Origin of the sequence: Streptomyces sp. NPDC057445, from assembly GCF_042802855.1 — a bacterium.
GTDB lineage: Bacteria > Actinomycetota > Actinomycetes > Streptomycetales > Streptomycetaceae > Streptomyces.
Genome location: NZ_JBHVDH010000003.1, coordinates 35,686 through 91,208, shown reverse-complemented (window position 1 = coordinate 91,208; position 55,523 = coordinate 35,686). Strand labels below are relative to the sequence as shown.

The window sequence follows — 55,523 nt, the reverse complement described above, 5'->3', positions numbered from 1 at the left end:
ACGCGGGCCGGATCGTCGAGACCGCACCGGTCCACGAGCTGTACAAGCGCCCGGCCCACCCGTACACCCGGGGTCTGCTCGACTCGATCCCGCGCCTGGACCAGAAGGGCCAGGAGCTGTACGCGATCAAGGGTCTGCCGCCCAACCTGACCCGTATCCCGACCGGTTGTGCGTTCAACCCGCGCTGCCCGAAGGCTGACGACATCTGCCGTTCGGACATCCCGGCCCTGCACCCGGTGACCGAGCAGGACGGCACCGAGCTGCCCGGCCGCGGAAGCGCGTGCCACTTCTGGAAGGAGACGATCCATGGCTGAGCTGGACAAGAAGGACGACGCCGTGGACGCGACCCCGAACGTCACCGAGGTCGAGACTGTCGACGCCGCCAGCGAGGCGGAGGCCGTCGCAGCGATCGAAGCCCCGGTCGACCGCGGTGAGCCGATCCTCCAGGTGCGCAATCTGGTCAAGCACTTCCCGCTGACCCAGGGCATCCTCTTCAAGAAGCAGGTCGGCGCGGTCAAGGCCGTGGACGGGATCTCCTTCGACCTCTACCAGGGCGAGACGCTCGGCATCGTGGGCGAGTCCGGCTGTGGCAAGTCCACGGTCGCCAAGCTCCTGATGTCGCTGGAGACGGCGACGGCCGGCGAGGTCTTCTACAAGGGCCAGGACATCACCAGGCTGTCCGGGCGTGCGCTGAAGGCGGTCCGCCGGAACATCCAGATGGTGTTCCAGGACCCGTACACCTCGCTGAACCCGCGTATGACGGTCGGCGACATCATCGGCGAGCCCTTCGACATCCACCCGGAGGTGGCCCCGAAGGGTGACCGGCGCCGCAAGGTGCAGGAGCTGCTGGACGTCGTCGGTCTGAACCCGGAGTACATCAACCGGTACCCGCACCAGTTCTCCGGCGGTCAGCGCCAGCGCATCGGCATCGCCCGCGGTCTCGCCCTCAACCCGGAGATCATCATCTGCGACGAGCCGGTCTCGGCGCTCGACGTCTCCGTGCAGGCGCAGGTCATCAACCTGATGGAGAAGCTGCAGGACGAGTTCAACCTCTCCTACATCTTCATCGCCCATGACCTGTCGATCGTCCGTCACATCTCCGACCGTGTCGGCGTGATGTACCTCGGCAAGATGGCCGAGATCGGTACGGACATCCAGATCTACGACCACCCGACGCACCCCTACACCCAGGCGTTGCTGTCGGCGGTCCCGGTCCCCGACCCGGAGGCCCGTGAGGGCCGCGAGCGGATCATCCTCACCGGTGACGTCCCGTCCCCGGCGAACCCGCCGTCCGGCTGCCGGTTCCGCACCCGCTGCTGGAAGGCGGAGGACAAGTGCGCGACCGAGGTCCCGCTGCTCGCGGTCCCGGAGCGGTTCGCCGGGCAGGACACCCCGGCGGCGCACGAGTCGGCGTGCCACTTCGCCGAGGAGAAGGACGTCGTCCACGCGGTGTAGCCCGCGCGGTGCGGCATTCGGCCCGTACACCGTGAGGCGCCCGGAACCCCTGAGGTTCCGGGCGCCTCGCGTTTTCACCGACTCCGGGGCAGGCGGCGCCTCGCCGATAAGGCGTTGCCGCACGCCCGTCCCTCACGCCAAGGTGCCCTCATGGACGCCACCGACACCGCCATGCGGCCCGCCGCTCCCGCCGACGCCCCGGCCGTGCACCGGCTGCTCAACGCCATCGACACGATCGAGATCGGACATCCGGAGACCGACCTCCACACCGTCGAGGCCGATCTCGCCCGTACGGATGTCTGGCTGGTCGAGGAGGAGGACGGGCCCGTCGCCCTCGGCATGGTCTGGCGTGACTCCGGCGAGCCCGTGGACGCCGTGGCCCACGGGACGGAACGGATCGACGCGGATCTGTACGCGTTGCCGGGGCGGAGCGCCGCGACGGCCGCGCTCCTCACCACGATGGAGGGCAGGGCCGCCGAGCTCGCCGCGGCCACCGGGGCGTCCCGCGCCGTGGTCCATCTGGGCCTGTCCTCGGCCACCAGCGTGGACACCGGCCTGGTGCGCTCCCGCGGCTGGCGGCCCGTACGGCGGTACAACGTCCTGACGCGCGAGGTCGACGCGACGCTCACCGCGCCCGGGCTTCCCGACGGTGTGACCTTCCGTGCCTGCCGTACGGAGGACGAGCGCCGCCTCGTCCACGCGCTCATGGAGGAGGCCTTCGCCGACCACTACGACCACCGGGCGCGGTCGTACGAGGAATGGCGGGGACGGCTGGAGGAGAGCACCCCCATCGACTGGTCCCTCGTCTGGATCGCCCATGTCGACGGCCTCGGGGACGCGGCGGCGATCCTGGCCCGCGACGACCGGGCGAACATGGGCTGGGTGCGCGCCCTCGGCGTACGGCGCGCCGCCCGCGGACGGGGCCTGGGCGGGCTGCTGCTGCGGCAGGCCTTCGCCGAGTTCGCCCGCCGGGGCCGCACCACGGTGGGACTCGCGGTCGACACCGGAAACACCACGGGGGCTCTGCGGCTGTACGAGCGGAGCGGGATGTCGGTCTACTTCGCCGCCGACACATGGGAGCTGACGGTGCCTCTGGTCCCCCGCGCTCGCTGAGCCCGCTTGCGGATGCCCTGCTCGCCGACACCTTCGGTACACGGCTCCCGGAGCATCACTGCCGCGCGTTATGTCAGGTTTTGCGGTGATATTGAGGTCTACTTGTATCCCCACGGATCCGAGGAGGCACTCCATGCGCGGAGCCACCCACGCCAAGTGGGCCGTCGCCGCGGCCGCCGTCGCGTTCGCGGCGACGGCCTGCGGCGGCGGGAGCGACAGCGGCGGCAGCGGGGCCGACGGCATCGTGAGCTCCTCCTGGGGGGACCCGCAGAACCCCCTCGAGCCGGCGAACACCAACGAGGTCCAGGGCGGCAAGGTCCTCGACATGGTGTTCCGAGGTCTCAAGCGCTACGACCCCAAGACCGGCGAGGCGCAGGACATGCTCGCCGAGAAGATCGACACCAGCGACTCCACCAACTTCACCATCACCGTCAAGGACGGCTGGACCTTCTCCAACGGCGAGCCCGTCACCGCACAGTCCTTCGTCGACGCCTGGAACTACGGCGCCCACCTCGGGAACAACCAGCGGAACGCCTATTTCTTCGGCTACATCGAGGGATACGACCAGGTCCACCCCGAGTCGGGCCGGCCCACCGCTCCGACCATGTCGGGCCTCAAGATCACGGGCCCCAGGACCTTCACGGTCAAGCTCACCCAGAAGTTCTCCACCTGGCCGGAGACCCTGGGCTACGCCGCGTTCGCCCCGCTGCCCAAGGCCTTCTTCACCGACCACGACGCCTGGCTGGCCACCCCCGTCGGCAACGGCCCGTACAAGGTCGACTCCTATGTGAGGGGCTCCCAGATGTCCCTGCGCCGCTGGGACCAGTACCCCGGCGACGACAAGGCACAGAACGGCGGCATCGATCTCAAGGTCTACACGGACAACAACACCGCCTACACGGATCTGACGGCGGGAAACCTCGACCTCGTGGACGACGTCCCGGCGGCCCAGCTCAAGAACGTGAAGGCCGACCTCGGCGACCGGTACATCAACACCCCCGCCGGCATCATCCAGACGATCGCCTTCCCCTACTACGACCCGGCCTGGAACAGACCGGGCCTGGAGAAGGTCAGGCAGGGGCTGTCCATGGCGATCAACCGCCCGCAGATCACCGAAACGATCTTCCGGAACACCCGCACGCCCGCGAAGGACTGGACCTCGCCGGTCCTCGGCCCCGACGGCGGATACGACGACTCGCTCTGCGGTGACGCCTGCGCCTACAACCCCGCGGAGGCGAGGAAGCTGATCAAAGAGGGCGGTGGCATCCCCCGCGGCGGGCTGAAGATCACGTACAACGCGGATACCGGCTCCCACAAGGAGTGGATCGACGCCGTCTGCAACTCCATCAACAACGCGCTCGGCAACAACCACGCCTGCGTCGGCAGCCCGGTCGGCACCTTCGCCGACTTCCGCAACCAGATCACCCAGCGCAAGATCACCGGCCCCTTCCGGGCCGGCTGGCAGATGGACTACCCGCTCATCCAGAACTTCCTCCAGCCGCTCTACTACACCAACGCCTCCTCGAACGACGGCAAATGGAGCAACGAGGAGTTCGACCGGCTCGTCGACGAGGCCAATGCCGAGACCGATCCGGCGAAGGCGGTCGACACGTTCAAGCAGGCCGAGGGAGTCGTACGGGACCAGATGGCCGCGATCCCGCTCTGGTACCAGAACGGCAGCGCCGGCTACTCGGACCGGATCAGCGATGTCTCGCTGAACCAGTTCAGCGTCCCCGTCTACAACGAGATCAAGGTCGGCTGACGGCTGTCCGCCAGCCCTGTTCGTCCGATCCGCACCCTCAGGAGCCCGTCATGGGACGCTATGTGATCCGGCGTCTGCTGCAGATGATCCCCGTCTTCATCGGCGCCACGCTGCTGATCTTCCTGATGGTGAACGTGATGGGCGACCCCATCGCGGGCCTCTGCGGCGAGCGCGAATGCGATCCCGCGACCGCCGCCCAGCTGCGCAAGGAGTTCGGCCTCGACAAGCCGGTCTGGCAGCAATACCTGACGTACATGGGCAACGTGTTCACCGGGGATTTCGGTACGGCGTTCAACGGACAGCCCGTCACCGAGCTGATGGCCACGGCCTTCCCGGTCACCATCCGGCTCACGCTCGTCGCGATCTTCTTCGAGATCGTCATCGGCATCACCCTGGGAGTCGTCACCGGACTGCGCCGCGGCCGGCCCGTCGACACCGGTGTGCTGCTCCTCACGCTGGTGGTCATCTCCGTCCCCACGTTCGTCACCGGTCTGCTGCTCCAGCTGCTGCTCGGCGTCGAAATGGGCTGGATCAGGCCCTCCGTCTCGTCAGAGGCCCCGCTCGGCGAACTGATCGTCCCGGGCCTGGTCCTCGCCTCCGTCTCCCTCGCCTATGTCACCCGGCTCACCAGGACCTCCATCGCAGAGAACAAACGCGCCGACTACGTCCGTACGGCGATCGCCAAGGGTCTGCCGCGCCGCCGGGTGATCGGCCGCCATCTGCTGCGCAACTCGCTGATCCCGGTGGTGACCTTCATCGGGGCGGACATCGGAGCCCTGATGGGCGGCGCCATCGTCACCGAGCGGATCTTCAACATCCACGGCGTCGGCTACCAGCTGTACCAGGGCATCCTCCGCCAGAACACCCAGACCGTCGTCGGCTTCGTGACCGTCCTGGTGCTGGTGTTCCTGGTGGTGAACCTGCTCGTCGACCTTCTGTACGGCGTACTCGACCCGAGGATCCGCTATGCCTGAGCCGCAGTACGACGACGGGGGAGCGATCGCCTCGACGGGCGCGGGCGGTGGGATGGACCTTGCGGCGAGCGAGGGTGCGGCTCTGGAGAGGGCGCCCGGTGGCCCGCCAGGAACCGGCCCCTCCGGCAGACCCCGCAGCCTCTGGTCCGACGCCTGGCGAGATCTGCGCCGCAACCCCGTCTTCATCGTCTCCGCCCTGGTCATCCTCTTCCTGGTGATCATCTCGATCTGGCCCTCGCTGATCGCCTCCGGCAATCCGCTCGACTGCGATCTCGCCAAGGCCCAGCAGGGATCCCAGCCGGGGTATCCCTTCGGCTTCGACGGCCAGGGCTGCGACGTCTACACCAGGGTCGTCCACGGGGCCCGCACCTCGGTGACCGTCGGTGTCTGCGCGACGGTCGGGGTCGCGCTCCTCGGGGCCGTCCTCGGCGGTGTCGCCGGCTACTTCGGCGGAGCCCCCGACTCGCTGCTTTCCCGGCTCACGGACATCTTCTTCGCCATCCCGGTCGTCCTCGGCGGTCTGGTGCTGCTGTCCGTCGTCACGAGCGACACCGTCTGGCCGGTGGTCGGATTCATGGTGCTGCTCGGCTGGCCGCAGATCTCCCGCATCGCCCGCGGCTCGGTGATCACCGCCAAACAGAACGACTATGTGCAGGCCGCGCGAGCCCTCGGCGCTTCGCACGCACGGCTGCTGCTGCGGCACATCGCGCCCAACGCGGTCGCCCCGGTCATCGTCGTGGCGACCATCGCGCTCGGTACGTACGTCGCGCTCGAGGCGACCCTCTCGTACCTCGGCGTCGGGCTTCGGCCGCCCGCCATCTCCTGGGGCATCGAGATCTCCGCCGCGTCCCCGTACATCCGCAACGCCCCGCACATGATGCTCTGGCCGGCCGGAGCACTCGCCGTCACCGTGCTCGCGTTCATCATGCTCGGCGACGCGGTGCGCGACGCCCTCGACCCCAAACTGCGCTGAGGAGGCGGTGGACGCGATGCTGCTCGAAGTGCGCGACCTGCAGGTGGAGTTCCGGACCAGGGACGGTGTGGCCAAGGCCGTCAACGGCGTCACGTACTCGGTGGACGCGGGCGAGACGCTCGCCGTGCTCGGTGAGTCCGGTTCGGGGAAGTCGGTCACCGCGCAGGCCGTCATGGGCATCCTCGACATCCCGCCGGGCCGGATCACCGGCGGCGAGATCCTTTTCCAGGGCAGGGACCTGCTGAAACTGAAGGAGGAAGAGCGGCGGAGGATCCGGGGCAACGGAATGGCGATGATCTTCCAGGACGCGCTCTCCTCGCTCAACCCGGTCCTGACCGTCGGCGACCAGCTCGGTGAGATGTTCACCGTGCACCGCGGCATGTCGAGGAAGGACGCACGGACCCGGGCGGTCGAGCTCATGGACCGGGTACGGATTCCCGCCGCCAAGGAGCGCGTCGGGCAGTACCCGCACCAGTTCAGCGGCGGTATGCGTCAGCGCATCATGATCGCCATGGCGCTGGCACTCGAGCCGGACCTGATCATCGCCGACGAGCCGACGACCGCCCTCGACGTCACCGTGCAGGCCCAGGTCATGGATCTGCTCGCCGAGCTACGGCGGGAGCTCGGCATGGGGCTCGTCCTGATCACCCATGACCTCGGCGTCGTCGCCGACGTCGCCGACCGGATCGCGGTGATGTACGCGGGACGGATCGTGGAGTCCGCGCCCGTCCACGACATCTACAAGGCGCCGGCCCATCCGTACACCCGGGGTCTGCTCGACTCGATCCCCCGCCTGGACCAGAAGGGCCAGGAGCTGTACGCGATCAAGGGCCTGCCGCCGAACCTGATGGACATCCCGCCCGGCTGCGCCTTCCACCCGCGTTGCCCGATGGCCAGGGACGTGTGCAGGACCGATGAACCCGAGCTGTTCGACGTGAGCCGGGACCGCGGAAGCGCCTGCTTCTTCTGGAGGGAGTGCCTCCGTGGCTGAGCCGACCGGGCGGGTCCGGCCGAGCGCGCCGGGCGAGCCGATCATCGAGGTGCGCGGGCTGCACAAGCACTATCCGCTCACCCGGGGCGTTCTCTTCAAGAAGCAGGTGGGGGCGGTCAGGGCGGTCGACGGAGTCGACCTCGACCTCTTCCGGGGCGAGACCCTGGGCATCGTCGGTGAGTCCGGCTGCGGCAAGTCCACGCTCGCGAGGATGCTGGTCAATCTGGAGCGGCCGACGGCCGGACGGATCCGCTACCGGGGCGAGGACATCACGAAGCTCTCCGGACGCGCGCTCAGGGCGGTGCGGCGCAACATCCAGATGGTGTTCCAGGACCCGTACACCTCGCTGAACCCGCGTATGACGGTCGGTGACATCGTCGGAGAACCGTACGAGATCCATCCCGAGGTGGCCCCGAAGGGCGACCGGCGCCGCAGGGTGCAGGAGCTGCTCGACGTCGTCGGGCTCAACCCCGAGTACATCAACCGCTATCCGCACCAGTTCTCCGGCGGCCAGCGTCAGCGCATCGGCATCGCCCGCGGGCTCGCGCTGCGGCCGGAGATCATCGTGGCGGACGAGCCCGTGTCGGCACTCGACGTCTCCGTACAGGCGCAGGTCATCAATCTGATGGAGAGGCTCCAGGACGAGTTCCGCCTCAGTTATGTGTTCATCGCCCATGACCTGTCGATCGTCCGTCATATCGCGGACCGGGTGGGCGTGATGTATCTGGGCCGGATCGTGGAGATCGGCAAGGACGCGGAGATCTACGAGCATCCGACCCACCCGTACACCCAGGCGCTGCTGTCGGCGGTCCCGGTGCCGGACCCCGAGGCCCGTGAGCACCGGGAGAGGATCATCCTCTCCGGGGACGTGCCGTCACCCACGGACATCCCCTCCGGATGCCGCTTCCGTACGCGCTGCTGGAAGGCGCAGGAGCGGTGTGCGCTCGAGGTTCCGGAGCTGGCGGTCCCGGCGGTCTTCCGGCTGACCGAAGGGCCCGCGAAGCACGACTCGGCCTGTCACTTCGCCGAGGAGAAGCATGTAGTGCCCAGGGAGGGGGAGCTCGGCGGGCACGCAAGTCCCGCCGAGCCCTCCGCCCAGGGTCTTTCGTTCGGTTCTGGCCGGATCGGTGAGCGGCGCCAGGGCCCGCGAGCCCGGCAGGATCCGAACGAGAGGCCCTAGGCCAGAGCTGCGGCCTTGTCGCGGTGGAGGATGACCAGCCGAGCCTTCTTCTCCGGGAGGAACACCTCGGGGAGATCGATCTCGGGCAGGACGATCTCGGGGCCGAGCTCGAAGCCCGTGCGGGCCAGGCGGTCGACCGCCTTCTCGTTGCGGATGTCCGGCTCGGCGACGATCCTGCGCACGTTCGGGTCCGAGAGCACGAAACCGACGAGGACGGACAGCATGGCCGCGGTGAAACCCGGCCGCGGCGCGCCGTGGGCGGGCCCGACCATGAGGTGGATCCCCAGGTCGCCGGGCTCGACGTCGTAGCACTCGCTGATGCGGTCGGCCTCGGGCTCGTATGTCTGGAAGAGCATGACGGGCCGGTCGCCGGCGTGGATCATGAAGCCGTGGTGCGTGGTCAGCGAGTCGAGGTGCTCGTAGATCTCCCGCACCTCGTCGCGCGTGGTCTCGCGCATGCCCCAGAAGCGGGCGCGCTCGTCGGTGACCCAGGAGTGGATGACATCGGCGTCGCGCGCGGGGTCGAGGGAGGTGACCCGTACCGTCCCGATGCCGTCAAGGGTCTGCTCGTACAGAGCCGGGCGGCCGGCGGGGCGGTCAGTGGTCATGTCTCTCCTTGGTGCGGTGCTCGGGGGTGAGCCGGTCGAAGTCGGTGATGACGGGTACGAGTTCGCCGCGCAGCCACAACGGAAGCTGGTCGCGGTGGTGGGCGTCGCCCGGGATGCCGCGGGCGCCCAGCGGGACGACCCAGAGGCTGTCCTCGCGCCGGGCGAGATCCCAGACGTAGCGGGCGGCGGGCCCGCGTGCGCCGTGATCGGTGAGGCCGGGAACGCTGGACGTGGCCAGGACGCAGTCGTGGTCGCCGGCCATGCCGGGCCACTCCTCGTCGGTGAGGGGCAGCGCCTGCCAGGGCGCGAGCCGGTGCCGCTCGCCCCACGTGATCCGCGTCGGATTCCCGGCGTACTCCGCGGCGACGTCCTCGAGGGCATCGCGGACCACGTCGGCCCGGTCGATGCCCGGCAGCAGCGTGGTCGCGAGCAGCCCCTCCAGCGCGTAGCCGACCTTCACGACGAGGGTGAGCCACGGCTGGAAGACCGCGGGGTACGGCAGCGGCCCGGCGAGGCAGGCCAGTTCGGGGTGGGCGGCGAGCCGCCGGACCACCGCGTGCCGTACCCCGGCGTACTCTGCGGCGACCGTGCTGTCGGCGTCCATCCGCCGGTTCCAGCCCAGCAGCCGCTCCCGCAGCCCGGCGGCGTCCGGGGTGAGCCCGTCAAGACCGGCGATCAGCTCCAGGAGCGGGCCGGCGGACGCCAGACGGGTGTCCATGTGTACGGCAGCCATGTCGGGGGCGGTCCAGCCCTTCGACTCCCGCAGCAACTCCGCGATGCGGTCCGCACGGTGCGGGGGCGCGAACTCCACGCCGAGGGGCCCGGCGAGCACGCGCTCGTTCGCCATGACCGCGAAGTCGTCGACGTCGGCGCGCGGCATCGGCTCGTGCAGGCCCTGCCACTCGTGCCCGCGCTCCCAAGCGGGAACGACCCGCAGCCGGTTGTCGCGGTGCCGCAACGGCACCTGCCCGGCGGTCCGGTGCAGCAGTCCGCCGGCGGTGTCGGCGGCCTGTACGACATTCACGGGCTCGACCCAGCGCCCGAACGCCCGGTCCACGTCCGCGACGCTCCGCGCCCTGAGCAGCTCGGCGATCGCCGCGAATCCCAGGTCGGCGGTGACGCGAGGAAGACAGCGCAGGCTGATGGCCTCGACGGTGTCCTCGCCGTCCGGGGCGTCGCCGATGACGACCGGGCCCCGCTCGGTCTCTGTCACCTCGACGGTGACCGGTGCGCCGCCCGCCACCTCGACGGTCTCGGTGTGGTGCGCGGCCGGGTGCCATCCGTCGGGCCCGAGGGCCTCGATGCCGGCGTCCGTGCGTCGCAGCCGCTCCCGGTAGAGGTCCTGGTAGTCGGCCATGGCGTTGGTGATCGCCCAGGCGACGGTGCCGGTGTGGGCGAAGTGGGCGACACCGGGGACTCCGGGGAAGGCGAGTCCGACGACGTCGTACTCGGGACAGACCAGATGGACCTGCTGATAGACCCCGGGGTCCTCGATGAAGCGGTGCGGGTCGCCCGCGATGATCGGGGCGCCGGTGCGGGTGCGCTCGGGCGAGACGAGCCAGCCGTTGGAGCCCGCGGTGCCGGGGCCGTCCATGGCGAAGAGCCCGATCGCCTCATCGCCGAGCCGTCGCGCGACCTCCTCGCGCCACAGCTTGGCGGGGAAACCGGCGAAGAGGATGTGCGTGGAGAGCCAGATCGCGAGCGGGGTCCAGGGATTCCATGACCCCGGAGTCAGCCCGGCCTCGGTGAACTCGGGGGCCGCAGAGGCGCCTTCCGCCAGGCCTGCGCGGACCCCGTCGACGTACGCGTCGACCCAGTCGCGCGTCCCGGGGTCGAGGGCTTCGTAGCAGCGCCGTGCGGTGTCGTCGAGCCTCGCCTGCCGGGCGAACGTGTCCCAGGCGACGGCCTCCGCGCCGAGGAACGCGGCCGTGGTGCCCTGAGCCCGGTGCCGCTCGACCTCCAGCTGCCAGGCGCGGTCCACGGCCGCGTTGTGTCCCTGGGCGTAGGCGAGTTCGTTCGCGCTGCCCGCTCGCAGATGTGGGATGCCCCACGCGTCCCGGAAGACCTCGGTCCTCACACCACCCCTCCTTTAGGTTAGGCTGCCCTAACTCTAGCTGGACCGACGGGGGGAGAACACGGTGGGGCACGGCTGGGAGGGCGTCGTCCTCAAACTCATGCGGGGCAAGGACTTCGCATGCACGGTGACCGGAGCGGAGCAGGTCACCGATCGGTACCGGCGGGTGCATCTCACCGACGGCGGCATGCTCCGGGCGACCGGAGTTCATCCGACGATGTGGGTGCGGCTCTGGTTCGAGAACGCGGGCAAGCCGCACCAGCGCGCCTACACCCTGGTGGACCCCGATCCGGTGGCCGGCACCTTCAGCCTGGAGTTCGCCCTGCACGAGGGGTGCGCGAGCGACTGGGCGCGGAGGGCCCGGCCCGGCGACACCATCGAGGCGACCGTGCAGGGCACCGGCTTCACCGTGCCCGATCCGCTGCCCTCGCGGCTGTTCGTGATCGGTGACCCGGCCTCGCTGCCCGCCGTCAACTCGCTCCTCGACGCCATGCCCGGCACTCCGGCCACCATCTGGTTCGAGACCCCTCACGAGTCCGACGCCGGGCTCCCGGTCCGGGCCCGGGCGGACCACCACGAGCTGCGCCGGGTCCCCCGCCGTGACGCCGGGGCACATCTGGCCGAGGAGGTACGGGCCGCGCTGCCGGGCCTGCTCGGCGACGACCCGGCGAAGGCGTTCTTCTGGATCGCCTGCGATGCCGCGACCACCCGCACGCTCACGTCCCGCATACGCAAGGAACTCGCCGTCCCCAAGGAGCGGGTGAACGCCCTCGGCTACTGGCGCACGGTGTGATCCGTGTGCGTGACCGCGTGCGAATGACGGCAAATGCCCGTCAATCTCGTTAACGCCCAGGCAACTTCATCGACGCGGCACCGATATACGAACGCGTCACGCTGAACTTCGTACGGCCGTGCGGGTGCCGTAGACCGGTCGGGACGACGCACCATGTCGCCCCGGCCGGTCGCCTTCGAGGTCACGGCTCACGGCACACCGGTGCGACCGGTCAGCCCTGTCCGCCGTGTCCGCCACGGTCGACGGCATCCGGGCTCAGTCCCAAGGAACGCTTGAGGAACTCCACCTGAAGCAGCAACAGGTTCTCGGCGACCTGCTCCTGTGGCGTCATATGGGTGACTCCACTGAGCGGCAGCACCTCGTGAGAGCGGCCCGCGGCCAGCAGCGCCGACGACAGCCGAAGGCTGTGTGCCACCACCACATTGTCGTCCGAGAGGCCATGGATGATCATCAACGGCCGCGCCTGCTCCGCCGGCTCGCTGAGCCCGTCGTCCGTGACGAGGGAGTTCGTGGCGTACACCCCGGGACGCTCCTGCGGCCTGCCCAGATAGCGCTCCGTGTAGTGCGTGTCGTACAGCCGCCAGTCACCGACCGGTGCGCCCGCCACCGCCGCGTGGAACACATCGGGCCGGCGCAGCACCGCCAGCGCGGCCAGGTACCCGCCGAACGACCAGCCGCGGATCGCCACCCGGCCGAGATCCAGCGGGTAGCGACCCGCGAGCGCCTGCAGCGCCTCGACCTGGTCGTCCAGCGCGAGCGCCAGATCCTCCTTGACGGCCTTCTCCCATGCGGGGGAGCGGCCCGGGGTGCCGCGGCCGTCCGCGACGACCACCGCGAAGCCCTGGTCGGCGAACCACTGTGAGGTGAGATGCGAGTTGTGTGCGGCGACCACACGCTGGCCGTGCGGCCCGCCGTACGGATCCAGCAGCACCGGAAGGGGACGGTCCGACTCCCGGTGGCCGGAGGGAAGCAGCACGGCGCATGGAATCCGTCGTGCGCCCCCTTCGGTGAGGTGCACGCGGGGAGACAGGACCGGCTGCTCCGCATGCGAGGCGATCACGGCGAGCGGCTTCCCTTCCCGTAGCACCCGCACCTGTGAACCGCTCACTTCCGGCCGAGCAGAGGCGAGCACCGCCACCGCACCGGAACGCACCGCCGAGTGGACCCCTACGCCTTCCGAGACCCGCTGCACCCCCAGCTCGTCGACCCGGTACACATGGATCTCACCGGTCTCCGGCTCCGCCGCCTCCTCACCTGCCGACGCCGAGACCAGGACGTCCGATTCACCGACGTCCAGCACCGCCCGCACGTGCAACCGCGCCCCGGTCAGCGGCCGGCCGCCCACCGTCAGCACCCGCGCCCCTCCCTCGTCGGCGATGTTCACCAGCCGCCCGTCCGGGGTCCAGGCGGGCGCCCCGGCCGGCAGCTCGACCCAGGCGGGGTCCTCTTCCACGTGCACGGTGCGCGTCGCACCCGTGCCGGTGTCCACCGCGAGATGAAGTGCGGCGCGCTGGTCCCGCTCCTGCACGAGCAACAGCGGGTCCCCCGACGGCGACCAGTGCACGCGGGCGAGATACGGACAGCGCTCCCGGTCCCAGACGACCTCGGTCCGCGCCCCGTCCAGCCCGACCAGATACAGCCGCACGTCCGCGTTGGCCGACCCGGCCGCCGGATAGGCGACCTGAGCCGGCTCCCGGTCCGGATGCGCCGGGTCCGCGATCCACCAGCGCCGCACGGGGGACTCGTCGACGCGCGCCACCAGCAGCCGGTCGCTGTCCGGCCCCCACCAGAACCCGCGCGTGCGCCCCATCTCCTCGGCCGCCAGGAACTCCGCGACGCCGTACGCAGTCCACGCGTCCTCCGGCTCGGCCAGCGCGCGGTCCCCGTCCCCCTCCGCGCCGATCACCCGCAGGGCACCCTGCGCCGCGTAGGCCACGAACCGCCCGTCAGGGGAGGGCCGGGGATCGAGCACCGGACCCGCAGCGGGCAGTTCACGCGCCGTCCCCGCCCGCAGCTCGGCGGTGAACAGGCGTCCCGACAGGGTGAACGCCGCCAACTCCGCCTCCTCGTCCACGGCGTAGCCGACGATGCCGCCGGAGCCCTCGCGGCTGCGCTCGCGCCGGGCCCTTTCCTCGGCAGGCAACTCCTCGGCCTCTCCGCCCAGCAGCGCTTCCGGATCCGCGACGACGCGCTCACGTACGTCCCCCTCGAGGTCCAGCACCCAGAGCCCGTGGGCGCGTTCCGTCCCGGAGGGGGAGCGGAGGAACACCACCCGGGAGCCGTCCGGCGAGACCGTGAACGCGCGCGGTGCGCCAAGGCTGAAGCGCTGCGTCCTGGCGTACTGGCGAGGGAACGAGAGCGGGATGGATTGCTGCTGCCTCGAGGTCATATGGCCGAATCTAGTGCCGTGCGCCCCCGCGTGCTGCCGTGCACCGATCGATGCATGGGTGCGGATAGTTATGATCCCTAGCGCCAGGTGGGTATGACTCCTCCGGCACATGCGTGCTGCCTGTTACCGACCGAATATCTATGGAGGTGAACCGCCGTGGCACTCTCGATTTCGGCGGTGGTGCTGCTGGCGATCATCGTCTTTCTGCTGGTCAAGAAATCAGGTCTGAAGGCCGGGCACGCGGCTGTCTGCATGCTGCTCGGGTTCTACCTGGCCAGTTCCTCGGTCGCCCCCACGATCAGCGAGCTGACCACGAATGTGGCGGGCATGATCGGCGGGCTCAAGTTCTAGACCGGCCGGCCCGGCGCCAGGACGTTCCGGGCCTCGGCATCCCGAGCCCGGTGGCGTGAGCCGCGGATCGGCGGGCGTGGGTTCAGGCGTCGCCCGGCAGAACCGGCCGGGCTCGCTTCCCCCGGCCGGGGGCCTCGTAGGCTGTGGGCATGACGGACCTCGCAGCCCGTCGTCTGCTTCTGGTGCACGCGCACCCCGACGACGAGTCGATCAACAATGGCGCCACCATGGCGCGGTACGCCGCCGAGGGTGCCCACGTCACGCTGGTGACGTGCACCCTGGGTGAGGAGGGCGAGGTCATCCCGCCCGGACTGGGGCATCTGACCGCCGACAAGAAGGACAGCCTCGGCCCGTACCGGATCGGCGAACTGGCCACCGCCATGGCCGAGCTGGGCGTCGGCGACCACCGCTTCCTCGGCGGTCCCGGCCGCTTCCGCGATTCCGGGATGATGGGCCTGCCCCAGAACCGCCGCCCCGGTGCCTTCTGGAACACCGAGGTCGACGAGGCGGCGCCCTTCCTCGTCGAGGTGATCCGTTCCGTACGGCCACAGGTCCTCGTCACCTACGACCCCGACGGCGGCTACGGCCACCCCGACCACATCCAGGCGCACCGCGTCGCCATGAGGGCCGCCGAACTCGCCGCGGATCCGGCCTTCCGGCACGACCTCGGCAGCCCGCACTCGATCGCCAAGATCTACTGGAACCGGGTGCCGCGGTCGGTCGCAGAAGAAGGCTTCGCCCGGCTGCGCGCCGACGCCGGGTCCCGGGCATTCCCCGGGATCGCGGACATCGGTGACATTCCCGGTGTCGTGGACGATTCCGAGATCACCGCCGAGGTCGACGGCCGCGCGTACGCGGCCCGGAAGGCGGCCGCGATGAGCGCCCACGCCACCCAGATCGTGGTGGACGGGCCTTTCTTCGCACTCTCCAACGATCTCGGCCAGCCGGTGTTCACCACGGAGTACTACCAGTTGGCGCGTGGCGAATCCGGCGCACCTGCCGGTGAGCGCGAACGCGACCTGTTCGAGGGAGTGGCCCGATGACCGAGACCGGAGCCTGGGCGACCCGGCGCCCGAAACCCGGACGGATCGCCGGATATCTCGGCCTTCTCGTCGTCGGCTTCGTGGTGGGGACCGCGGGTTCGCTGGTCCAAGCCGCGTGGTTCCCGGCCGGGTTGGTACTGGCGCTGCTCGGGTCCGCGGGGCTGTTCTACGGCGGCACGCGTGCCACCGGTACCCAGCTGGGCGTGCTCGCCCCGGCCGCCGGCTGGATCGTGGCGGTGCTGCTGCTCAGTGCCGGACGGCCGGAGGGCGACGGCCTCTTCGCAGGCGGAGTCGGTGAGATCGTCTTCCTGCTGGGCGGCATGGCGGTGGCTGTGATGTGCGCCACTATGCCGCGATCGCCGCAACCAGGCGGATGAACAGGCCGATTCGGCACGTGACGTGTCCCGTCTCAGGCCGAAATGACCAGGCGCCGGGGGGCGGATGCGGAACGCCGCTTCCCGCAGTCGCCGCGTGCGATTGGGCGGCGGCCAGTATGGTGGTGCGCGCCGCCGAGCCGCCCGAAGCAGTGGTACCAGTAAGAACGGGCGGCGGAGCCAACCGGGAGAACCTGCTTTGAGTCGTGAAACTGACAGTTCGTCGTCCGGCCCCCAGGGGCATGGCGGAGCCGCGTACCCGTCGGGGACACCGCCGTACGGATCCCGCCAGTATCCGTCGCTGCACCCGACGCAGGACGCTCCGGACGAGAGAGCCGAGCCCGCGTCCCCCGCGCAGCCGGACGAGCCCAGGACCGAGACGACGCTGACCACCCGCATCCGGATCAACATCCCCGGTTCGCGGCCGATCCCTCCTGTCGTCATGCGTACGCCCATGAGCGACGTGGACGCGCGGAAGGTGAGCGGCGCCGCCGGCGCGAAGGGCGAGGGCAAGGCCGAGCGGGCCGGTGAGCGTACGGGCAGTACGCCGCGCCCCCAGGCGGCCGCGCAGGCCCCGGAAGCCCCGGTGCGTCCGAGCGAGGACGCCTCGACCGCGGTGGACAGGGCTGCGGAGAAGCCGGCCGAGGAGAAGACGAGCGACTGGTTCGCGCCACGCAAGGCCCCGGTCCCGCCCCAGGCCGCCGCTCCGGCTGCTCCGGAGGTTCCGGCCGGGCCGAACGGGCCCGGTGCCGCCCAGCGTCCCGGAGGCTCGCTGAGCGACCTCGCGGCCGATGCGGACAATCCGGCGGCCGGTCCGTCCACGCCTGTGCCCGGGCTGCGGCCGCAGGGTGCGCCCGGCCCCGTGGCCCCGTCGGGCCCCACGACGGGTCCGGTCACCGGCACGTCCCCGTTCGCGCCGGGGGGCGGGGGTGCCGGGGCGCCCAGGATGAGCGACGACACGGCCGTACTGACTCCGCAGAGCCCCGCATCCGGGCCGGAACCGACCGTGCCCGGATCCTCCGCGCAGGGGCCCTACGTCCCGGGGCAGTCCGTACCTGGTCGGTCCGCGCCGAGCCCCTCCGTGCCCGGCGCCAATGTCTCGGGCGACACGCTGACCAGCGGCATCCCGGTCGTCCCGCCGCAGCACCGCTCGCCGTTCGCGCCCTCGGGCCCGTCGGGCCCCGCGGCGGGCCCGAACGAGAGCCCCTGGCCGCCCACCGGCCCCGGCACGGACTTCTCCTCGCCGGACTTCCCGGGACCGGCCGCCCCGGCCCACACCGCGCCCGGCCCGACGCCGCCTCCGGCCGCGCAGTCGTCGTCCCGGCCGGCCAAGAAGGGCCGGTCCAAGCTGGTTCTCGCCGGTGCGGGCGCCTTCGGCCTGCTCGTCGTCGCGTACGGCGCCGGGCTGCTGATGAACCACTCCGAAGTCCCCAAGGGCACCACGGTCCTGGGCGTCGACATCGGCGGCGGCACCAAGGAGGACGCGGTCGCCAAGCTCGACGCGGCGCTGGGCAAGCGCGCTGCCGCCCCCCTCCAGCTCTCGGTGGGCAGCAAGAAGGAGCAGCTCACCCCGGAGAAGGCGGGCCTCACCCTGGACAGCCAGGCGACCGTCCGCGCCGCCGCGGGCAGCGACTACAACCCGGTCTCCGTGATCGGCTCCCTCTTCGGCGGCGAGCGGGTCGCCCAGCCGGTCATCCCGGTCGACGAGGAGAAGCTCCAGGTGGCGCTCACCGACCTGGCCGGCTCCTCCGGTTCCGCCGCCGAGGGCACGATCAGGTTCGAGCCGGGCAAGGTGGTCGCGGTGCCCGGCAAGGCGGGCATGTCGCTCGATGTCCAGAAGTCGATGATCTCGGTGAGGGACGCCTACCGCGCCATGGTCGAGACGGGCCGGGCCAACCTGGTCGAGCTGCCCGTCGGAACCCGCGAGCCCACCATCACCCAGGCCGAACTGAACCGGGCGATGAAGGAGTTCGCAGAGCCCGCGATGTCCGGCCTGGTCACCATCAAGGCGGGCGACAAGCAGATCCAGTTCGGCCCCGCGCGCTCCCTGCCGAAGATCCTCTCGATGCGGGCCGTCGACGGCCGCCTCGTCGAGGTCTACAACAGGCCGGCGATCGAGGAGCTCCTGGACGGCGTGTTCGACGGCCTCACGATCACCAAGGGCGACGGCAAGCAGCACCCGCTCTCTGCCGCCGACGTCGCCCAGGCCATGGGCCCGGCGCTCCGCGGCAAGACGCCCGCGGAGCGCACGGCGGAGATCCAGCTCGACCCTCAGGGCTGAGACGGCTCCTCCAAGGGCGCCGGGTCTTCACCCCTGGCCCCGGGGCAGCCCTGGCCGTGGTCTCAGGACCCCTGGAGCTCGTGTCCAGGGGTCCTTGGAGAACCGCCCGACAGCCTCGCCTCTGAATCCGGTCCGTGCAGCGATTCGCAGCACGCGTATGCGAACGGACCGTCATGGGAAAGCCATACCGATCAAGGTGCCTTTCCCCCGCGCTCAGTTCAGCATCGACCTCGCCGCATGCGCCCGCCTTCTGATCGACGCCGCCGTCGCGGGCTCGACCGCCGAGACGATGTCCGCGTACGCGTCCATCTCCGCCGCGCCCGCGAGGAAGTCGCCACGCTGGACGAGGAGCTGGGCGCGCTCGAAGCGGAGGCGGGCCGGGTGGGCGGGGAGGAGGAGGGAAAGTTCGACGGCCCAGAGGGCGACATCCGTGCGTTCGGGGCGGGCCGCGGACCAGGCGCGGACGTTGTTGAGGATGCGCAGGACGATCTCCAGGGGGCCGGCCGGGACCAGCATCGAGGGGTCCAGGGATTCGCCCGTCGCGCCCACGACGAGGAGCTCCGCGTCGGCTCCGGTGAGGAGGCGGCCGCCCGCGAAAGGGTCCGCGAGGACGGGCCTGGCAGGGTCACCGATGCCGACGACGAAGTGACCGGGGAGGGCGACTCCGTACACGGGCGCGCCGGCGCGGCGCGCGACCTCGAGCCAGACGACCGAGAGCAGGATGGGCAGGCCCCGGCGGCGCCGCAGGACCTCGTGGAGGAGAGAGGACTCCAGACGCTGGTAGCAGCCCGGCGTGCCGTGGAAGCCGCAGCGCTCGCCGAGGAGGGCGCCCAGGGCCGCCATCCAGGACTCCGGCCCGGCGAGTCCGTACGGCAGCAGGCCGGCGAGCCGGTCCAGCTCGATCTGCGCGGCGTCCAGCCCCGCCTCGTCCAGCGCGGGATCCGCCTCCGCGCCCACGAGCAGGCACAGGGTCGTGAGGTCGGGCCGCTCGGAGCGGGCCTCCTCGGCGAAACGGCGGCGCCAGTGAGTGTCCCCGTGCTGTGGCGGGTGCATATGCGTCTCGTACCCGCTCAGGAAGATCGGGAGTATCGGAAATGGTGGTAGAGGTGATGGACCGCGAAACCCATTCCCTCGTACATCTCCCGGGCCCCGTCGTTGTCCGACTCGACCTGCAGCCACGCCGCCGACGCGCCCTCCTCCAGAGCCTGCCGTGCCAGCGCCGCCATCACGGCGGACGCCAGCCCCTGCCGGCGGTGTGCAGGGTCGACCTCCACGGCCATGAACCCTGCCCAGCGTCCGTCGACCACACAGCGGCCGATCGCGGCGGGGACCTCCGACTCGCCGTGTACGGTCGCAAACCACACCGACGGACCGCTGGACAGTACCTGCAGCACATGAGGGCCCGGCACGCCGCCCGGCGCACCGCCCGGAACATCGAATCGCTGATAACGCCGTAGCCACGCCTCGTCGACCGAACGCCCCAGCCGCACCCGTGACACATCCGCGTCCAGGTCCGCGACCGGCGCCAGCCCGCCCACCCGCAGCTCCGCCGTCACCTCGCGCTCCCAGCCGCGCTGCTCCAGGTCCGCACAGAGCGCCTCCTGCGTGCCCTCGGCCCCGGTCGCCGTCTGGACATAGGCCGGAAGGTCCCGCTCCGCGTACCAGGCCCGAACGCGCCCGAGCGCGTCGTCCATCGGTATCCCCGGGTCACCCAGGGGCAGCACGGAATTCGCCCGCCGGGTGAATCCGCCCGCCGCCCGCAGCGTCCACTCGCCGAGCCGCTCGCTCTCGACCGGCAGCCAAGCCCGGGCCGAGGTCCGTGCCAGATCCTCGAAGGACGCCGCCGGAAGACCCCGTCGGCGTGCCGGAGCCGGCGGTACGACCTTGCCCGCGACCAGTGACGATTCCGGGATGCGGACGCTCTCACCGGTCCGGCGTGTGATCAGCAGCACACCGTTGTCCCATGATGTGAGAACCCCGACCGTGTCGGTGAACTTCCCCGCATCGGAACCGGCATCGGCGAGCCGCCGTACCGAAACGCGTTTTCCCACGTCAGAGGGGGTGATGCGGACCTCAAGACGTCCGCCCGCAGTGAATTCCACAGTTCAGTCCTCCCCTCCTGTTCGGATCATCCCCAGGAACGGAGATACTAGGTGCGGGCATCGACGACGCCGCGCTCCCGCGCAGCCCCGCGGCGAGCCGCAGACCGGACGCCGCGCCCTACCGAGGAGGAACGACAGCGTGACCTACGTCATCGCGCAGCCTTGTGTCGACGTCAAGGACAAGGCGTGCATCGAGGAGTGCCCCGTCGACTGCATCTACGAGGGCTCACGGTCCTTGTACATCCACCCGGACGAATGCGTCGACTGTGGTGCCTGTGAGCCGGTCTGCCCGGTCGAGGCGATCTTCTACGAGGACGACACTCCCGAGGAGTGGAAGGACTACTACAAGGCGAACGTCGAGTTCTTCGACGAGCTCGGTTCGCCCGGTGGCGCCTCCAAGCTGGGCCTGATCGAGCGCGACCACCCCTTCATCGCCGCACTGCCGCCGCAGAACGGCTGATCGTGCGATCTCGGTCCCGTACGGTGCGTCCGCCGTACGGGGCCGAGGCGTTTGCGCCCGTCCACGCCGTACGTACGAGAAAGAGAGCACCGTGTCCGCAGTCTCTTCGCGTCTCCCCGCCTTCCCCTGGGACAAGCTGGAGCCGTACAAGGCGACCGCAGCGGCCCACCCGGACGGCATCGTCGACCTCTCCGTCGGCACCCCTGTCGACCCGGTCCCTGCTCTGATCCAGCAGGCCCTTGTGGGGGCCGCGAACTCGCCCGGATACCCGACGGTGTGCGGGACGACGGCCCTCCGTGACGCGCTGGTCGGCTGGTGCGAGCGCCGGCTCGGCGCGGTGTCGTTCGCACACACCAATGTGCTTCCGGTGGTGGGGTCCAAGGAACTGGTGGCCTGGCTGCCGACCCAACTGGGCCTGGGCGCGGGCGACACAGTCGCCTACCCGCGGCTCGCCTACCCCACGTACGAGGTCGGTGCGCGGCTCTGCGGTGCGACGCCCGTCGTGTACGACGACCCCACGGAGCTCGACCCCACGGGGCTCAAGCTGCTCTGGTTGAACTCCCCGTCGAACCCCACGGGCCGGGTCCTGGCGAAGGACGAGCTGACCCGGATCGTGGCGTGGGCACGCGAACACGGCGTGCTCGTCTTCAGCGACGAGTGCTACCTGGAACTGGGCTGGGACGCCGAGCCGGTCTCCGTGCTCCACCCCGATGTCTGCGGCGGCACGTACGAAGGCATCGTGTCCGTCCACTCCCTCTCCAAGCGGTCGAACCTCGCGGGCTACCGCGCCGCCTTCATCGCGGGTGACGCGTCCGTCCTCGGCGAACTGCTGCAGATCCGCAAGCACGGCGGGATGATGACGCCCGCCCCGGTGCAGGCGGCGACGGTCGCGGCGCTCGGTGACGACACGCATGTCGCCGAGCAGCGGCTCCGGTACGCAGCCCGGCGGGCGGCGCTGCGCGAGGCTCTGCTGAAGCACGGCTTCCGGATCGAGCACAGCGAGGCGAGCCTCTATCTGTGGGCCACCCGCGACGAGCCCTGCTGGGACACGGTCGCGCGCTTGGCCGACCTGGGCATTCTCGTCGCACCCGGCGACTTCTACGGGGCCGCGGGCGAGCGGTTCGTGCGGGTCGCGTTCACGGCGACCGACGAGCGGGTCGAGGCGGCGGTCAAGCGCCTCGGATGAGGTCCGGGTGCTCCGGTGTCCCCGCGGCACGGCGGACGGGTGGCAGACGGCGGAGCGCAGGCGACAAGCCACAGACGACAGACGGAAGGGCCCTCGGGGAGTTCGTGCTCCCCGAGGGCCCTTCGTCCTGTCGCGCTCGCGCGTTACCGGCCGAGCAGTGCGTCGGCAGGCAGCTGGTCGGCCGGCAGGGGAGCGGCGGAGAGCTGGTCGGTGGGAAGAGGCGCGGCGGGGAGAGGCGCAGCGGCCGGCAGGGGGGCGGCCGCCGGAACACCGCCGCTCAGCGAACCGGCCGCGGGCACACCCTGCTCCGTCGCGGTGGCAGCGGTTCCGCCCACCAGGCCGGCCGCGGAGCCCGCAGCCCCTCCGGCCGTCTCCTGCGCGGCGGGGGCGCCCGTCCTGGCCGCCTGGCCGACGGTCTTGCTCGCGGTCGGCAGAGCCGTGCCGACCAGCTTGCCGCCGGCCTCGTTCGCCTGGCCGGCCGCCTGCTGTGCGGCGCCGTCCGTGCTTTCGCCGACTGCGGCGCCGTCGAGCTGGGTCAGCCCACCGCCCAGATTCTGGGCGGGCGCAAGGTCCATGGCGCTTGCGGAGCCGGCCGCACCGACCACGGGAGCTGCACCCGCTGCTACGAGCAGCGCGGCACGGGCGATCCGGCGGGTCAGGGGGAGGGACATGATGCTCCTTCGACGAGAGAACGTTGGGTGTTGCCTGTCCGGCGATCGGACGCAGTGACAACCGCCTTTGGGCCCGGAATGGTTGCGGTGACCACGGGTAAAGAGTTGGCAATGCATCGCATAATCGGCTGCGGACAAAAACGGGCGAACAATATGCGTCCAGGCAGTGTGCCGAACCGTCACTTCCCTTTTGGCGCAAGGGAATTGGGGAATACTGTCGAACGCGTCCGCACGTGCCGGAGAAATATCGACCCGACAGGAAGCGCGCCCCACTGGTGGGTGACGGACCGGACGCCTGCCCGATACGGAATTCCTAGCCGGGCTGCGGTGAGACGCGTCTTCTGTTCCGGCTGCCCAGCGACGGGAACGGGCCCGTGTCGCCTGAAGGACGGGAGGGGCCGAATACCGCGTACGGTCGGGCCGACCTGGCCGACCTGGCCGACCTGGGCGATCCGGGCGTCGGTCAGGCGCAGATGCGGGCGTCGGTCGGGCGCCGACGCGGGCGTACAGCCCTCGGACGCCGCGGCAGCGGGGCCACGAAGCCGCTCGTCGGCCGCGGTCCGCTCACCGGCGGGTCCGGGCTTCCGTGCCGCGCTACTGCGCCATGCGGATCCTGACCTCGCCCGCATCACGCGACTTCCCGGCCCTCCAGCCCTCGTCGGCCTCGTCCGCGCTCCATACCCGGCCCGCGTACGAGACCTCGGCGATGCGCAGTTCGGCCGCCTTGGCCACCGCCCAGTGCGCCAGTTCCCAGCCGCGCCGGGACGCGGATGCGCCTCCCTCGGACGTCGCCGCGCTCACCGGGAGCGTCAGCTCGGCAGGGCGCGGCGCACCGGAGCGGCCGGCTCCGGAGGACGCGGGTAGCACCCCCTCGCCGAACGCGCGTGTCAGCTCGGCGCGCACCTTCGCCGGGTCGCCCGCACCGGCGGCCTGCCCCGCCCTGCAGGTCAGCGACGCGGAGGCGCGGCCGGTGAGCGCCGCCGCCAGCAGCGAGGCGTCGGGCTCGTGCTTCGCGTACGCCTGAGGGAAGCCGCTGCGCTGGACCCGCTGGGCCGCCTCGGTCAGGGGCAGCCGTGAATAGCCCGGCACCTCGGCGAGGCGGTCGTAGAACATCCCGGCGGAGTACACCGGGTCGAGGATCTGCCCGGGTGTCCCCCAGCCCTGCGAGGGACGCTGCTGGAAGAGGCCGAGGGAGTCCCGGTCGCCATGCCTGATGTTGCGCAGCGCGGACTCCTGGAGCGCCGTCGCCAGCGCGATGGTGACCGCGCGCTCCGGCATCCCGCGCGTGGTGCCGACCGCCGAGATCGTGGCGGCGTTGCCGGCCATCTCCGGGGTCAGCTCGTACGACGTTCCGGAGCCGGAGCCGGAGTCGGAGCCGTCGGCCGAGCGCACCACACAGCGCGGCGCGCCGCCGCCCCCGCTCACGTACTGCACGACCACATATGCGACCAGCGCCAGCAGTACGGCCAGCGCGGCCGCGATGCGCAGATGGCGGCCGCGCCGGACGGGTGAGGCGGTCTCGGTCACGCTGCCACGGTACCGGCCTCCCGCCACCGCCCCGCCGGGGCCCGGGCCCGGGGACGCTAGGGTCGGGGCATGCCCGAGACCGCGCTTGATCTCTCCCTGGACGCCCCCGCGCTGACCGCCCGGCTCGTCGACTTCCCGTCGGTCAGCGGCAACGAGAAGGCCCTCGCCGACGCGATCGAGCAGGCGTTGCGTGGTTTGCCCCACCTGCGGGTCGACCGGCACGGCAACAACGTCGTCGCCCGTACGAACCTCGGCCGCGCCGAGCGGGTCGTCCTCGCCGGACACATCGACACGGTGCCGATCGCCGACAACGTCCCCTCCCGGCTGGACGACAACGGCGTCCTCTGGGGGTGCGGCACGTCGGACATGAAGTCGGGTGTGGCCGTCCAGCTGCGGATCGCCGCGACCGTTCCCGAGCCCAACCGCGACCTCACCTTCGTCTTCTACGACAACGAAGAGGTCGCCGCACACCTCAACGGTCTCGGGCATATTGCCGACGCACACCCCGGCTGGCTGGAGGGTGACTTCGCCGTACTGCTCGAGCCGTCCGATGCCCAAGTCGAGGGCGGGTGCCAGGGCACCCTGCGGGTCCATCTGCGTATGACCGGGGAGCGTGCACACTCCGCGCGCAGCTGGATGGGGTCCAACGCCATTCACGCCGCCGGGCCTGTGCTCGCCCGGCTCGCCGCCTACGAGCCGCGTCGCCCGGTGATCGACGGACTCGAGTACCGCGAGGGCCTCAACGCCGTGGGGATCGAGGGCGGTGTCGCCACCAACGTCATCCCCGACGAGTGCACCGTGGTGATCAACTACCGCTATGCCCCGGACCGCGGCATGGCGGAGGCCGAGGCCCACGTCCGCGAGGTCTTCGCGGACTGCGGAGTGGCCGAGTTCGTCGTCGACGACCACACGGGCGGTGCGCTGCCGGGGCTCTCCCACCCGGCCGCGGCCGCCTTCATGGAGGCCGTGGGCGGATCGGCACAGCCCAAGTTCGGCTGGACGGACGTCTCCCGGTTCAGCGCGCTGGGTGTCCCCGCGGTCAATTACGGACCCGGCGACGCGCTCTTCGCCCACAAGCGGGACGAGCAGGTGGCCATCGACAAGATCACGCACTGCGAGGAACGGCTCCGGGAGTGGCTCACAGCCTGACCTCTCACTGCCCGACCTCCGGAATTTCGCTCCCGGCCACCTCCGTCGACCTACCCTGACCTGGAACGAGCACAGCAGCGGAGGGAGCAGGTCATGGGCAACCCCGACGAAGCACGGCAGCCGAAGGAAAAGCGGCTGGGGCCGGTGCTGCGCCGCAGAGAGCAGATCCAGCCCGGCACCACGGACCAGCGACTGCTGGACACCGAGGGGGACTCCGAGTGGGTGCACACGGATCCATGGCGGGTCATGCGCATCCAGTCGGAGTTCGTCGAAGGCTTCGGGACCCTCGCCGAACTGCCCAGCGCCATCAGCGTCTTCGGCTCCGCCCGTACCGCGCCCGGCACCCCCGAGTACGAGGCGGCCGTGCGCATCGGCAGGGCACTGGTCGAAGCCGGCTTCGCCGTGATCACCGGTGGCGGGCCCGGCGCGATGGAGGCCGCGAACCGGGGTGCCCGCGAGGCCAAGGGCATCTCCGTCGGGCTCGGCATCGAGCTGCCCTTCGAGCAGGGGCTCAATGAGCACGTCGACATCGGCGTGAACTTCCGCTACTTCTTCGTCCGCAAGACGATGTTCGTGAAGTACGCGCAGGGCTTCGTGGTCATGCCCGGCGGATTCGGCACCCTGGACGAGCTCTTCGAGGCCCTGACCCTCGTCCAGACCCGCAAGGTGACCCGCTTCCCGATCGTGCTCTTCGGTTCGGCGTACTGGTCCGGCCTGGTCGACTGGCTGCGCAACACCGTGGTCGCCCAGGGCAAGGCGTCGGAGCACGACCTGTTGCTCTTCCACGTGACGGACGACGTGGAGGAGGCCGTCGCGCTGGTCACGAAGGAGACCGGCGAGCCCCCGCCCGTCCCCTACGAGGGCTACGAGGCCTAGAGCCCCTCGTTCGGATCTTGCCGGGCTCGCGGATCCTGCCGGACTCGCGCGCCCTGGCGCCGCACCTCGCTGCGTTGCCGTCGGTCGCCGACGTCCTCCAGCGGTAGCTGGGGTGAGATCGTCCTCGTACCTCGTACCTCGTAACCGGACGTCCTCGGACGACTCCGGCAACGCGGCGAATGTGCGTGCTGGGGGTACCTCCCCGGCGGAGCTCCGGGGGAGTCGCGAGCCAGGCGGAGTTCCCACACACTCGCCGCCCTTCGCACGCCCGCCCCCGCGCGCGAGGGCCAGGGCCGCGGCGAGGCTCAGCCGCCGTCGCTCAGGCCAGGCCCCGCCGGGCTACCGCCGGGGGCCTGTGCCCCGCGATCGACGCCACCATGTCCAGCACCTGCCGGGTCTCCGCCACCTCGTGGACGCGGTACACCTGCGCCCCGAGCCACGCCGACACCGCCGTCGTCGCGAGCGTGCCGATCAGCCGCTCCTTCACCGGCCGGTCGAGCGTCTCGCCGACGAAGTCCTTGTTGGACAGGGAGACCAGCACCGGCCAGCCCGTCCCTACCATCTCCCCGAGCCGACGGGTCGCCTCCAGCGAGTGGCGGGTGTTCTTCCCGAAGTCATGGCCGGGGTCGATGAGGATCGCGTCGCGGCGCACCCCGAGCTCCGCGGCCCGTTCGGCCAGCCCTGTCGTCACCCGCAGGACGTCCGCCATCACGTCGTCGTACGCGATCCGGTGCGGTCGCGTCCTCGGCTCTGCGCCGCCCGCGTGCGTACACACCAGTCCCACGTCGTACCGTGCGGCCACCTCGGCCAGCTTCGGGTCCACGCCGCCCCAGGCGTCGTTCAGAAGATCCGCGCCCGCCTCGCAGACCGCCGCGCCCACGTCGTGCCGCCAGGTGTCCACGCTGATCACCACGTCGGGGAAGCGGCGGCGCACCTCGGCGACGAAACCGACCGTGCGGCGGGCCTCCTCCTCGGCCGAGACCTCCTCCCCGGGACCGGCCTTCACCCCACCGATGTCGATGATGGCGGCCCCCTCCGACACCGCCTGCTCGACGCGGTCGAGCGCGGGCTCGTCGCGGAACGTCGCGCCCTGGTCGTAGAAGGAGTCCGGAGTCCGGTTCACGATCGCCATGATCACCGGCTCGTGCGCACCGAATTCGCGCCGGCCCAGCCGCAGAGTTCCGCTGCGCATCCCGTGTTTCCTCCTCGCGTTCCGTCGCCTGCGACCCTAACTGCCGGTGGCGCATGGCACGATCGGCAGCGACGGTTTCCTGCTCCGGGGAGAGGCACGCTGTGTTCTGGTTCTTGCTGATCGCGATGGTCGTCGTGGTCGCCGCGGTCACGCTCGCGGTGGTGGGCGGCGGTGAGACCGCGGTCCTTCCGGAGGCGGCGCCCGAGCAGCTCGTGGACCCGCTGCCGCAGACGCGCCCCGTGGACCGCGCGGACATCGAGGCGCTGCGGCTTCCGGTGGCGCCGCGGGGCTACCGGATGGCGGATGTGGACGAGGTCCTCGACCGGCTGGGTGCGGAGCTCGCCGAGCGGGACGCCAGGATCGCCGAGCTGGAGTCGGCGCCGGCCGGGCGCCAGGCGCCGCGGGCGGGGGCGACCGAGCCGTTCGACGAGCCTGGGGAGCGGCGCGGCGGCATGTTCGACAAGCGGCCCGACGCGGGGGAGGACGAGCGGACCGACGACGAGCCGTACCAGCGGCCCACCCGTCGGCCCGGCGAGGAGCAGGGGCGATGAGCAGCGGCGCGATCGCGGGCCCGGACGGGCGGCTGCGCTGCCCCTGGGGCCTGTCCACCGATGACTATGTGACGTACCACGACGAGGAGTGGGGCCGCCCGGTCCACGGGGACGACGCCCTGTTCGAGCGGCTCTGTCTGGAGGCGTTCCAGTCCGGGCTGTCCTGGATCACGATCCTGCGCCGCCGTGAGACCTTCCGGGCGGCCTTCGACGGTTTCGGGATCGCGTCGGTGGCGGCCTTCACCGACGCCGACAAGGAGCGGTTGCTCGCGGACCCTGGAATCATCCGCAACCGCGCCAAGATCGAGGCGACCCTCGCCAACGCCCGCGTGCTGGCCGACTGGCCGGCCGGGGAGCTCGACAAGCTGATCTGGTCGTACGCACCGGACCCGGGGGGCCGCCCGGCGCCGCGCACCACCGCGGACATCCCGGCGGTCACGGACGAGTCGACGGCCCTGTCCAAGGACCTCAAGAAGCGCGGCCTGCGCTTTGTCGGCCCCACGACCGCCTACGCACTGATGCAGGCCTGCGGTCTGGTCGACGACCACCTTGCGGACTGTGTCGCCCGCGGGGGTGCGCCTCTGGCGGCGTGAGCCGGCCCGGCGTCGACCGGCAGGCCTGCCCCTACCGGCAGGCCTGCCCGCGGACGGACCGGCCTGCCCCGGGAACGCCGGCGTTCCCGGGGCCCGCCTCCTGGGGACCGGCCGGCCCGGCAAGTTCCGAACGAGAGGCCCTAGCGGCCCAGGTACCTGGGCTTCTCCTTGGCGACGAACGCCTGGACCGCGATCGCATGGTCCTCTGAGGCGCCCGCCCTGGTCTGCAGCTCGTCCTCCTTGGCCAGCGTCTCGGCGAGCGAGTGTGCAGCCCCGTACGCCAGGGACTCCTTGATCGCCGCGTACGCCACGGTCGGGCCGTCGGCCAGGGCACGGGCGACCGCGGCCGCCTCGGCGGCGAGATCCTCCGCCGGTACGAGCTTGTTCGCGATGCCCAGGTCGTAGGCCTCCTGAGCGGAGATCGAGCGGGGGAAGAGCAGCAGGTCGGCGGCGCGGCTCGCCCCGATCAGCCGGGGCAGCGTCCAGGAGACGCCCGAGTCCGCGGTCAGCGCGACCCCGGCGAAGGAGGTCGTGAACTTCGCCGAGTCGGCGACGACCCGGTAGTCCGCGGCCAGCGCGAAGCCGAGACCTGCGCCCGCCGTGACCCCGTTCACCCCGGCGACCACCGGCTTCGGCATCTCGGTCAGCGCCCGCACGATGGGGTTGTAGTGATCACGCACGGTGTTCATCGTGTGGCTCGTGCCTGCCTCGCGGTCGGAGACGAGCAGCGAGATGTGCTCCTTGAGGTCCTGGCCCACACAGAACGCGCGTCCCGTGGCGGTCAGGAGCACCGCCCGTACGCTCTCGTCCGCCGCGGCGGCCAGGGCGCTGTCCCGTAGGGCTTCCTTGGCCTCGACGTTCATCGCGTTCATGGCCTCGGGCCGGTTGATCGTGATGGTCGCGAGTCCGTCCTTCACCTCGTACAGCACGGTGTCGGCCATGGCGGTGTCCCCTTTGCGGCTCGGTCGATGCGATCGTGTGGAGCCCAGCATGGCGGAGATCGCGAAGGCCGGACATACGCACCGGTATGTGACCTGCGTCAAAGAAATGCGGGCCCTCTGTGTCGGTGCGGTGGCGAAGTATCGCAGGCGGATCGCCGAATTGGGTGGTTTTGCGAAAGCGCGTTGCGCAAGCGATGCAGACCGATGTTGGTCATCGGGTCCCGCCATGCGGGATAATGGCTGGGAAGCAATGTGTTCGATGCCGGTGACGTGTGCCCACCCAGGGGGCCGTCGGCTGACGATGAGCTGGTTTCAGGAAGGGGAACGAGCATGGCGGCCATGAAGCCGCGGACGGGCGACGGCCCGCTCGAGGTGACCAAGGAGGGGCGGGGCATCGTCATGCGCGTTCCGCTCGAAGGCGGCGGTCGGCTCGTCGTCGAGCTGACTCCTGACGAGGCCGACGCCCTCGGCGACGCCCTCAAGAAGGTCGTCGGCTGACGCGGAAAGCGCCCTCACCTTTCGACACTGCCCCGGTACGGTACGACCGTGCCGGGGCACTGTCGTACCGGGGGCGGGGGCCGGGGGCCGGGGGCAGCGAACAGCAGACAGTGAGGCGCCGGATCAGCCGCGGCGGACCGCGCAGAGCAGCCCGTCACCCACCGGCAGCAGTGACGGCAGCAGCTCCTGGCTCTCGCGCACCGCCCGCAGCAGTTCCCGCATCCGCAGCACCTCGGCCGGCTGAGCCGCAGAATCGACCGTGCGGCCGTCCGCGAAGACGCCCTCGAAGCAGACAAGACCGCCAGGCCGCAGCAGGCGCAACGATTCAGCGAGATAGTCCAGCGACTCCATCGGGTCGCCGTCGCAGAAGACGAGGTCGTATCCGCCGTCCGCGAGTCGCGGCAGTACGTCCAGGGCGCGGCCGGGGATGAAACGTGCCCGGTTCCCCGTGAAGCCCGCGGCGCGGAACGCCTGCCGTGCGAACTGCTGGCGCTCGGGCTCGGGGTCCACGGTCGTCAGTACGCCGTCGGGCCGCATGCCCTGGAGCAGATAGATCCCGGAGACGCCCGTGCCGGTACCGATCTCCGCCACGGCCTTGGCGTCCGCCGTCGCGGCCAGCAGTCGCAGCGCGGCGCCGGTGCCTGGCGACACCGAGGGCAGCGCTGACTCCCGGGACCGCTCACGGGCCCAGCGCAGTGCTTCGTCCTCGGCGACAAAGGCGTCGGCGAACGCCCAGCTCGTCTGCCGGTTGGCGGTGATGACCCTCTCCTGTCCCCGTAGTTGGCGCAACGGTGACTGTATCCGCTGAGCCCGGGAACCCGCAGATGGGACCGGGCGTTATCAAGAGGCGGGAAGGAATTCGCGGGTGACCGTGGACCGGCCCTAAATTCGCGTAAAGATTCTTATCCGGAGCTAACGGGCGAGGTGGCTATGGTAGGGGCTCCACTGGACACCACCAGAGCCGACAGGGGAGGTGCGGCTGCGCCTGTGGATCGGAGAGGGGTGCTGAGGCGCCTTCTTGGATCGTCGGGTGAGCCGAAATCCGTGACCGACACCGCTGACGCCCATTCCCTGCCCCACAGCTCTTCGAGCACGGGAGGCGCCCCCAGCGACTCCGTAGCCACCGCGAGGTTCGCATCGGATGCGGAATCCCAGGCGTGGACTCCTCCTTCCTGGGAGGACATCGTCAGCACGCACAGCGGTCGGGTCTACCGTCTCGCTTACCGTCTGACCGGCAACCAGCACGATGCGGAGGACCTCACCCAGGAGGTCTTCGTCCGCGTCTTCCGCTCCCTGTCGACGTACACGCCGGGGACGTTCGAGGGCTGGCTGCACCGCATCACGACGAACCTCTTCCTGGACATGGTCCGCCGCAAGCAGCGGATCCGCTTCGACGCGCTCGGCGACGACGCGGCCGAGCGGCTGCCCAGCCGGGAGCCGTCACCCCAGCAGGTCTTCCACGACACGCATTTCGACGCCGATGTGCAGCAGGCCCTGGACACCCTGGCGCCCGAGTTCCGTGCCGCCGTGGTGCTCTGTGACATCGAGGGACTGTCGTACGAGGAGATCGCGGCCACGCTCGGCGTCAAGCTGGGCACGGTCCGCAGCCGTATCCACCGCGGCCGCTCCCATCTGCGCAAGGCCCTCCAGCACCGTTCTCCCGAGGCGCGTGCGGAGCAGCGCGCGCTTGCGGGCGTGGCCGGGGAGGGCGGTACGGCGTGAGCGGCATCGGCCCCACCCCCGCGGAGCAGCACCTGGGGGACCGGCTCGCTGCCCTGATCGACGGCGAGCTGAAACATGACGCGCGCGAGCGGGTGCTCGCGCACCTTGCGACCTGTCCCAAATGCAAGGCCGAGGCGGACGCACAGCGCCGGCTGAAGAGCGTGTTCGCGGCGACCGCCCCTCCACCGCCCTCCGAAGGGTTCCTCGCGCGCCTGCAGGGCTTGCCCGGCGGGCCGCCCGCAGGGCCGCCCGCCGGTGACGACGACGGACAGAGACCGCTCGGCGGGCGGCCTCTCGGCCAGGGCGTCTTCGGCGTGACCCCGGACGACTTCGGGTACGGACCCGGTCCCGGGTTCCGTATCCACGACGTGGGACGGCAGGAGGCCGAGCGCTCCGTGTGGCGCGGCCGCAGGTTCGCGCTGACCGCGGCAAGCGCGGTCTCCTTCGCGGCGATCGCCCTGAGCGGGACGCTGCCGCTGGCCACACCGGGCGACGGTTCCGCCCGCGCCGACCAGCGGGGGAACAGCGTGACACCCCAGCGCAGCATGAGCACGTCGGTCGGATCGGGCACGGAGACGGGACGACGCCGCGGCGTTGCGAGCAACGGCGAGCAGGTGGTCGGCCCGCTCTCCCGGAGCGTGACGCAGATGCAGGCGCCGGCCCACCCGTTCTCCGCCCCGGGTCTGCTCACCGGAGCCCCGCCGGCGTTGATACGCCCCACGGGCTCGGCGTTCCAGTTCGCCACCGCCTCCACCCCGACTCCCACGGCCACCCCGTATCCCAGCGAGCTCACGGCCCCGAACCGGCGATGACGCCGGGAAGCCGCCGCCGCGCTGTGTGACGCCACACGTAAACCTGATTGAATCCAGGGAAGAGTGCCCGGCGGGGTGCGCGCGGAACGGCAGTTGCGGGGAGAGCATGGAGAACGGGAAGCAGACGGGTCCCAGGCCGAAGTGGTGGAGCCGTCCGCGCCACACGTCCGCGGAGCACCACCTCCTGGGCATGGCTCAGGCCCCCGCTTCCCTTTCCGCCGACCCGGAACCGACGGAACCGGCCACGCGCACCGACATCGCGGACGACCGGTCCGAGTACACGCTGGCGGCACCGGCACCGGCACCGGCACCGGCACCGGCACCGGCACCGGCACCGCAAGCACAGGCACCGGCGGACGCGCCCCGGCCGTCCTCCGAGGCGGCTCCCGCCCCTGCGCCCGCAGGCACCTCTGTGCCTGAACCGTCCATCGCGCCCGAGCCCGTACCCGCCACGGCGCAGGGCTCCGGTGCACAGCCGCTCCACCAGCCCGACGAGTACCGGACGCCGCCCTACGGCGGTCCGGGGCCATGGGCTCCCGCGCCGCCGGTGCAGCGGCCCATGGGGACTCCGGCGCACGGGACGGCCGTCCCCCCGCAGCAGCAACCGGTGGGCGGCGCGTACGCCACGCCCGCCCCCGCCGGCCCGCTGCCGGCCCCCGCGCCGCAGCCGACGGCTCCCGCCCAGTGGACCCAGTACGACCCCTGGAGCGCACCCGGAGCCACCGTTCTGAGCCATGCCGGTGAGCCGACGAAGAAGAAGTCCCGGCGCGGCGCCGCCTTCGCGGGAGCCCTGGTCTTCGCGCTGCTCGCCGGGGCGCTGGGCGGCGGCGTCGGCGCCTATCTCGAACGGAACGGCGGAATCACCACGGTCGAGCTGCCGCAGGCCGGTCCCGAGGACTCCGGCCGCGCCCCGGAAAGCATCGCGGGCATCGCAGCCAGCGCCCTCCCCAGCGTCGTGACGCTGCATGTGAGCGGAAGCGGCGAGCAGGGCACAGGCACCGGCTTCGTCCTCGACAAGCAGGGCCACATCCTCACCAACAACCACGTCGTCGACCCTGCCGGCAGTTCCGGCGACATCTCCGTCACCTTCAGCGGCGGCGAGACCGCCCCCGCCAAGCTGGTCGGCAAGGACAGCGGCTACGACCTCGCCGTCGTCAAAGTCACCGGCGTCTCCGGGCTCAAGCCGCTGCCCCTCGGCAACTCCGACAACGTCCGCGTCGGTGACCCCGTCGTCGCCATCGGCGCCCCCTTCGACCTGCAGAACACCGTCACCGCCGGAATCATCAGCGCCAAGGAGCGCCCCATCACGGCGGGCGGCGAGAAGGGCGACGGCAGCGACGTCAGCTATGTCGACGCACTTCAGACCGACGCCCCGATAAACCCCGGCAACTCCGGCGGTCCCCTCGTCGACTCGAAGGCCCGGGTCATCGGCATCAACAGCGCCATCCGTGCCGCGGACAGCGGCGCGGGCCCCGAGGGCGGCGGCGGCCAGGCCGGTTCCATCGGACTCGGCTTCGCCATCCCCATAAACCAGGGCAGGCGTGTCGCCGAGGAGCTCATCAACACGGGCAAGGCCACACACCCGGTCATCGGGGTCAGCCTCGACATGAAGTACACCGGCGACGGCGCCAGGGTCGGTGAGAAGGACAAGGCAGGCGCTCCGACCGTCACCGCCGGAGGCCCGGCCGCCAAGGCCGGCATCCGCCCGGGTGACGTGATCACCAAGGTCGACGGCCAGCGGGTGCACAGCGGCGAGGAGCTCATCGTCAAGATCCGCTCCCACCGGCCCGGCGACAGGTTGGAACTGACCGTGGTCCGGGGCGGCAAGGAGCAGACGAAGGCGCTGACGCTGGGCTCGGCGAGCGGCACGTAACGGACACCTGGAGGTACCGCACCGACAGATCGGCCGGGTACCGTGGAGCCCGGTTCCATCCCGTCGACCGGCGGCACGCGGTGATCCAGCAGCGGGCACGGAGAACACGAACACGAGGAGCAGCAAGGTGTTCAATGACATAGGCGCACTCGAGCTCGTCACGCTCGTGGTCCTCGCCGTGCTCGTTTTCGGCCCGGACAAGCTGCCGAAGGTCATCCAGGACGTCTCGCGCTTCATCCGCAAGATCCGCGAGTTCTCCGACAACGCGAAGCACGACATCCGCAGCGAACTGGGCCCGGAATTCAAGGACTTCGATTTCGAGGACCTGAATCCCAAGACGTTCATCCGCAAGCAGCTCGGTGAGAACGGCGATCTCAAGGAGCTCCGCAGCAGCTTCGATCTGCGCAAGGACCTGAACGAGGTCGCGGACGCGGTCAACGGCAAGGAGCCCGACACCTCCGCCACGGCCACCGTCGGGGGGACCGCGGACCTGCTCAAGAAGCGCGAAACCGTCGATCAGGGCGAGCGTCCGCCCTTCGACGCAGACGCCACCTGAGCCACCCGAGTGGCATCAATCCCTACGAGTCGGTGCGAGGTGGCTATCCTCCATCTGTCCGGAACCGAGGACGCCCGCGGGGGGCGGGCCGCTCCGGACCTTGATCGAGGAGGCGGCCGGATAGATGGAGACGACGAGTCGGGTAGGGGCGGCGCAGAGCACGCCCAGCACGTCCGCAGCTGAGGAGGTGCCCGCGGCCCGGCGCACGGTCGACGGCTATCTGCGCGCACCGTTCCCCTGGTACGGACTGGACGAGGCCTTCACGGGGCCGCGCTGGCTGATGCAGGTCGGCGCCACCGCGGACGGCACGGTGCAGCACGGCTCCATGGGCCATGGCGAGGAGCCGTCGATAAAGTCCGACGCCTCGGGGACCGAGAAGGAACGCTTCGCGGTGGTGGTGACCGTCGCCGCGAGCCCCGTACGCGGCAGCGGTGACGGTACGGGCGTCCTGGACGCCACGACGGTGTCCTCCGCGGCCTGGCTGGCAGGTTCGGGGCTGCTTGCCTACACCTGGCCCGCGCTGCTCGACCACGCGCTGCGGGACGACTGGCTGGACCAGCAGACCGAGACCGCCTTCGAGCTGGCGGACGACCTGGCCGGTCCGGCGTGGTCCGAGCTGTCGCTGCCGGTGGACGGGGTGCCTGTGCCGTTCCACTACCGCGAGTCCGAGTTCGGCTGGGTGCTGGCCGGGTCTGCGGGCAGCGCGGGGGTCCACATCGGAGCCTACGGACGAGGGATGAGCGCCTACGGGCTGGGCTTCTCGGTGGTGCAGGACCTCGGCGTCTACGCCTGAGAGAGGGCCGCGCGCCGGCCCGCGGCCGTATCCCGATCCGCGCCCGCGGCCGTATCCCGATCCGCGCCCGCGGCCGGACGGTTCGGCCTCGGCACGGCAGTGCCGGACCTTTCGTGGCACCGTACGGCCATGCATGTGCGCCCGGGCCTCCGTACGTGAGGTGGCCATGGCGAAGGGGGCACCGCTCACCATGAGCGGTGCCCCCTTCGGGCACGGAGCAACGACGCGGTGCGCCGCCGCCCCGTCAGAACTTGTTGCGCGGGGTGATGCCCAGCGACATGCCGGAGAGCCCGCGCTGGCGACCGCCGAGCTTGCCGGCGATCGCGCGGAGGGCCGAGCCCGCCGGGGACTCGGGGTCGGTCAGCACGACCGGCTTGCCCTCGTCGCCGCCTTCGCGCAGCCGGACGTCGATCGGGATCTGGCCCAGCACCGGTACCGTCGCGCCGGTCGTCCTCGTCAGACCGTCGGCCACCGCCTGGCCGCCGCCGGTGCCGAAGACGTCCACCATCTCGTCGCAGTGCGGGCAGGGAAGGCCCGACATGTTCTCGACGACGCCGACGATCTTCTGATGGGTCTGTACGGCGATGGAGCCGGCCCGCTCCGCGACCTCGGCCGCCGCCTGCTGCGGGGTGGTGACGACCAGGATCTCCGCGTTCGGCACCAGCTGGGCCACGGAGATCGCGATGTCACCGGTGCCCGGGGGCAGGTCGAGCAGGAGGACGTCCAGATCGCCCCAGTAGACATCCGCGAGGAACTGCTGGAGCGCGCGGTGCAGCATCGGGCCGCGCCACACGACCGGGGCGTTGCCCGGGGTGAACATACCGATCGAGATGACCTTCACGCCGTTCGCCGACGGCGGCATGATCATGTTCTCGACCTGGGTGGGGCGGCCGTCGGCCCCCAGCATGCGCGGCACGCTGTGGCCGTAGATGTCGGCGTCGACGACACCCACCTTCAGCCCGTCGGCGGCCATCGCGGCCGCCACGTTCACGGTCACGGAGGACTTTCCGACGCCACCCTTGCCGGAGGCCACCGCGTAGACCCGGGTCAGCGAGCCGGGCTTGGCGAAGGGCACCTCGCGCTCGGCGGTCGTGCCGCGCAGCGAGGCTGCGAGCTCGCGCCGCTGCTCGTCGCTCATCACGTCCAGCGACACATCGACCCGGGTGACGCCCTCGACGCGGGAGACGGCGTCGGTGACCCGCTGGGTGATGGTGTCGCGCATCGGGCAGCCGGAGACGGTGAGATAGATCGTGACGGCGACCGCGCCGTCGTCCCCGAACTCGACCGACTTGACCATGCCGAGGTCGGTGATCGGCTTGTTGATCTCGGGGTCGTTCACCGTCGCCAGTGCTTCGCGCACCGCGTCTTCCGTAACCATACGGACGATGGTACGGCGCCTGGTCCCGGCCCGGGGGCCCCTGTCAGCGGTCGCCTTCGTCACGTCGGCGGGAGGCCTCGGGAGGGAATACGCCGTGCCGGTCCACCAGGTCTTTGCGGATGTCCTCGAACTCGGAGCGGATCCAGTCGCGGGTCGCCACCTCGCCCAGACCCATACGCAGCGCCGCGATCTCCCGGGTCAGGTACTCCGTGTCGGCGATGGACCGCTCGTTCTGTGCCCGGTCCTGCTCCAGGTTGACGCGGTCGCGGTCGTCCTGACGGTTCTGTGCGAGCAGGATCAGCGGGGCCGCGTACGACGCCTGCAGCGACAGCGCGAGCGTCAGGAAGATGAACGGGTACTCGTCGAAGCGCAGCCCCGGTGGCGCGAAGATGTTCCACAGCACCCAGACGATGATCGTCAGGGTCATCCAGACGATGAATCGCCCCGTCCCCAGGAAGCGGGCGATCTTCTCCGAGAGCCGTCCGAAGGCCTCCGGGTCGTACTCAGGGAGCATCCTCCGCCGCGGGGCCCGCGGGATGTCCAGGCGGACCCGCGGCCGCTGGCCGGTGGCGCGCTCTCGTTCCCGTTCGCGTTCCCGTTCCCGTTCCCGTTCCCGCTCTCGTTCTCGCTCGCGTGCCCGGTCCCTTCCCTCCCCGCGTCCGTCCCCCCGTCCGGGCAGTCCGTGTTCACTCGACATCGACTGCTCCCGCTCCCGACACCGCCCCGTCGAACTCCGCCTCGCGCCAGTCGTCCGGCAGCAGGTGGTCGAGCACGTCGTCCACTGTCACGGCTCCGAGGAGCGCCCCGCTCGCGTCCACGACGGGCGCGGCCACCATGTTGTACGCGGCGAGATAGCTGGTGATCGCGGGCAGCTGGGTGTCCGGGCCGAGCGGCGGCAGATCGCTCTCGATGATCGAGCTGACCAGCGTGAACGGAGGGTCCCGCAGCAGCCGCTGGAAGTGCACCGTGCCCAGGTACTTGCCCGTCGGTGTCTCGTCGGGCGGCCGGCAGACGTACACCTGCGCGGCGAGGGCGGGGGAGAGGTCCTGCTGACGCACCCGCGCCAGCGCGTCGGCCACCGTGGCGTCCGGGCGCAGCACGATCGGCTCGGTCGTCATCAGTCCGCCGGCCGTCCGCTCCTCGTACGCCATCAGCCTGCGCACATCGGCCGCGTCGTCGGGGCGCATCAGCCTCAGCAGCCGCTCCTTGTCCTCCTCCGGAAGCTCCGAGAGCAGATCGGCGGCGTCGTCCGGGTCCATGGCCTCCAGGACGTCCGCGGCCCGCTCCTCCTTGAGCTTCCCGAGGATCTCCACCTGTTCGTCCTCCGGCAGTTCCTCCAGCACGTCGGCGAGCCGGTCGTCGTCGAGGGCCGCCGCGACCTCGGCACGCCGCTTGGGGGAGAGGTGGTGCAAGGCGTTGGCGAGGTCCGCGGGCCGCAGCCGCTCGAAGGTGGCGACCAGGCTCTCGGCGCCCTGCCCGTGCTCCTCCAGCGAGAAGCCGGTGACCGCGGACCATTCGACGGTGAGTGCCTCGCCCTTGCGGCGCAGGGCCCCGCCCTTTCCCTTCCGTACGAAGACCTTGTGGATCTCCCAGTCCCGGCGGGCCGGGAGCTGCTGGACGGCGACGTCCAGGACGGTGACCTCCTCGCCCGTCTCGACGAGGCGGACGCGCCGGTCGAGCAGTTCGCCGAGGACGAGGCGCTCGGTGGGCCGCTGCTCGAAGCGGCGCATGTTCACGACGCCGGTGGTGATGACCTGCCCGGACTCGACGCCGGTGATCCGGGTCATGGGAAGGAAGATCCGGCGGCGGCTGTGCACCTCCACGACCATGCCGAGCAGCCGTGGCGGGCGGCCGCCGACGCGGAGCATGGCAACGAGGTCGCGTACCCGCCCCACCTGGTCGCCGTTGGGGTCGAAGACCGGGACTCCGGCAAGGTGCGATACGAAGATCCGGGGGGCGCTTGCCGCCATGCTCCGCGCCTCCTCCGTGCCGGCCATTGCCCTGAGATGCCGCTTTTCATCGGCTTCAGGCTAGCCCGTGCCGGTCCATGCCGCCCCTGAGATCGGACCGTACGGCTCCCCTCTCGACGGTGCGATGACCACGGGTACGCTGCCGTCTTGCCACCCCCCACCTGTACGAGAGGCAGTGCGCACGTGACCGCTCTCCCCCCGGCCGCCGTGGCCCGGGCCCGCCGGGCCGGGCTCCCCGTCGCACTCTGCGTGGGGCTGGCCGCGGTCCTCACGGGCTGCGGCGGTGAGGACCCGGACGCAGGGACGAACGGCGTCGGCAAGCTGGAGCCGAGCGCGATCGAGGAGAAGGCCCGGACGGCGGCGAACGGGGCCGAGGCGGTACGGCTCGCCGGGACGCTGGTCTCCAAGGGGGGCACGTACAAGCTGAACATGCGGCTCAAGAAGAGCGGCGGGATCGGCTCGGTCACCACGAAGAACTCGACCTTCGAGCTGCTGCGGGTCGGTGACGCGCTCTATCTGAAGGCCGACGCGGGCTTCTGGAGCCACGGGGACTCCGACGGCGACGGTACGTCCGAGCCGCCCGGCAAGGAGGACGGGTCCGCCGCGGACAAGCTCGACGACATGTACGTCAAGGTCCCGGACGACGATCCCTCGTACAAGCAGCTCCGCGGATTCACCGAGATGGACGTGCTGCTGGACGGCCTTCTCGGGCTGCACGGGAAACTCAGCAAGGGCGACCGCGACGAGGTCGGCGGGGTACGCACCGTCAAGGTGCTCGGCGGTGAGGGCGGCGGCGGCACCCTCGATGTGTCCCTCGAGGGCAAGCCTTACCCGCTTCGGTTCGCCCGGGCGGGAGGCGCGGGCGTGCTGACCCTTGCCGAATGGAACACCGACTTCGCGCTGAAGGCTCCGACCAAGGAGGAGACGGTCGACTACGGCCGCGAGCTGCCGCGCACGAGCGACTGAGGCGTACGCGCCCGCGGCCGGCGGGCGGCCTGACGGGCCGGGTGGTCCCTGGCCCGCCGGTCCAGGGCGCTGCCCGCGCGGAAGCCGGCCCGCCCTCGGCCACGTGAGTGGGCCCGGCGGGCGTCAGCCGGACTTCTTGCGCCCGCGCCGCAGCAGGCGCGGCAGAGCCGCCGGGATCGGGTGGCGGGTCGTCGCCGGCGTGGGCAGTGGGGCGGCGGCCAGGGAGTCGTGAGGATGCTCGGTGGTCGACCCGCACGGTTCGAGCCGCAGCACCCGGCACTCGCTCGCCCAGCGCTCCGTCATCCGCTCGCCGTCCGGCGCGTTCAGCCGCTTGCCCTTCAGCTCGGCGACCGCGGCCTGCCACGCCTCCGTGTCCGGCGCCAGTTCGCTCACCACGGCCTTCCACGCCACCAGGCGGCCGCCCTTGTCCTTGCTTCGTACGGTCACCTCTGCGGTGGAGCCGTCCGTCAGCCCGGGCAGCGGCTGTTCGCCCGGCCCGTCACCGACGACGTACGCCGCGCCGTCGTGCCATACGTGCCAAAGGGCCCGCGCATGGCCGGTGCCCCGGACCCAGATGAGGCCGGACTTCTTGGTGGCCTCCTCGACGAGGGCCTGGCCGAGCAGAGCGTCGTTCATGCCCGCAGCCTATTAGAGCCAGCCGTTGCGCTTCAGCGTGCGGTGGATGGTGAGACAGATCCCGACGATGCCGACGAGCACCATCGGGTACCCGTACCGCCAGTGCAGCTCGGGCATGTGGTCGAAGTTCATGCCGTAGATGCCGCAGACCGCCGTGGGTACGGCGATGATCGCGGCCCAGGAGGTGATCTTGCGCATGTCTTCGTTCTGCGCGACCGTCGCCTGCGCCAGATTCGCCTGGAGGATCGAGTTCAGGAGCTCGTCGAAGCCGATGACCTGCTCCTGCACCCGCGCCAGGTGGTCGGCGACGTCGCGGAAGTACTTCTGGATGTCCGGGTCGACCAGCCGCATCGGCCGCTCGCTCAGCAGCTGCATGGGCCGCAGCAGTGGCATGACCGCCCGCTTGAACTCGAGCACCTCGCGCTTGAGCTGGTAGATGCGCCCGGTGTCCGCACCGCGCGTGCTGCCCTTCGAGGGCGCCGAGAAGACATCGATCTCGATCTCGTCGATGTCGACCTGGACCGCGTCCGCGACGGCGATGTACCCGTCCACGACATGGTCCGCGATGGCGTGCAGCACCGCAGAGGGGCCCTTGGCGAGCAGCTCCGGGTCGTCCTGCAGCCGGTGCCGGAGGTTGCGCAGCGAGCCCTGACCGCCGTGCCGCACGGTGATGACGAAGTCGGGCCCGGTGAAGCACATCACCTCGCCGGTCTCGACGACCTCGCTGGTCGCCGTCAGCTCCGCGTGCTCGACGTAGTGGATGGTCTTGAAGACGGTGAAGAGCGTGTCGTCGTACCGCTCGAGCTTGGGACGCTGGTGGGCGTGGACGGCGTCCTCCACGGCCAGCGGGTGGAGTCCGAACTCGGCGGCGATACCGGAGAACTCCTCCTCGGTCGGCTCGTGCAGCCCGATCCATGCGAAGCCGCCGCCCTCGCGCACCCGCAGCATCGCCTCGTGCGGAGTGAGGCAGGGCTCGTCCTCCACGCGCTTGCCGTCGCGGTAGACGGCGCAGTCGACGACGGCGCTGGAGGCGGACGGGTCACGGGTGGCGTCGTACGTGCTGTACGGACTGATGCTCTTGCGCAGCGCGGGGCGGACCGCTTCGCGCAGGTCACGGATCATCGACATGGCAGGCTCCTTCACGGAGAGGCCGCCGGTGCGAGGCGTGGCACAGCCCGGAACGAGGACGTTTTCTGGATACGTCCGCAAAGCGGGCGGCACCGCGGGACGCGGTGACGGCGTTCGCTACAGACAGTCAGGCAAGGACGAAGTGCTCTTCCGTCGTGCGCGGTGCCATGAAGCGATGCGGAAAGCCCTCAGCTCTGACGGGCCGGACGGCGCGTTTCAGAAACTGAGAGATCGCGCGGAAGAGCGGTTGGTACTGCACGGTCGACTTCGATCCACCGCAGCCCCACCTCCTCCGGCCGGTCCCCCGTGGGGGATGACGTGTCGTCGGGATCCGAGAGCGACGCTTTGCGTGCTGTCCCGAACAGGCGGCCAAGCCTATCAGCCGACTGAGGGTCAATCCCTTTCTTTGCCCCTTCCTGATGCGATCTATGCTCGCGGAATGGGAGAAGTTCTTGCTCTGGTCGAGGCCCGGCTGTTCACGGCTCTGGGGGAGCCGGACGCGCGCGCCGCTGTGACCTTCCTCGGTACGGACCGGATCGAGGTGCTCCGTTTCATCGACGGGGACATCGTCCGGTACGCCACGCTGGGCATGTCCGCCCAGCCCATGAACGACCCGAAGGACGTGCTCGCCGACCCCGTGAAGGGGCCTCGCGCCGAGCTGATCCTGTCGGTACGTGCCGGGCTCGCCGACACCGACAAGGTGCTGCGCCCGCTCGCCGTCTTCGGGTCGTCACCGCAGGTGGAGGGTGTGATCGTGGCGCCCGGCAACTCGATGGACACCGGTGAACCGCTGTGGCCGGAGGCGCCGTTCTCGTCCGTCCTGGTCGCTGAGCCGGGCGGTCTGGTCGAGGACCTCGAGCTGGACGGCCCCATGGACCCGGTGCGCTTCCTGCCGCTGCTGCCGATGACGCCGAACGAGGCCGCGTGGAAGCGGGTGCACGGAGCGGCGGAGCTCCAGGCGCGATGGCTGAAGCACGGAACGGATCTGCGTGATCCGCTGCGCAGGTCCGTCCCGCTGACGTGATGTCAGTGGCCGTGAAGTGACGTATCTCATGGCACAGTTGGGGCGCGGGTCGGCCTGACGGAGGCTCAGTCGGCGACGGGTGCGCGGAGGCGCCGCCCCCTGCCCCGGGTCGGCAGTCCGGGCGCCCGGTGCCGTGCGGCGAGAATGCCTGATGAATGTACGGTGCAGTCACTTTCTTCTGCTGAACCCGGGTGAAACCGCCGTACCGGACGGGTGATCGTCCTTGACGCGGCGCCGAGCGGGTAGGACCGTTGGGCGCTATGAGGGGCGAACCCAGTTGCCCGAAGTGCGGTGGCCGGGTCAGGGCGCCCGGTCTCTTCGCCGACACATGGCAGTGCGACGTACACGGTTCCGTGTACCCGCTGCAGCCGGTGATCCCGCCGAGCGTCGAGGCCCTGAGCGTCGTCGTGGCCCGTGCACAGGTCCCGGTGTGGATGCCCTGGCCGCTCCCGGTCGGCTGGCTCTTCACCGGCGTGGCGTACGCGGGGGACGACCGCAGCGGCGGGCGTGCCACCGCGGTCGCCTGCTCGGGTCCGGGACCGCTCGGCGGCGTGGGGGAGTTGCTGCTGGTCGCGGAGGAGCTCGGCGTCGGCCTCGGTGCCCGCTTCGCCGGGATCGACGGACCGGACCCCGGCCCGCACATGACCGTCGACAAGTCCCCCCAGGCCAAGGTCCTCGCCGCGGGCAGACCGACACCGCTGTGGCACGTCAACGACGCGCCGGAGGACCGCGCGGTCTTCGCCGGCGAGGCGCGGGGGCTGTGGCTGTGGGCGATCGTCTGGCCCGAGTCGACGGGGCTGCTGATGTACGACGAGCTGATACTCACCGATCTGCGGGACGCGGGCTCGGAGGTGGATCTGCTGCCGTGCGGAGCGCTGTCGCCGCGGCTGCTGTCGTGACGGCCTTCACGTGATGCGGCGGTCCGGGGGATGTTCGATTCCCCGTTACGATTGAGCGTCCCCTGCCCACCCCGAGCCCTGGAGCCACGCGTCGTGCGCATCGATCTGCACACCCACTCCACGGCCTCGGACGGTACGGACACCCCGGCCGAGCTGGTCCACAACGCCTTCGCCGCGGGACTCGACGTCGTCGCGCTGACCGATCACGACACCGTCGGCGGCCACGCCGAGGCGATCGCGGCCCTCGCCGGGCTCCCGGCGTCCTTCGCCCTCGTCACCGGCGCCGAACTCTCCTGCCGCCTGGGCGGCGTGAGCCTGCACATGCTGGCGTACCTCTTCGACCCCGGGGAGCCGGAGCTGGCTCGCGAGCGCGAGCTGGTCCGGGACGACCGGGTTCCGCGAGCCCAGGGCATGGTCGCCAAGCTCCAGGAGCTCGGCGTGCCGGTCACCTGGGACCAGGTGGCCCGTATCGCGGGCGACGGTGCCGTGGGCCGGCCGCATGTCGCGTCCGCCCTCGTCGAACTCGGCGTCGTCCCGGACGTCTCCGCCGCCTTCACGCCCGAGTGGCTCGCGAACGGCGGTCGCGCGTACGTCGAGAAGCACGAGCTCGACCCCTTCGACGCCATCCGCCTGGTCAAGGCGGCCGGTGGCGTCACCGTCTTCGCCCATCCGCTCGCGGTCAAGCGCGGCGAGGTCGTCCCCGAGGACGCCATCGCCCGACTGGCCGCGGCAGGCCTCGACGGCATAGAGGCCGACCACATGGACCACGACGAGCCGACGCGCGCACGGCTGCGCGCACTCGCCGCCGAGCTCGGCCTCCTGGCCACCGGGTCCAGCGACTACCACGGCAGCCGCAAGACGTGCCGGCTCGGCGAATTCACGACCGACCCGGAGATCTACGGCGAGATCACCCGTCGCGCGACCGGCGCGTTCCCGGTCCCCGGCACCGGCGGAGCGCCCCGCCGCTGACGCGGCCGTCCCCGCACCGGCTCATCCGGGCCGCACGCGCGGGGCGACATTCGCGTCGCGCTCGGCGGCACCACCCCAACTTCCCCCTTCACACCCCCGACACCACCTTCAAGGCTCCACTGTGTTCGACGTCGCCGTCTTCGGCTCCCTCTTCCTCACCCTCTTCGTGATCATGGATCCCCCGGGGATCACACCGATCTTCCTCGCCCTCACCTCCGGCCGTCCCGCCAAGGTCCAGCGCAGGATGGCCTGGCAGGCGGTGACAGTCGCCCTGGGCGTCATCACCGTCTTCGGCATCCTCGGGCAGCAGATCCTCGCGTATCTCCATGTCTCCGTCCCCGCCCTGATGATCGCGGGCGGTCTGCTCCTGCTGCTCATCGCGCTCGACCTGCTGACGGGCAAGACCGACGAACCCAAGCAGACGAAGGACGTCAATGTCGCGCTCGTGCCGCTCGGTATGCCGCTGCTGGCCGGTCCGGGTGCGATCGTCTCGGTGATCCTCGCCGTGCAGCACGCCGACGGGGTCGGGCAGCAGATCTCGGTGTGGGCCGCGATCGTCGCGATGCACGTCGTGCTGTGGCTGACGATGCGCTACTCGCTGCTGATCATCCGCCTCATCAAGGACGGCGGCGTCGTCCTGGTGACCAGGCTCGCGGGCATGATGCTGTCGGCGATCGCCGTGCAGCAGATCATCAACGGTGTCACCCAGGTGATCCAGAGCTCCTGATCCGTCGGCGCGTCGGCGCATCGGCGGTGCAGCACCATCGGCACGGCAGCACGTCGCCCCCGTACGCATTCGCTGCATACGGGGGCGACGTGCTGCTCTGGGCTGCCAGGTGTTACGAGGCCGGGGTCCCGGCCGGGCGGATGTAGATACGCTGGCCGGTTGCCGCGGCCTGCAGAACCATCCGGTTGACGGAGGCGGCGTCCACAACGGTGCTGTCCACGGCTGAGCCGTTGACATCGTCCAGTCGCATGATCTCGAAGCGCATAAGGGCCTCTCCCTTCTGTCCGTCTCTGTTCCGTCCGTTCCAACGGGATGCAGAGGGCAAACATTCCCTACGCTAAGGAAATTTTTTGGATGGCTAACTACTGGCGGGTGTCGCCGGGCCTGCACACAATGAGGTCCATATGAAAGACGACGATGAGCTCATACGCATCAGCGCCCGCCTGGAGCGCACCAACGAGCTGCTCCAGCGCATGCTCGCCGAGGTCGCGAAGACCCCGTCCACGCATGCCATCTTCGTCGACGCCGGTTACGTCTATGCTGCGGCCGGGTTGCTTGTAACGGGAACCGAAGACCGGCGCTCCTTCGATCTCGACGCCGAAGGGCTCATCGAGGCCCTGATCGACAAGGCCCGCACGATCTTCGCGGACAGCCGTCTGCTGCGCGTCTACTGGTACGACGGCGCCAGGCGCCGCATCCACACCGCCGAGCAGCAGGCGATAGCCGAGCTCCCGGACGTCAAGGTCCGGCTGGGCAACCTCAACGCCAACAACCAGCAGAAGGGCGTCGACTCCCTCATCCGCTCGGACCTGGAGTCACTCGCCCGGCACCGCTCGATCTCCGACGCGGCGCTCATCGGCGGCGACGAGGACCTGGTCTCGGCGGTGGAGGCCGCGCAGGGTTACGGCGCGCGGGTGCATCTGTGGGGTATCGAGGCCGCCGAGGGCCGAAACCAGGCGGAGCCACTGCTCTGGGAGGTCGACAGCCAGCGCACCTTCGACCTCGACTTCTGCCGCCCGTATGTGACGCGGCGGCCCGTGACCACCTACGAGGACGACACCCCGACGCCTTCCCGCGAGGACGTGCGTTTCGTGGGCGCCCAGATCGCGGCGACCTGGCTCTCCGAGCGCGGCAGAGCCACCATGGCGGAGCTGCTGCCGGGACACCCGTACCTGCCCGGGCCGGTGGACCAGGACCTGCTCATAGAGGCGGAGAAGCTGCTCCAGCACTCACTGCGCGGCTACGCGCACCTCAGGCGCGCCCTGCGCGACGGTTTCTGGCAGCACCTGCAGAGTCAGTACTGACGCCAGAACCCGGTCAGCGCACCGGCCGTCTCTGCCGGCCGGTCGGTGTTGGGTGAATGCTCGGCTCCGTCGATGACCGTGCGACGCGCGCCGAGCCGTACCGCCATCTCGTCGAGCAGCGGCACGGGCCAGGTGTCGTCCAGTGCGCCGGACAGCACGTGCTTGGGCAGCGGCACGGTGGCGAGCTCGTCGACGCGGTCCGGCTCGACCGTCAACTGGCGCCCGGTGGCGAGCAGCTGGGAGGGGTTGTGGCGCAACCAGCGGCGCCGCAGGTCCTCCCTGCCCTGCCCGTTGGGCCCGGCCTCCTCCGGCGGCTCCATCGCCCGCATCGCCTCCCAGATCTCGGCCATGTCCATGACGGCGAGAGCGTCGCTCAGCAGCTTGACCTTGCTCTGCTGACTCGGTGTGATCCGGGCGGGCCCTGACGAGATGAGGGTCAGCGTGACGAACGGGTCCGCGTCGAGGAGCACCGCCGCACGGGCGATCTGCCCGCCGAGCGAGTGACCGACAAGGTGAAGCCGACCACCGACCGCCTCCGCCTGCGCAAGCACGTCCAGGGCCAGCTCGCTCTGCGCGTACGCCTCCTGGGCCGCAGGGCCTTCGCTCTCGTACTGTCCACGGCCGTCGACCGCGACGGCGCGGTACCCGGCGGAGGCCAGGGGCTCGAGCATGGCGATGAAGTCCTCCTTGCTCCCGGTGTACCCGGGCAGGAGCATCGCGGTGCCCTTGGCCGCTCCGCCGGGCTCGGCGTCCAGCACGGCGAACGGGCCGCGCGAGGTCTCGAGCATCCGGGAACGGGCGCAGGCGGGGGGCACGAAGGTGGGCGGCCGACTCATGCGTCGAGGCTACCGATGATGAAGCGAGGGTCCGTACCCCAGGGGTACGGACCCTCGCTTCATCATCCAGGTGACAGCCGCCCGGCCGAACTCAGGCCTCCGGCTGCGTCACGGCCTTCGCCCGCGTACGCCGGCGGCGCGGCTTCGTGGGCTCTTCCGCCCCGGCCTCGGCCGGGGCAGCGGTGACGGCAGCGGCCTCGGCCGGGACGGACGCGTCGGCCTTGGAGGCAACGGAACGGGTCCGCCGGCGGCGCGGCTTGGCGGGCTCGTCCGTGAGGGCCTCGCCGGTTTCGGCCTCGGCAGCGACGGCCACCGCAGCGGCGGACTCGACGGCGGAGGTCTCCACCGCGGCCGGATCCCCGGCGGCCACGCGGGTACGCCGGCGACGGCGCGGCGTGCGCGACGCCTCGGAAGTCTCCGACACCGCGTCGGACGCGGCGGGCTCCACGGCCTCGGCCTGTGTGGCAGCCGTGGCCTCGTCCAGCGGCGAGCCACCGCGGGTACGGCGGCGCTGGCGCGGCGTACGCGTACGGGCCGGATGCTCGGCGTGCTCAGCGGGCTTGGTGCGCCCCGCGGAACGCGCCCCGCGGCCACCGGTCTCGCCGAGGTCCTCCAGCTCCTCCGCCCCGAGGCCGGCGCGGGTGCGTTCGGCGCGGGGGAGGACGCCCTTCGTGCCGGCGGGGATGCCGAGCTCCTCGAAGAGGTGCGCGGAGGTGGAGTACGTCTCGACCGGGTCGTTGAAGTTCAGGTCCAGCGCCTTGTTGATCAGCTGCCAGCGCGGGATGTCGTCCCAGTCGACCAGCGTCACGGCGGTGCCGGACGCGCCCGCGCGGCCGGTGCGGCCGATGCGGTGGAGGTACGTCTTCTCGTCCTCCGGCGTCTGGTAATTGATCACGTGCGTGACGCCTTCGACGTCGATGCCGCGCGCGGCGACATCGGTGCACACGAGGACATCGACCTTGCCGTTGCGAAACGCACGGAGCGCCTGCTCACGCGCGCCCTGGCCCAGGTCGCCGTGAACGGCGCCGGACGCGAAGCCACGCTGGGCGAGCTGGTCCGCGATGTCCGCGGCCGTGCGCTTCGTACGGCAGAAGATCATCGCGAGACCGCGGCCGTCGGCCTGCAGGATGCGCGAGACCATCTCCGGCTTGTCCATCGAGTGCGCGCGGTAGACGCGCTGTGTGATGTTCGCTACGGTCGCGCCCTCGTCGTCCGGCGAGGTCGCGCGGATGTGCGTGGGCTGGGACATGTAGCGGCGGGCGAGCCCGATCACCGCGCCCGGCATCGTGGCCGAGAACAGCATGGTCTGGCGCTTGGCCGGCAGCAGCTGGATGATCTTCTCGACGTCGGGCAGGAAGCCCAGGTCGAGCATCTCGTCGGCCTCGTCGAGGACGAGAGCCCTGACGTGCGACAGGTTCAGCTTCTTCTGGCCGGCCAGGTCGAGGAGGCGTCCGGGCGTGCCGACGATGACGTCGACGCCCTTCTTGAGCGCCTCGACCTGCGGCTCGTACGCACGGCCGCCGTAGATCGCGAGAACGCGGACGTTGCGCACCTTGCCCGCGGTCAGCAGGTCGTTGGTGACCTGCGTGCACAGCTCGCGGGTGGGGACGACCACAAGCGCCTGCGGGGTGTCGGTCAGCTGCTCGGGCTTGGCCCGGCCCGCCTCGACGTCCGCGGGGACGGTGACGCGCTCCAGGATCGGAAGGCCGAAACCGAGGGTCTTGCCCGTGCCGGTCTTGGCCTGGCCGATGACGTCCGTACCGGAAAGGGCGACGGGGAGGGTCATCTCCTGGATGGGGAAGGGGGACGTGATGCCGACGGCCTCGAGGGCCTCGGCGGTCTCGGGAAGGATCCCGAGCTCTCGGAAAGTCTTGATCTGCGTAGTCAGGGTGTTGCCTCTTCTGTGAGACGCGGCGCGAGGCGAACGCATGGGGGTCTTACCGCACCTGTGGTACTGGCGGCCGACCGTGGATTGGCCGGAAGGCGCGGGACCACTGCCGTCGCTCGAGCGCTCGTGCCGCTGAGGTCCCCTCGTGTGGCGAAATGCGCACAGAGGGCTGTCGGGTCGGAGCCGATCGGGCCACCGACCGGGCATCCTCATTCATTTGGCCCGTCGAAATATTCGACAGGCTCAATACCACTGTACCCCGGAATCGCGCATGTGTGTTGGGCGAATTCCTCGGAGCCGTGTCGCGGCGGGTGCTGACCAGGCCCTTCGGCCGCCCGGGTGGCGGGCTATTGTGCGCTTCATGGAGACGCCTGACAACGCCACCGCGCCGGTGACCGACACTGCCGAAGAACTGACCGGAATCGCCGCCCAGGACTGGGCCGCGGCTTCCGCCGACCCCCAGTACCGCGCCGCTGTCGTGGATCTGCTGGGGGCGCTCGCGTACGGCGAACTGGCGGCCTTCGAGCGGCTCGCCGAGGACGCGAAACTGGCGCCGACGCTGGCCGACAAGGCGGAACTGGCGAAGATGGCCTCCGCCGAGTTCCACCACTTCGAGCAGCTGCGGAACCGGCTGGCCGCAATCGAGACGGAGCCGACCGCGGCGATGGAGCCGTTCGCCGCCGCGCTCGACGAGTTCCATCGCCAGACCGCCCCTTCGGACTGGCTGGAGGGCCTGGTCAAGGCCTACGTCGGCGACTCGATCGCCAGTGACTTCTACCGCGAGGTCGCGGTACGGCTGGACTCCGACACCCGCAAGCTGGTGCTGGCCGTGCTCGACGACACCGGGCACGGCAACTTCGCGGTCGAGAAGGTGCGCGCCGCCATCGATGCCGACCCGCGGGTCGGCGGCCGGCTCGCGCTCTGGGCGCGCCGACTGATGGGCGAGGCGCTGTCGCAGGCGCAGCGGGTCGTCGCGGAGCGGGACGCGCTGTCGACGATGCTCGTCGGCGGGGTCGCGGGCGGGTTCGACCTGGCAGCGGTGGGCGAGATGTTCACCCGCATCACGAAGGCGCACACCAAACGGATGGCCGCGCTGGGCCTGGCGGCCTGAGCCGGGTTCTCGGCGAGCCGGTACGTGTCCGGGGGCCCGCGTCAGACGGCGGCTGATCGTCGCAGTCGGCGGGCTTCCGGGCGGATCAGCAGCGAGATCGTCACACCTCCGACGAACAAGGCGCCCAGCAGCGTCCCGAGCACATGGCCGGGACCGAGCGCTGCGTGCGTCAGATACGCCCCGAAGAGCGCGCCGAGGGTGCCCGTCGCGTAGACCGTGCGCGAGGCCGGAAGCCGGTGGGCGAGCCGTCGTACGGCTGCCCAGGAGAGAACGATTCCGAGCAGGGCGGAGCCGAGAGCTTCCAGGATCACCACGGATCACCTCACGTGCGCCGGCCGGGCATATCGGGTCGTAGCCCGTCCTACCCGAACCCACCACAGCGCAACCCTCCGCGCAACTCGAGGGTCCGATGTCCGCGGACGGCCCGGCGGAGCCCGTGAAAGGGCTGGTGGGAACCCTCCGGGGAGCCTGTCCGTGGAGCCCGACGAAGGCCGGTGCACCTGTGAAGGGCCCCGCGTCCGTGAAGGGCCGTGAACGTGAGGGGCCCGGCGGGATCGTCCCGCCGGGCCCCTCATGTGCGGCTCGGGTCCTAGAGCGCGCCGAATCCGACGCGGCGCGTGGCCGGCTCGCCGATTTCGACATACGCGACCCTGTCGGCCGGTACGAGCACCTTGCGGCCCTTGTCGTCCGTCAGGCTGAGCAGCTGCGCCTTGCCGGCCAGCGCGTCGGCGACGGCCTGCTCGACCTCCTCGGCGGTCTGGCCGCTCTCCAGAACGATCTCCCGGGGCGCGTGCTGCACGCCGATCTTGACCTCCACGGCTATGTCCCTCCGAACGGTCAGCGATGCGCGGTCAGCCGCGCCGTACGCTGCACACATTAGCCCGGTGAGGGGACGCTGCACGGCCCGGCCGCGCACGCCCGCAGCGAACAGCGGCCCGGGAGTCCCGTCAGTTGCCGTCGCTCCCGTGCAGCGGGAACCCGGCGACACCCCGCCAGGTCAGCGACGTCAGCAGCTGCACCGCCGTGTCCCGTGGAATCGCGGACCCGCTCGACAGCCAGTACCGCGCCACCACCTGCGCCACGCCGCCCAGTCCTACGGCCAGCAGCATGGACTCGTCCTCCGACAGCGCGGTGTCCTCTGCGATGACCTCCGAGATCGCCTCCGCGCACTGCAGCGACACCCGCTCCACGCGCTCACGCACGGCCGGCTCGTTGGTCAGGTCCGACTCGAAGACCAGACGGAACGCGCCGCCCTCGTCCTCCACGTACGCGAAGTACGCGTCCATCGTCGCGGCGACCCGCTGCTTGTTGTCCGTCGTCGACGCCAGCGCACCACGTACGGCCTGCAGCAGTGACTCGCAGTGCTGGTCCAGCAGCGCCAGGTAGAGCTCGAGCTTCCCGGGGAAGTGCTGGTACAGCACCGGCTTGCTCACGCCGGCCCGCTCCGCGATGTCGTCCATCGCCGCGGAGTGGTAGCCCTGCGCGACGAACACCTCCTGGGCCGCGCCCAGGAGCTGGTTGCGTCGGGCCCGGCGCGGCAGACGGGTGCCTCGCGGGCGCGCCGCCTCTGTCTGCTCGATGGCTGTCACGCGGCCTCCCACGTTCGATGTCACATGCACAGTGTCCCGTGCCGCGGTTTGTGCGCCGCGCCCGCCATCGTACTTTTGGGTAACCCTGGTGTGCGCGGTGCGAGCGCAGAATTTCACGTACCGGACGCGCGCGATAGCCGAAGCCCACCGATTCCCCGTTGAATCAGCGGTATCAGCGGTATCAGCGGTATCAGCGGTCTCGTCGGTATCAGCGGTAGTCGTCCTCGTCGAGGCTGACCACCCGCGCCTGTTCGGCGGCATCGGCCTCGTTCGCGGCCCCGATGTCGATCCCCGTCGGCGGATCGTCCTGCTGCTGTCGCAGCTCGGTGTGCTGTTCCGCGGCGTCGGCCTCCGGGACCTCCTGGTCCAGTTCCACCAGCTCGGCGAGCTCTTCGAGAGCGACTGCCTGGCCCTGATCGTCTTCCGTCAAGGTTTCCGGGTCCGTCGGATCGACAGCCATCTGGATCCCTCTCCTGTGCGTTTGCGGGCAGCAGGGGCCGGGGTGCATGCCCATGTACTACGAGCCTAGGAGTTCCGCCTCCCCGGCGCTATGCGGTGAGCTGTACTGTTTCGGGTGCCCAGCCGGGCGCGGGCCATGCGGTGAGCTGTGCGGTGTGTGACCGCGAACACAGGATTCGCCGCGTGATCGTCTCGTAACATTGCCCGCATGTCTTCGACCGAGCTGCCGGAAGCCCGCGCCGCCGAGTCGCCCCCGCGGGTCCGCGCCGTACGGGTAGCGGCAGGGGAGGAGCTGCGTTCGGTCGCGCTGCCCGGGCTGACGCTCACCGTGCGCGCCCGGCCGCCGGCCCGTCCCGGACTGCCGCCCGCGCTGTACGTCCACGGCCTCGGCGGCTCCTCGCTGAACTGGTCCGCGATGATGCGGCTGCTCGAGGACCGGGTGGACGGTCAGGCCGTCGACCTGCCCGGCTTCGGGGACTCCGCGCCACCGGACGACGGCAACTACTCGGTGACGGGACACGCCCGGGCGGTCATCCGGATGCTCGACGCCGGCCGCCGCGGTCCCGTCCATCTGATCGGGAACTCCCTGGGCGGCGCGGTCTGCACCCGCGTCGCGGCCGTACGCCCCGATCTCGTCCGCACCCTCACGCTCGTCTCACCGGCCCTGCCCGAGCTCCGCGCACAGCGCTCGGCCTGGCCCACCGTGCTGCTCGCGGTGCCCGGTGCGGCGCGGCTGTTCAACCGTCTGACGAAGGACTGGACGGCGGAGATGCGGGTCCGCGGAGTGCTGGCACTCTGTTACGGGGACCCGGGCCGGGTGTCCGACGAGGGGCTGCGCCACGCCGTCGAGGAGATGGAGCGGCGACTGGAACTGCCGTACTTCTGGGATGTGATGTCCCGCAGCTCCCGGGGCATCGTCGACGCCTATACCCTCGGCGGGCAGCACGGGCTGTGGCGACAGGCCGAGCGGGTGCTGGCGCCGACTCTGCTCGTGTACGGCTGCCGGGACCAGCTCGTCTCGTACCGTATGGCACGCAGGGCGGCCGCGGCGTTCCGCGACTCACGTCTGCTGACGCTCCCGGACGCCGGGCACGTCGCCATGATGGAGTATCCGGAGACGGTCGCCCAGGCCGTGAGGGAACTTCTCGACGACAGCGGTAGGAGCTGATCCGGGGCGTGGGACGACACAGCCGCAAGGGCCCCGCACCCAAGGCCGACAACGGCGGGGCGACGGGCGCGAAGGGAGCGACGGCTGCGACGTCGTCCACCACGGCGACCTCGGCGGGCAACGGCCGGCGCAGGCGGTCCGCATCCACAGACCCCGAGCAGCACTCCGGTGGCGCGGCGTACGGCACCCCGGCCCACGGCACTCCCGCGTACGGCACCCCGGCCCACGGGACTCCCCAGGTGCGGGGCGGTCATCCGGAGCAGCGGGAGCCGGGCGGCGGCTGGGGCGCACCCGGGAGTGGCGGCGCACCCCAGAGTGGCGGCCGGTACGGGGACTGGCAGGGTGTCCCGCGCGGACAGACCACGTCGACGACCGGCCGGCACCCGGTCGCGTCCCCGTCCGGGGCTCAGCGGCAGGGGCCGCCGCCGGTCGGCGCGGGCGCGCGCATCCCGGGCCCGCGGCGGGAGTTCGTCGAGGCATTCGACGAGACCGGGCCGCAGGAGGCGGTGTCCCGGCCCGGTGGCCCCCGGAAGGGGTCGCCCGTCCCGGGGAACTCCGGGGCCTTGTCGGTTTCGCCCGGCGAACCTCTCGAGGCGGACGCACCGTCCAAGCCCGCCAAGGGCCGTACGTTCACCGGAATCGCGGCAGCGGCCGTCACCACCGTCCTCGCCGTCGTCGTCGCCGGACAGGTCACCGACACAGGTGCGGACGCGGCCGGTTCACGGGCCGCGGGCGGCGCGGACCGGGGCAGCGACGAGGGCGCGTCCCGCTCGGACAACAGGCTCGGCCCGCAGCAGGCCGCCCCGCGCGCGCCGGCCGCTCCGCCCACCTACGCCCAGCTGATGGCACAACAGTTCCCGCTCGACGCCAAGCTCAAGGGCCCGGGGGGCTTCGAGGCGTTGCCGGGCTTCGACAAGGCGCCGGGCAAGGGCCGCAAGGTCCGCTACCGGATCGACGTCGAGAAGGGGCTCGGCCTGGACGGCAAGCTGTTCGCCCAGGCCGTCCAGCAGACCCTCAACGACGACCGGAGCTGGGCGCACGACGGAGCCATGAGCTTCGAACGGGTCTCGTCCGGGAAGCCGGAGTTCGTGATCACCCTGGCCAGCCCGGGGACCACGGCGGTCTGGTGCGCCAAGTCGGGTCTGGACACCAGCGTCGACAACGTCTCGTGCGACTCCGCGTCCACCGACCGCGTGATGATCAACGCCTATCGCTGGGCGCAGGGCTCGGAGACCTACGGAGCCAAGGCGATGCTCACGTACCGTCAGATGCTGATCAACCATGAGGTCGGCCACCGGCTCGGAAACGGCCATGTGAACTGCAGCACGCCCGGCGCCCTCGCGCCCGTGATGCAGCAGCAGACGAAGTCGCTCGACGTCGACGGGGTCAAGTGCCGTCCCAACCCCTGGGTGTATCCCGGCGCCTGACGGCGTGTGATCGACCAGAACCGTAGCGCGACCGAACGCTACGACGCCGGGAAAGTTACGTGCATTCACCCCTTCCGGTGGCGGGGGGGGGCCCACCCCCGCCCCGCCCCCCCCACAAACCCCAAAACACCCGGCCCCCCCGCCCGCCCCCCCCCCCCCGGGCCCCCCCCCCCCCCCACCC

At 71.0% G+C, this 55,523-nt stretch carries 56 protein-coding genes (1 of these 56 running past the window's edge); 34 read left to right on the top strand and 22 right to left on the bottom strand.

Going from position 1 to position 55,523, the window contains the following annotated elements; genetic code table 11:
* From ACFU5O_RS08360 to ACFU5O_RS08325, 8 genes are all read left to right on the top strand, one after another.
* Positions 1-314, top strand: partial view of an ABC transporter ATP-binding protein gene (locus tag ACFU5O_RS08360; protein WP_384237979.1) — the final stretch only. Its footprint begins 745 nt before the window's first position; the window shows 314 of its 1,059 coding nt (coding positions 746-1,059); the start codon falls outside the window, past its left edge; its stop codon occupies positions 312-314.
* Entirely contained in the window at positions 307-1,455 is a 1,149-nt protein-coding gene (locus ACFU5O_RS08355; protein WP_384237976.1) for an ABC transporter ATP-binding protein, read from the top strand. The genes ACFU5O_RS08360 and ACFU5O_RS08355 overlap by 8 nt, the downstream gene beginning before the upstream one ends.
* Before the next feature lie 150 nt (positions 1,456-1,605).
* Positions 1,606-2,568: a GNAT family N-acetyltransferase gene (locus ACFU5O_RS08350; protein ID WP_384237973.1), complete on the top strand. Its 963-nt coding sequence runs from the start codon at positions 1,606-1,608 to the stop codon at positions 2,566-2,568.
* Positions 2,569-2,701: 133 nt separating this feature from the next.
* Complete coding sequence (locus ACFU5O_RS08345) at positions 2,702-4,330, top strand: ABC transporter substrate-binding protein (protein WP_384237970.1); 1,629 nt, start codon at positions 2,702-2,704, stop codon at positions 4,328-4,330.
* A 50-nt stretch (positions 4,331-4,380) separates the two neighbouring features.
* The gene (locus ACFU5O_RS08340) at positions 4,381-5,304 is read left to right on the top strand and encodes an ABC transporter permease (RefSeq protein WP_384237967.1); all 924 of its coding nucleotides are present in this window, start codon (positions 4,381-4,383) and stop codon (positions 5,302-5,304) included.
* Positions 5,297-6,277 (top strand): ABC transporter permease, encoded by a 981-nt coding sequence (locus ACFU5O_RS08335; RefSeq protein ID WP_384237964.1) that lies wholly within the window; start codon positions 5,297-5,299, stop codon positions 6,275-6,277. The genes ACFU5O_RS08340 and ACFU5O_RS08335 overlap by 8 nt, the downstream gene beginning before the upstream one ends.
* Positions 6,278-6,293: 16 nt before the next feature.
* The gene (locus ACFU5O_RS08330; protein ID WP_384237962.1) at positions 6,294-7,268 is read left to right on the top strand and encodes an ABC transporter ATP-binding protein; all 975 of its coding nucleotides are present in this window, start codon (positions 6,294-6,296) and stop codon (positions 7,266-7,268) included.
* Positions 7,261-8,448 carry an ABC transporter ATP-binding protein gene (locus ACFU5O_RS08325; RefSeq protein WP_384237960.1) on the top strand — a complete coding sequence of 396 codons (1,188 nt, stop codon included), beginning with the start codon at positions 7,261-7,263 and terminating at the stop codon, positions 8,446-8,448. Before ACFU5O_RS08330 ends, ACFU5O_RS08325 begins: the two co-directional genes overlap by 8 nt.
* Here the strand turns inward: ACFU5O_RS08325 and ACFU5O_RS08320 are convergent.
* Both ACFU5O_RS08320 and ACFU5O_RS08315 read right to left on the bottom strand, forming a co-directional pair.
* On the bottom strand, positions 8,445-9,056 hold the full coding sequence (locus ACFU5O_RS08320) for a GNAT family N-acetyltransferase (RefSeq protein ID WP_384237957.1): 612 nt from the start codon (positions 9,054-9,056) through the stop codon (positions 8,445-8,447). The genes ACFU5O_RS08325 and ACFU5O_RS08320 overlap by 4 nt on opposite strands.
* Positions 9,046-11,133, bottom strand: coding sequence for a penicillin acylase family protein (locus ACFU5O_RS08315; RefSeq protein WP_384237955.1), 2,088 nt, complete (start codon positions 11,131-11,133; stop codon positions 9,046-9,048). The genes ACFU5O_RS08320 and ACFU5O_RS08315 overlap by 11 nt, the downstream gene beginning before the upstream one ends.
* Positions 11,134-11,194: 61 nt before the next feature.
* Here ACFU5O_RS08315 and ACFU5O_RS08310 point away from each other — a divergent pair, with 61 nt between their 5' ends.
* On the top strand, positions 11,195-11,923 hold the full coding sequence (locus tag ACFU5O_RS08310) for a siderophore-interacting protein (protein WP_384237953.1): 729 nt from the start codon (positions 11,195-11,197) through the stop codon (positions 11,921-11,923).
* A 211-nt stretch (positions 11,924-12,134) separates the two neighbouring features.
* On the opposite strand, the gene ACFU5O_RS08305 is transcribed toward ACFU5O_RS08310, so the two are convergent.
* Complete coding sequence (locus ACFU5O_RS08305) at positions 12,135-14,312, bottom strand: prolyl oligopeptidase family serine peptidase (protein WP_384237951.1); 2,178 nt, start codon at positions 14,310-14,312, stop codon at positions 12,135-12,137.
* A gap of 156 nt (positions 14,313-14,468) precedes the next feature.
* On the opposite strand from ACFU5O_RS08305, the gene ACFU5O_RS08300 reads away from it, so the two are divergent.
* The 4 genes from ACFU5O_RS08300 (at position 14,469) to ACFU5O_RS08285 (ending at position 18,361) form a co-directional block, all read left to right on the top strand.
* Complete coding sequence (locus ACFU5O_RS08300) at positions 14,469-14,663, top strand: hypothetical protein (protein WP_384237949.1); 195 nt, start codon at positions 14,469-14,471, stop codon at positions 14,661-14,663.
* Between the two features lie 149 nt (positions 14,664-14,812).
* Positions 14,813-15,706 carry an N-acetyl-1-D-myo-inositol-2-amino-2-deoxy-alpha-D-glucopyranoside deacetylase gene (gene mshB / locus ACFU5O_RS08295; RefSeq protein WP_384237947.1) on the top strand — a complete coding sequence of 298 codons (894 nt, stop codon included), beginning with the start codon at positions 14,813-14,815 and terminating at the stop codon, positions 15,704-15,706.
* Positions 15,703-16,083, top strand: a complete 381-nt coding sequence (locus tag ACFU5O_RS08290; RefSeq protein WP_384237944.1) for a DUF6113 family protein — start codon at positions 15,703-15,705, stop codon at positions 16,081-16,083. Before mshB ends, ACFU5O_RS08290 begins: the two co-directional genes overlap by 4 nt.
* A 196-nt stretch (positions 16,084-16,279) precedes the next feature.
* Complete coding sequence (locus ACFU5O_RS08285) at positions 16,280-18,361, top strand: hypothetical protein (protein WP_384237942.1); 2,082 nt, start codon at positions 16,280-16,282, stop codon at positions 18,359-18,361.
* Between the two features lie 213 nt (positions 18,362-18,574).
* Here the strand turns inward: ACFU5O_RS08285 and ACFU5O_RS08280 are convergent, their stop codons facing one another.
* Positions 18,575-19,414 (bottom strand): tetratricopeptide repeat protein, encoded by an 840-nt coding sequence (locus ACFU5O_RS08280; protein WP_384237940.1) that lies wholly within the window; start codon positions 19,412-19,414, stop codon positions 18,575-18,577.
* A gap of 17 nt (positions 19,415-19,431) precedes the next feature.
* On the bottom strand, positions 19,432-20,463 hold the full coding sequence (locus ACFU5O_RS08275; protein WP_384237937.1) for a GNAT family N-acetyltransferase: 1,032 nt from the start codon (positions 20,461-20,463) through the stop codon (positions 19,432-19,434).
* Between the two features lie 139 nt (positions 20,464-20,602).
* On the opposite strand from ACFU5O_RS08275, the gene fdxA reads away from it, so the two are divergent.
* Positions 20,603-20,923, top strand: a complete 321-nt coding sequence (fdxA, locus tag ACFU5O_RS08270; protein WP_003985062.1) for a ferredoxin — start codon at positions 20,603-20,605, stop codon at positions 20,921-20,923.
* Between the two features lie 91 nt (positions 20,924-21,014).
* Entirely contained in the window at positions 21,015-22,109 is a 1,095-nt protein-coding gene (locus ACFU5O_RS08265; protein WP_384237935.1) for a bifunctional succinyldiaminopimelate transaminase/glutamate-prephenate aminotransferase, read from the top strand.
* A gap of 143 nt (positions 22,110-22,252) precedes the next feature.
* Here the strand turns inward: ACFU5O_RS08265 and ACFU5O_RS08260 are convergent, their stop codons facing one another.
* A complete protein-coding gene (locus ACFU5O_RS08260) occupies positions 22,253-22,780 on the bottom strand; it encodes an ATP-binding protein (RefSeq protein WP_384237933.1) in 528 nt (175 codons plus the stop codon).
* A gap of 594 nt (positions 22,781-23,374) precedes the next feature.
* The gene (locus ACFU5O_RS08255) at positions 23,375-24,307 is read right to left on the bottom strand and encodes a hypothetical protein (protein WP_384237932.1); all 933 of its coding nucleotides are present in this window, start codon (positions 24,305-24,307) and stop codon (positions 23,375-23,377) included.
* A gap of 69 nt (positions 24,308-24,376) precedes the next feature.
* Here ACFU5O_RS08255 and dapE point away from each other — a divergent pair, with 69 nt between their 5' ends.
* Positions 24,377-25,456, top strand: a complete 1,080-nt coding sequence (dapE, locus tag ACFU5O_RS08250) for a succinyl-diaminopimelate desuccinylase (protein ID WP_384237930.1) — start codon at positions 24,377-24,379, stop codon at positions 25,454-25,456.
* 93 nt (positions 25,457-25,549) lie between these two features.
* Positions 25,550-26,332 carry a TIGR00730 family Rossman fold protein gene (locus ACFU5O_RS08245; protein ID WP_384237929.1) on the top strand — a complete coding sequence of 261 codons (783 nt, stop codon included), beginning with the start codon at positions 25,550-25,552 and terminating at the stop codon, positions 26,330-26,332.
* Positions 26,333-26,651: 319 nt separating this feature from the next.
* Here the strand turns inward: ACFU5O_RS08245 and folP are convergent, their stop codons facing one another.
* Entirely contained in the window at positions 26,652-27,524 is an 873-nt protein-coding gene (folP, locus tag ACFU5O_RS08240; protein WP_384237927.1) for a dihydropteroate synthase, read from the bottom strand.
* A gap of 101 nt (positions 27,525-27,625) precedes the next feature.
* Here folP and ACFU5O_RS08235 point away from each other — a divergent pair, with 101 nt between their 5' ends.
* Together ACFU5O_RS08235 and ACFU5O_RS08230 are read left to right on the top strand one after the other, a co-directional pair.
* Entirely contained in the window at positions 27,626-28,075 is a 450-nt protein-coding gene (locus ACFU5O_RS08235; RefSeq protein WP_384237925.1) for a DivIVA domain-containing protein, read from the top strand.
* Positions 28,072-28,668, top strand: coding sequence for a DNA-3-methyladenine glycosylase I (locus ACFU5O_RS08230; RefSeq protein ID WP_384237923.1), 597 nt, complete (start codon positions 28,072-28,074; stop codon positions 28,666-28,668). Before ACFU5O_RS08235 ends, ACFU5O_RS08230 begins: the two co-directional genes overlap by 4 nt.
* A 140-nt stretch (positions 28,669-28,808) precedes the next feature.
* Here ACFU5O_RS08230 and ACFU5O_RS08225 read toward each other — a convergent pair whose 3' ends face one another.
* The gene (locus ACFU5O_RS08225; RefSeq protein WP_384237922.1) at positions 28,809-29,609 is read right to left on the bottom strand and encodes an enoyl-CoA hydratase/isomerase family protein; all 801 of its coding nucleotides are present in this window, start codon (positions 29,607-29,609) and stop codon (positions 28,809-28,811) included.
* Positions 29,610-29,939: 330 nt separating this feature from the next.
* Between ACFU5O_RS08225 and ACFU5O_RS08220 the strand changes: the two genes are divergently transcribed.
* The gene (locus ACFU5O_RS08220) at positions 29,940-30,107 is read left to right on the top strand and encodes a DUF3117 domain-containing protein (protein WP_003966491.1); all 168 of its coding nucleotides are present in this window, start codon (positions 29,940-29,942) and stop codon (positions 30,105-30,107) included.
* A 123-nt stretch (positions 30,108-30,230) separates the two neighbouring features.
* On the opposite strand, the gene ACFU5O_RS08215 is transcribed toward ACFU5O_RS08220, so the two are convergent.
* Positions 30,231-30,896, bottom strand: coding sequence for an O-methyltransferase (locus ACFU5O_RS08215; RefSeq protein ID WP_384237920.1), 666 nt, complete (start codon positions 30,894-30,896; stop codon positions 30,231-30,233).
* Positions 30,897-31,037: 141 nt separating this feature from the next.
* On the opposite strand from ACFU5O_RS08215, the gene sigE reads away from it, so the two are divergent.
* The 5 genes from sigE (at position 31,038) to ACFU5O_RS08190 (ending at position 35,863) form a co-directional block, all read left to right on the top strand.
* Positions 31,038-31,829 carry an RNA polymerase sigma factor SigE gene (gene sigE / locus ACFU5O_RS08210; protein WP_384237918.1) on the top strand — a complete coding sequence of 264 codons (792 nt, stop codon included), beginning with the start codon at positions 31,038-31,040 and terminating at the stop codon, positions 31,827-31,829.
* Positions 31,826-32,641 carry an anti-sigma factor family protein gene (locus tag ACFU5O_RS08205; RefSeq protein WP_384237916.1) on the top strand — a complete coding sequence of 272 codons (816 nt, stop codon included), beginning with the start codon at positions 31,826-31,828 and terminating at the stop codon, positions 32,639-32,641. The genes sigE and ACFU5O_RS08205 overlap by 4 nt, the downstream gene beginning before the upstream one ends.
* A gap of 106 nt (positions 32,642-32,747) precedes the next feature.
* Entirely contained in the window at positions 32,748-34,514 is a 1,767-nt protein-coding gene (locus tag ACFU5O_RS08200; RefSeq protein WP_384237915.1) for a S1C family serine protease, read from the top strand.
* 127 nt (positions 34,515-34,641) lie between these two features.
* Positions 34,642-35,070, top strand: a complete 429-nt coding sequence (locus tag ACFU5O_RS08195) for a sec-independent translocase (protein ID WP_384237914.1) — start codon at positions 34,642-34,644, stop codon at positions 35,068-35,070.
* Positions 35,071-35,194: 124 nt separating this feature from the next.
* Entirely contained in the window at positions 35,195-35,863 is a 669-nt protein-coding gene (locus ACFU5O_RS08190; RefSeq protein ID WP_384237912.1) for a hypothetical protein, read from the top strand.
* Between the two features lie 244 nt (positions 35,864-36,107).
* Here the strand turns inward: ACFU5O_RS08190 and ACFU5O_RS08185 are convergent, their stop codons facing one another.
* The 3 genes from ACFU5O_RS08185 to ACFU5O_RS08175 are packed head-to-tail and all read right to left on the bottom strand — an operon-like array spanning position 36,108 to position 39,211.
* A complete protein-coding gene (locus ACFU5O_RS08185) occupies positions 36,108-37,241 on the bottom strand; it encodes an Mrp/NBP35 family ATP-binding protein (RefSeq protein WP_384237911.1) in 1,134 nt (377 codons plus the stop codon).
* Between the two features lie 43 nt (positions 37,242-37,284).
* The gene (locus ACFU5O_RS08180; protein ID WP_384237909.1) at positions 37,285-37,938 is read right to left on the bottom strand and encodes a DUF1003 domain-containing protein; all 654 of its coding nucleotides are present in this window, start codon (positions 37,936-37,938) and stop codon (positions 37,285-37,287) included.
* Positions 37,928-39,211: a magnesium transporter MgtE N-terminal domain-containing protein gene (locus ACFU5O_RS08175; RefSeq protein WP_384237907.1), complete on the bottom strand. Its 1,284-nt coding sequence runs from the start codon at positions 39,209-39,211 to the stop codon at positions 37,928-37,930. Before ACFU5O_RS08175 ends, ACFU5O_RS08180 begins: the two co-directional genes overlap by 11 nt.
* A 183-nt stretch (positions 39,212-39,394) precedes the next feature.
* Here ACFU5O_RS08175 and ACFU5O_RS08170 point away from each other — a divergent pair, with 183 nt between their 5' ends.
* The gene (locus ACFU5O_RS08170) at positions 39,395-40,177 is read left to right on the top strand and encodes a hypothetical protein (protein ID WP_384237905.1); all 783 of its coding nucleotides are present in this window, start codon (positions 39,395-39,397) and stop codon (positions 40,175-40,177) included.
* A 123-nt stretch (positions 40,178-40,300) separates the two neighbouring features.
* Here the strand turns inward: ACFU5O_RS08170 and ACFU5O_RS08165 are convergent, their stop codons facing one another.
* Both ACFU5O_RS08165 and ACFU5O_RS08160 read right to left on the bottom strand, forming a co-directional pair.
* Positions 40,301-40,813, bottom strand: coding sequence for a hypothetical protein (locus tag ACFU5O_RS08165; RefSeq protein WP_384237903.1), 513 nt, complete (start codon positions 40,811-40,813; stop codon positions 40,301-40,303).
* Positions 40,814-40,825: 12 nt separating this feature from the next.
* Positions 40,826-41,941, bottom strand: a complete 1,116-nt coding sequence (locus ACFU5O_RS08160; protein ID WP_384237901.1) for a magnesium and cobalt transport protein CorA — start codon at positions 41,939-41,941, stop codon at positions 40,826-40,828.
* A gap of 439 nt (positions 41,942-42,380) precedes the next feature.
* On the opposite strand from ACFU5O_RS08160, the gene ACFU5O_RS08155 reads away from it, so the two are divergent.
* The 4 genes from ACFU5O_RS08155 to ACFU5O_RS08140 all read left to right on the top strand — a co-directional run bounded on the left by ACFU5O_RS08155 (position 42,381) and on the right by ACFU5O_RS08140 (position 45,560).
* Complete coding sequence (locus tag ACFU5O_RS08155; protein ID WP_384237899.1) at positions 42,381-42,965, top strand: suppressor of fused domain protein; 585 nt, start codon at positions 42,381-42,383, stop codon at positions 42,963-42,965.
* A 260-nt stretch (positions 42,966-43,225) separates the two neighbouring features.
* The gene (locus tag ACFU5O_RS08150; protein ID WP_384237897.1) at positions 43,226-43,864 is read left to right on the top strand and encodes a DUF6758 family protein; all 639 of its coding nucleotides are present in this window, start codon (positions 43,226-43,228) and stop codon (positions 43,862-43,864) included.
* Between the two features lie 93 nt (positions 43,865-43,957).
* Complete coding sequence (locus ACFU5O_RS08145) at positions 43,958-44,833, top strand: PHP domain-containing protein (RefSeq protein WP_384237895.1); 876 nt, start codon at positions 43,958-43,960, stop codon at positions 44,831-44,833.
* A 121-nt stretch (positions 44,834-44,954) separates the two neighbouring features.
* Positions 44,955-45,560 carry a MarC family protein gene (locus ACFU5O_RS08140; protein WP_384237893.1) on the top strand — a complete coding sequence of 202 codons (606 nt, stop codon included), beginning with the start codon at positions 44,955-44,957 and terminating at the stop codon, positions 45,558-45,560.
* 112 nt (positions 45,561-45,672) lie between these two features.
* On the opposite strand, the gene ACFU5O_RS08135 is transcribed toward ACFU5O_RS08140, so the two are convergent.
* Entirely contained in the window at positions 45,673-45,825 is a 153-nt protein-coding gene (locus ACFU5O_RS08135; protein WP_384237891.1) for a hypothetical protein, read from the bottom strand.
* 139 nt (positions 45,826-45,964) lie between these two features.
* Between ACFU5O_RS08135 and ACFU5O_RS08130 the strand changes: the two genes are divergently transcribed.
* Entirely contained in the window at positions 45,965-46,864 is a 900-nt protein-coding gene (locus ACFU5O_RS08130) for an NYN domain-containing protein (protein ID WP_384237889.1), read from the top strand.
* Here the strand turns inward: ACFU5O_RS08130 and ACFU5O_RS08125 are convergent.
* Positions 46,855-47,700: an alpha/beta fold hydrolase gene (locus ACFU5O_RS08125; RefSeq protein WP_384237887.1), complete on the bottom strand. Its 846-nt coding sequence runs from the start codon at positions 47,698-47,700 to the stop codon at positions 46,855-46,857. The genes ACFU5O_RS08130 and ACFU5O_RS08125 overlap by 10 nt on opposite strands.
* Before the next feature lie 91 nt (positions 47,701-47,791).
* Complete coding sequence (locus tag ACFU5O_RS08120) at positions 47,792-49,630, bottom strand: DEAD/DEAH box helicase (protein WP_384237884.1); 1,839 nt, start codon at positions 49,628-49,630, stop codon at positions 47,792-47,794.
* Between the two features lie 319 nt (positions 49,631-49,949).
* Here ACFU5O_RS08120 and ACFU5O_RS08115 point away from each other — a divergent pair, with 319 nt between their 5' ends.
* Positions 49,950-50,699, top strand: a complete 750-nt coding sequence (locus ACFU5O_RS08115; RefSeq protein WP_384237882.1) for a ferritin-like fold-containing protein — start codon at positions 49,950-49,952, stop codon at positions 50,697-50,699.
* A 41-nt stretch (positions 50,700-50,740) separates the two neighbouring features.
* On the opposite strand, the gene ACFU5O_RS08110 is transcribed toward ACFU5O_RS08115, so the two are convergent.
* From ACFU5O_RS08110 to ACFU5O_RS08095, 4 genes are all read right to left on the bottom strand, one after another.
* Entirely contained in the window at positions 50,741-51,010 is a 270-nt protein-coding gene (locus ACFU5O_RS08110) for a hypothetical protein (protein ID WP_384237880.1), read from the bottom strand.
* 278 nt (positions 51,011-51,288) lie between these two features.
* On the bottom strand, positions 51,289-51,516 hold the full coding sequence (locus ACFU5O_RS08105) for a DUF3107 domain-containing protein (RefSeq protein ID WP_384237877.1): 228 nt from the start codon (positions 51,514-51,516) through the stop codon (positions 51,289-51,291).
* Between the two features lie 130 nt (positions 51,517-51,646).
* The gene (locus ACFU5O_RS08100; RefSeq protein ID WP_384237875.1) at positions 51,647-52,288 is read right to left on the bottom strand and encodes a TetR/AcrR family transcriptional regulator; all 642 of its coding nucleotides are present in this window, start codon (positions 52,286-52,288) and stop codon (positions 51,647-51,649) included.
* 208 nt (positions 52,289-52,496) lie between these two features.
* Complete coding sequence (locus ACFU5O_RS08095; protein ID WP_384237873.1) at positions 52,497-52,748, bottom strand: hypothetical protein; 252 nt, start codon at positions 52,746-52,748, stop codon at positions 52,497-52,499.
* Between the two features lie 207 nt (positions 52,749-52,955).
* Between ACFU5O_RS08095 and ACFU5O_RS08090 the strand changes: the two genes are divergently transcribed.
* Together ACFU5O_RS08090 and ACFU5O_RS08085 are read left to right on the top strand one after the other, a co-directional pair.
* Positions 52,956-53,915, top strand: coding sequence for an alpha/beta fold hydrolase (locus ACFU5O_RS08090; RefSeq protein ID WP_384237870.1), 960 nt, complete (start codon positions 52,956-52,958; stop codon positions 53,913-53,915).
* Between the two features lie 8 nt (positions 53,916-53,923).
* Positions 53,924-55,342 (top strand): DUF3152 domain-containing protein, encoded by a 1,419-nt coding sequence (locus ACFU5O_RS08085; protein WP_384237868.1) that lies wholly within the window; start codon positions 53,924-53,926, stop codon positions 55,340-55,342.
* Positions 55,343-55,523 lie beyond the last annotated feature (181 nt).

What these genes read in the sequence shown, in the direction of transcription:
- ACFU5O_RS08225 (WP_384237922.1), bottom strand. Translation starts at nt 29,609, where the DNA reads ATGGCCGACACCGTGCTGTACGAGGTGAAGGACGGACTCGCGACCATC.
- ACFU5O_RS08280 (WP_384237940.1), bottom strand. Translation starts at nt 19,414, where the DNA reads ATGCACCCGCCACAGCACGGGGACACTCACTGGCGCCGCCGTTTCGCC.
- ACFU5O_RS08095 (WP_384237873.1), bottom strand. Translation starts at nt 52,748, where the DNA reads ATGGCTGTCGATCCGACGGACCCGGAAACCTTGACGGAAGACGATCAG.
- ACFU5O_RS08320 (WP_384237957.1), bottom strand. Translation starts at nt 9,056, where the DNA reads ATGACCACTGACCGCCCCGCCGGCCGCCCGGCTCTGTACGAGCAGACC.
- ACFU5O_RS08125 (WP_384237887.1), bottom strand. Translation starts at nt 47,700, where the DNA reads ATGAGTCGGCCGCCCACCTTCGTGCCCCCCGCCTGCGCCCGTTCCCGG.
- ACFU5O_RS08290 (WP_384237944.1), top strand. Translation starts at nt 15,703, where the DNA reads ATGACCGAGACCGGAGCCTGGGCGACCCGGCGCCCGAAACCCGGACGG.
- dapE (WP_384237930.1), top strand. Translation starts at nt 24,377, where the DNA reads ATGCCCGAGACCGCGCTTGATCTCTCCCTGGACGCCCCCGCGCTGACC.
- ACFU5O_RS08185 (WP_384237911.1), bottom strand. Translation starts at nt 37,241, where the DNA reads ATGGTTACGGAAGACGCGGTGCGCGAAGCACTGGCGACGGTGAACGAC.
- ACFU5O_RS08345 (WP_384237970.1), top strand. Translation starts at nt 2,702, where the DNA reads ATGCGCGGAGCCACCCACGCCAAGTGGGCCGTCGCCGCGGCCGCCGTC.
- mshB (WP_384237947.1), top strand. Translation starts at nt 14,813, where the DNA reads ATGACGGACCTCGCAGCCCGTCGTCTGCTTCTGGTGCACGCGCACCCC.
- ACFU5O_RS08120 (WP_384237884.1), bottom strand. Translation starts at nt 49,630, where the DNA reads ATGCGTTCGCCTCGCGCCGCGTCTCACAGAAGAGGCAACACCCTGACT.
- folP (WP_384237927.1), bottom strand. Translation starts at nt 27,524, where the DNA reads ATGCGCAGCGGAACTCTGCGGCTGGGCCGGCGCGAATTCGGTGCGCAC.
- ACFU5O_RS08165 (WP_384237903.1), bottom strand. Translation starts at nt 40,813, where the DNA reads ATGAACGACGCTCTGCTCGGCCAGGCCCTCGTCGAGGAGGCCACCAAG.
- ACFU5O_RS08155 (WP_384237899.1), top strand. Translation starts at nt 42,381, where the DNA reads ATGGGAGAAGTTCTTGCTCTGGTCGAGGCCCGGCTGTTCACGGCTCTG.
- ACFU5O_RS08160 (WP_384237901.1), bottom strand. Translation starts at nt 41,941, where the DNA reads ATGTCGATGATCCGTGACCTGCGCGAAGCGGTCCGCCCCGCGCTGCGC.
- ACFU5O_RS08115 (WP_384237882.1), top strand. Translation starts at nt 49,950, where the DNA reads ATGGAGACGCCTGACAACGCCACCGCGCCGGTGACCGACACTGCCGAA.
- ACFU5O_RS08190 (WP_384237912.1), top strand. Translation starts at nt 35,195, where the DNA reads ATGGAGACGACGAGTCGGGTAGGGGCGGCGCAGAGCACGCCCAGCACG.
- ACFU5O_RS08180 (WP_384237909.1), bottom strand. Translation starts at nt 37,938, where the DNA reads ATGTCGAGTGAACACGGACTGCCCGGACGGGGGGACGGACGCGGGGAG.
- ACFU5O_RS08135 (WP_384237891.1), bottom strand. Translation starts at nt 45,825, where the DNA reads ATGCGCTTCGAGATCATGCGACTGGACGATGTCAACGGCTCAGCCGTG.
- sigE (WP_384237918.1), top strand. Translation starts at nt 31,038, where the DNA reads ATGGTAGGGGCTCCACTGGACACCACCAGAGCCGACAGGGGAGGTGCG.
- ACFU5O_RS08355 (WP_384237976.1), top strand. Translation starts at nt 307, where the DNA reads ATGGCTGAGCTGGACAAGAAGGACGACGCCGTGGACGCGACCCCGAAC.
- ACFU5O_RS08200 (WP_384237915.1), top strand. Translation starts at nt 32,748, where the DNA reads ATGGAGAACGGGAAGCAGACGGGTCCCAGGCCGAAGTGGTGGAGCCGT.
- ACFU5O_RS08090 (WP_384237870.1), top strand. Translation starts at nt 52,956, where the DNA reads ATGTCTTCGACCGAGCTGCCGGAAGCCCGCGCCGCCGAGTCGCCCCCG.
- ACFU5O_RS08335 (WP_384237964.1), top strand. Translation starts at nt 5,297, where the DNA reads ATGCCTGAGCCGCAGTACGACGACGGGGGAGCGATCGCCTCGACGGGC.
- ACFU5O_RS08305 (WP_384237951.1), bottom strand. Translation starts at nt 14,312, where the DNA reads ATGACCTCGAGGCAGCAGCAATCCATCCCGCTCTCGTTCCCTCGCCAG.
- ACFU5O_RS08340 (WP_384237967.1), top strand. Translation starts at nt 4,381, where the DNA reads ATGGGACGCTATGTGATCCGGCGTCTGCTGCAGATGATCCCCGTCTTC.
- ACFU5O_RS08130 (WP_384237889.1), top strand. Translation starts at nt 45,965, where the DNA reads ATGAAAGACGACGATGAGCTCATACGCATCAGCGCCCGCCTGGAGCGC.
- ACFU5O_RS08220 (WP_003966491.1), top strand. Translation starts at nt 29,940, where the DNA reads ATGGCGGCCATGAAGCCGCGGACGGGCGACGGCCCGCTCGAGGTGACC.
- ACFU5O_RS08175 (WP_384237907.1), bottom strand. Translation starts at nt 39,211, where the DNA reads ATGGCGGCAAGCGCCCCCCGGATCTTCGTATCGCACCTTGCCGGAGTC.
- ACFU5O_RS08350 (WP_384237973.1), top strand. Translation starts at nt 1,606, where the DNA reads ATGGACGCCACCGACACCGCCATGCGGCCCGCCGCTCCCGCCGACGCC.
- ACFU5O_RS08230 (WP_384237923.1), top strand. Translation starts at nt 28,072, where the DNA reads ATGAGCAGCGGCGCGATCGCGGGCCCGGACGGGCGGCTGCGCTGCCCC.
- ACFU5O_RS08330 (WP_384237962.1), top strand. Translation starts at nt 6,294, where the DNA reads ATGCTGCTCGAAGTGCGCGACCTGCAGGTGGAGTTCCGGACCAGGGAC.
- ACFU5O_RS08150 (WP_384237897.1), top strand. Translation starts at nt 43,226, where the DNA reads ATGAGGGGCGAACCCAGTTGCCCGAAGTGCGGTGGCCGGGTCAGGGCG.
- ACFU5O_RS08260 (WP_384237933.1), bottom strand. Translation starts at nt 22,780, where the DNA reads ATGTCCCTCCCCCTGACCCGCCGGATCGCCCGTGCCGCGCTGCTCGTA.
- ACFU5O_RS08245 (WP_384237929.1), top strand. Translation starts at nt 25,550, where the DNA reads ATGGGCAACCCCGACGAAGCACGGCAGCCGAAGGAAAAGCGGCTGGGG.